This is a genomic window from Microlunatus sp. M237 (assembly GCF_056896895.1).
Map to the genome: position 1 here is coordinate 226,488 of NZ_JBXHBL010000003.1, position 55,348 is coordinate 281,835.

A 55,348-nucleotide genomic window follows, 5' to 3' on the forward strand; every position below is an offset into this window, starting at 1 on the left:
GCGGTTCGAGCGTCGGGTCGGCGTCCAGCAGGCCGACGAGCACCTCGCGCAGCACCTCGACCTGGCGGTCCGGGCCGTGGGAGGCATGCAGCTGCACACTCCGGTCCGCCGGGTCGAGCAGCGGCAGGTCCGCCGCGGCGACCAGCGGGCGGTCCTCGGCGATGTCGCGCTGCAGCCGCCGCAGCAGGGTGGTCGGCGCCTCGGTGCCGTCGGCTGCCCCGTGGTGGACGTCGGTGGCCACCGGATGGCGGCTGAGGGCGAGCTGGAGCTCGCGTGCGTCTCGGCCGAGATAGCCCAACAGCCGGTGCCGGGCGCAGTCCCCGGTCAGGTCATCGGCCCGCGGACCGATCCGGCGCTGCTCCGGCTCGAGCGAGGCGACCCTCGTCCACAGCCGCGGCGAGGGGTGGGTCAGCCACAGGTGCACGTCGCGGTGCTGGCTGAGGGCGGCGAGCACGGCGTGGTGTTCCGGGGCCAGTCGGGTGGGCCCGAAGACGGAGAGTCGGCCCGGCAGGTCGGCCAGGGTCGGATCGGCCGTCAGCCGCTCGCATGCGGTGGGCAGGCGTTCTGCCAGCGACGGTACGGCCAGTTCCGCCCGCAACCGCCGCCACAGCTCCGCCTGCCAGGCGCGATCGGGCGGCAGCGGGTGGCCGGCCTGGTCCACATTCCGGCCCTCGGCCCAGCTGCGGACCATCTCCGGTCGGCTGCTGGCGTAGCCCGCGAACAGCTCAGCCAGGTGCTGCGCGGTGGACCAGCGACGGGCCCGCCGTACCGGATCGGGCAGCGGGTCGAGGCCCGAGCTCACCGGTGCGACCCGGTCACCGAGGTAGGACCACAGCAGCGCGGCCCACTCCTGCCCGCGGGCCCGGTCGATGATCGTCAGCAGCGGCCAGACCGCACGGTCCGGCGCCCACGGGTCGGCGGCGGGGTCGACCCCGGTCACCCGAGCCAGCGCCTGAGCGGTCAGACGTCGAGGGGACGGGAACTGCACGCCGGCGCAGACGCCGTCCCGGCCGCCGGCGGAGACGCCGAGGTGATGTGACAGCGTCTGGGAGAGCCACCGCTCCGCGCCGCGGGTCGGCACACTGACGATCTCCGTGGCGAACGGGTCGGGCAGCGGCTCGGTCAGCAGCTCCCCGAGCGCTCGGGCCAGGTGGTCGGCTCGCTCGGCGCGGTGGATGTGCAGGCTCATGGTCTGCACCACCTTAGAGCGATCCGCCGACAATCCGGTGCCTCGTCCTCAGCCGTAGCCGCGCCGCGCACCCCGCCGCTCGGCCGGCGTCACCCGAGCAGCAGCGTCGCCAGCTCGTCGGCGTTCTCGACGAGAGCGTCGGCGCCGGCGGCCACCAGCTCGTCGCGGCTGCCGTAGCCCCAGGTGACGCCGACCGCGAGCACCCCGCACCGATGTGCGCCGCTGAGGTCGGAGTGACGATCGCCGACCATCACCACCCGGCTCGGCTCCGGACCGCCGAGCAGCCGCAACGTCTCGGCGATGGTCTCGGCCTTGGTCAGCACGGTCTCGGTGGTGCCGTTGACCACGTCGAAGGCTCCGACCAGGTCATGCTCGGCGAGGATCGCGTGCGCGATGTCGGTGCGCTTGGCCGTGGCCGTCCCCAGCGGGACGCCTTCGGTGCGCAGCCGCTCGAGCAGCGCCAGCACGCCGGGATACGGGGCCGACTGCTGCACCCCATGCTCGCGATAGAACCCCCGGTACGCCGCGACGGCGCGGCCGATCTCCGCCTCGGGCACTCCGAAGCCGCTCATCACCAGCCCGACCGGCGGCCCGAGGTCGCTGCGCAGGACCGGGTCCGGTGGGGGCGTACGTCCGACGCTGCGCAGCGCGTGGGCGAATCCGGCCACGATCCCGTCGGCGGAGTCCAGCAGGGTGCCGTCGATGTCGAAAAGGACAGCCGCCGGCGGGCCGGTCAGCAGTCGTGGTCCCATCTGGTCAGGACAGCTTGGCGAGCTTGGCGCTGACCTGGTCCACCGACGGGTTGGTCATCGAGGTGGAGTCGGCGAAGACCACCGTCGGGACCGTACGATTGCCATGGTTGATGGCGGTGACCACGTCCGCCGCCTCCGGGTGCTTCTCGATGTCGATCTCGCGGAACGCGATGCCCTCACGCTTGAGGTCCGACTTCAGCCGGCGGCAGAAGCCGCACCACTGGGTCGTGTAGACGGTGAACTCGCTCATGGGTCCTCACTCCTTCGGCCAGCGCCCAGCGTAAGCCACGTCCACTCAGCACCCGCGGGACCGTCCGCCGTCCGGAGGCGCCGCTTCCGGCTGGCTCGTGGGTCGAGGTGTCAGCCGGCGAAGTTACAGTGAGTGGGTGTCAGCTGGCCCCGATCCCGACGAGCTCCTTGCCGCCCTCGACCCCGAACAACGGGCGGTGGCGACCGCGTTGACCGGCCCGGTCGTCGTCATCGCCGGGGCGGGTACCGGCAAGACCCGGGCCATCACCCACCGGATCGCGTACGGGGTCGCGACCGGTGCCTACAACCCCACCTCCGTGTTGGCGGTCACCTTCACCCAACGGGCCGCCGGCGAGCTCCGCGGCCGGCTGCAGCAGCTGGGTGCGGCCGGCGTGCAGGCGCGGACGTTCCACTCCGCCGCCCTGCGCCAGGCGCAGTACTTCTGGCCGCGCATCTACGGCGGCGACCTGCCGCCGGTCGCTGACAACCGGATGAAGCTGGTGTCGGAGGCCGCCGGCCGGCTGAAGGTGGGCGTGGACACGCCTCGGCTGCGCGACCTGGTGGGGGAGATCGCCTGGGCCAAGGTCAGCAACGTCAGTCCCGAGGACTACCCCCGACTCGCCGCCCGGCACCGCCGTGAGGTCGCCGCCTTCGATCCGGAGACCATCGCTCGGGTCTTCGACGGCTACGAGCTGGTGAAGCGGGAACGGGGCCGGATCGACTTCGAGGACATCCTGCTGTGCGCGGCCGCGCTGATCGCGGAGCACCCCCAGGTCGCCGATGCCGTACGCCGGACCTACCGGCACCTGGTCGTCGACGAATACCAAGACGTCAGCCCGCTGCAGGAGGCGCTGCTGAACCTGTGGCGCGGCGACCGTAGCGATGTCTGCGTGGTCGGTGACCCCGCGCAGACCATCCACTCGTTCGCCGGCGCGCAGGCGGACTTCCTGACCGGGTTCGCGCGCCGGCACCCCGGTGCGACGGTGGTCCGGCTGGTCCGTGACTACCGGTCGACGCCGCAGGTCGTGGGCGTCGCGAACGCGATCATGAACCGTGCACAGCCCGGTTCGGCGGCACCGGATGCCGCGCCGGCCGGGACCGCTGCTCGCGGCGGTCCCGGGTTCACCGCGGTGACACTTCAGGCGCAGCGCCCGCCGGGTCCGGCGGTGGAGTTCAGCGAAGCCGCCGACGAGGCGGCGGAGGCGGCCGCGGTCGCCGACTGGCTGGCGGCCCAGCGGAGCGCCGGCGTCGAATACCGCGAGATGGCCGTGCTGTTCCGGATCAACGCCCAGTCGCCCCTGCTGGAGCAGGCCCTGGCCGATCGCAAGATCCCTTATCTGGTTCGCGGCGGCGAGCGGTTCTACGAGCGGCCGGAGGTGCGCCAGACGTTGCTCGCGCTGCGCGCGGAGGCCCGGGCACAGGTCCCGGTGGACAGGTCGGTGCGCGAACAGGTGCACGGGGTCTTCGGTGCGCTCGGCTGGACCGAGGACCCACCCGACGGTGCCGGTGCCGTCAGGGAGCGGTGGGAGTCCTTGGCCGCGTTGTTCTCGGTGGCCGACGACCTGCTCACCTCCGGCGCCGCGGGCGACCTCGCGGCGGTGTCGGCCGAGCTCGACCGGCGGGCGGAGGCGCAGCACGTGCCCACCGCCCAGGGCGTCACGGTGGCGACGCTGCATTCGGCCAAAGGGCTGGAGTGGGACGCTGTCGCGTTGTTCGGCATTCACGAGGGCACGCTGCCGTTCGTGCTCGCCTCGACCCCGGAGCAGGTGGCGGAGGAGCGGCGGCTGCTCTACGTCGGGGTGACCCGGGCACGGGAGCATCTGCGGATCTCCTGGTCGCGGACCCGCAACGGCGGCGGCACGGTGCGCAGCCGGTCCCGCTTCCTGGCCGGGGTCGCCGCAGACCGCGGCCAGCCGGGAGCCGGAGTACGCGCCACCCGGTCGCGGCGCCCCACCACCTCGATGCTGTCGGCGCACTGCCGCAGCTGCGGCAAACCGCTGCACGACGCGGTCGAACGCAAGCTGGAGCGGCACACCAGCTGCCCGGCCACCTATGACGAGCAGACCCTGGACCGGCTGCGCACCTGGCGGGCGGCGCGGGCGGCGCAGGCGAGCCTGCCGGCCTACTGCATCTTCACCGACGCGACGCTGGTGGCGATCGCCGAGGCGCGCCCGCGCAGCACCGCGGAGTTGATCAAGGTCCACGGCCTCGGGTCAGCCAAGGTGACCAGCTACGGGGACGACGTGGTGGCGATTCTGACGGCGTCCGACGCTGACCGGGGAACAGAATCAGCGGTCATTTCAAGAACCTCGCGAAAATAGATTGCACCGGTCGGTGATACTCCCTAGTCTGATCGAGAACCCCGCACACGACGTGGGTTTCTGCATGAACAAACCAGCACATCCGGACGGTCCGAGCAGGCGGGACCGTCGGGCGCCGAGAGGAGGCAACGACATGGACACCAAGATCAACTTCGACGACGTGGCTCGCACGGCCGTGCTGCCCATGCCGTCGTCGACCTCGGCCACCGCCTGCGGACACCGCTATGGCGGCGTCATGCGCGGGTGGGCCCCGGCCATGGGTGGCAACGCCATCCCCGCTCCGCGCCTCTGGTCGGACTCCTGCGTCCACCCGACCGTCGTCGCCGCTGCCGTCGTGGCCGTGGACGACATCCAGATCACCGTTGACCGTGGCACCGACGCCACCGATAGCAAGTTTTCGACCCGTTTGGGGCTTCAATCCTGTAGTCCGCCGGTGTAGCTAGACCTCACCAGCGCCTCCAGGCCGTGATTCCCAGACAACCGGGATTCACGGCCTTCGTGTTTTCCGGCCAGCACCGAAGCCCCGCGGGGCTCATCACAGAGAAGTTGGCTGACATGAATGACGCAGGAGGTGACCTCGTGACCTTCCAGACGTTGGAGTCACAGGGTGAAACCGCACTACTCGACGGGTTGCCGTGCCGGCTCGTCGACCCGGAGGTGTTCTTCGCCGAGTCCCCGGCGGAGGTGGAGAGCGCGAAGGCGCTCTGCCGCGACTGCCCGGTCCAGGCGGCCTGCCTCGCCGGCGCCGTCGAGCGCCGAGAGCCGTGGGGTGTGTGGGGTGGCGAGCTGTTCGTCGCCGGTGTGGTTGTGGCCCGCAAACGGCCGCGTGGACGTCCCCGCAAGCACCCCGTGGCGTCGTCCACCGTGGTGTCGGTCGAGGACGCACGCGCGGAGGCTGCAGCATGACTGGCTCCCGGAGCGGCCCGGAGCTGAAGCGCCTGAGCTCGACCGGCCTGCGCGAGGTGTGCGGGGACGACGTGAGGATCGGACTGGGTGACCGCGTGTTCCACGCGATCCGGCTGTGGCTTGGTCGGACGCTGTGACCGCACGATCCCTGGTCCGGTCCTGGCGCCCGACTGCTTGCGCCGGTTCGACTCGCGCGACGATGACCTGCACCGCCACTACGCCACATCGCACGTCGGTTTCCGCTGGTCGGATGCCCGACGGTCGGTGTGGCGCAGTGGCGGTGCAGGTCAACCGTGCGTACGCCCTCGAGGTCACGCAGACGGTTCCGGGGTCACCACCAGCGCTGGTCGAGCTTGGCCTCGATGCTGCGCGCGTGCTCGCGGACACAGTCCGGGCAGAGCGGCATCGAGCGCCCCGACGCTGGCTGCGCTCCCGACCCAGCCGCCGGATCGATCCGCGGCTCGTCCGATCCGTGGCTCCACGTCCACGGCCAGCCGGTGTCCTGCTCGCCGGCCTCGGAGTCGCCGATCTCACCCGTCTCGTCCGGGCGCGGAGTACGGCCGCAAGCCGCGCAGGTCACCGGGCTCATCGCGGTTCCCCGGCGTAGCCGGGCAGGAATTCGTCCAGGACCGAACCGAACGCCGCCTTCGCGTTGAGCTGTGACAGCACCGCGATGCCGCCCAGCCAGACCCGGTGGATCAGCAGATAGCTCGGGGGCAGATTCAGCTTCGTCGCCACCCCGCCGGAGGCCCGCGGGTCGCGGACCCGGCTGAACTGGTCGCGCATCCACTCCCGGGTGAACTGGAACTCGGGCACCGCGGCCGGCTCCACGAACGGCCCCAGATAGTCCATCAGATCCTCGGCGTCGACCTCGGAGGCCACGAAGCCCTCGCGCCGTAGCCCTTCGACGACGGCCTCCGCGTCGCCCGCCCGTGCCACCCGGAGGATCCGGCCCATCGCCGCCGGCAGACCGTCGGGCATCCGTGCCACCAGGCCGAAGTCGATCACCCCGAGCCGACCGTCGGGCATCAGCTTGAAGTTGCCGGGGTGGGGGTCAGCGTGCAGCAGCCCGACCGTGGACGGACCGGCGAACAGGAACCGGACGTAGCGCAGGCCGATAGCGTTGCGCTCGTCCTCGGGGAGCTGCTGTGCCGTGGACAGCGGTACGCCGTCGACCCACTCGCTCACCATCACCTTCGCGGTGTGGGCCAGCACCTGCGGCACCCAGAACTCCGGATGACCGGCGAATCCCAGGGCGGCCTGCTGCTGGGAGGCTGCCTCGATGGTGTAGTCCAGCTCCTCGCTGATCCGCTCGGTGAGCTCGTCGACCAGCGGTTTGACGTCCATTCCGCCCGCCAGCGGTGCGAACATCTTGGACATCCGGCCGATCTGGCGCAGGTCCGACCGCAGCGCGTCGTCGGCACCCGGATACTGCACCTTGACCGCGACCCGGCGCCCGTCCACCCAGGTGGCGCGATGCACCTGCCCGATGGACGCTGCGGCGGCCGGCTTCGGGTCGAAGTCGACGAAGCTGTCGCGCCAGTCGGGGCCGAGCTCACGCGCCAGGACGGCATGCACCCGCGACGTGGGCATCGGCGGTGCCGAGTCCTGCAACCGGGCCAGCTGGTCGCGGTACGGCGCCGCGACATCCTCGGGCAGCACGGACTCGAAGATGCTCAGGGCCTGGCCGAACTTCATCGCCCCGCCCTTCAGCTCGCCGAGCACGGTGAACAGCTGCTCGGCGGCCCGCTGCTGCATCTGCGCCGATACCGCCTCGGTCGACGAGCCGCCGATGCGCTTGCCGAGGCCGACCGTCGCGCGGCCGGCGAAGCCGAGGGGGAGCGACGCCAGCTTGGCACCGCGCCGCAGCGCCCCCCGGGCCAGGGAGCCGTCAGCGGAACCGCGGCTGCGCGGTCGACCCGGGGCGTCCGGTGAGGGCTGATCGGAGGACGAGGAGGAGGCATCCGGCGCGACGTCGTCAGGCTGGTCGCTGCTCATGGCGCCCATTCTGCCGCTAGCGTCCAACCACAGCCACAGGCGGGATGGGCCGGCCATCGTCGGCGCTGCATCAGATACGTCTCGGCGCGCAGCTCGAGGGTCGCACCCGCTGTCTCCGCTCGCTGTCCTGCCAGGTACGCGAGCACCTGAGCCGTGGCCACCGCCGCAGCCCACCCGACCAGAGCCGCCGCGCTCGGCTGTCGGAGCCGCTGCAGCTGGCGCAACAGCTGCGGCCAGGCCGGATCGGCGTCAGTGCGGACCAGGTCGGTGCAGCGGACACACGGTGTTCGGCCGGGCAGCACCAACGGGCCCACCACGGCAGCCGTGCCGGGTGTCCGGACCAGAAGATGGGGCTGGTCGGCCCGGAGCAGCTGGTCGGTCACCACCCGGTCAGTCTCGGCCTCGTCGCCGGCCAGCACCGTCAGGTGCGGCACCAGGTCGTCCGGCTTGGACCAGTGGTTGGCCACCCGGACCCGATCCGCGTCCGGAGTGTCGAGCCAGCGGGCCAGGGCCTCCGCCTGGGTCGTCGCGGTGCCGGCCCGGGGATACAGCGTCGGATCGACCGGGCTGGGGTCCACCAGCACCAGCTGCCCGACCCCGGCGTCCAGCACCAGCGAGGCGAGCTGGCGCGCGACGCCTCCGGCCCCGACCAGACGGACCCGGTGGTCGCGGAGCGGAAGGGCGGCCTGGCGTCGTCCGCCCTCGACGAGCAGGCCGGCGTCGGTGAGCGTACGCAGCGTCCAGTCGACCAGCTCGGCCGGCAGGCCCAGCTCGGTGGCACGGCGGCGCAGCCCGGCCCGCGAGTGGCAGCCGTCCAGAAGCCGGCACCACTGCTCCAGGACGCCGCTGGGATCGGACAGGACCAGGCTGGCGTCATGGTCGGCACCGAGCTGGATCTCCACTGACGAGCGGCGCAGCACCCAGACACCCGGGCGCAGCCGGGGATAGCCCCACGCCAAAGACGTAGGCCCGGACGGCGTCGGTGGTCGGACCTCCTGCACCGGTCCAGTGTGCCGGGCACCGTGGCCGGCGGCGGCCCTCATCCACAGGCAGTGGCTCGGTGTGGCCCCGCCGGACGGCAGGTGTCCGGGAAAGGAACCCCCAGGCGCGACTCAGGGGCGGTCATCGGACCGCCCCTGAGTTGGCGGAGTAACTCCGCCGGTGTCATGGCGCCGGCCCGGGGGCCGCGCGCTCAGTTGTTCGTGATCAGGCCTTGCCGAGGATCCGGTTCAGGTTGGTGCCGCACTCGGGGCACTTGGCCTTGGCCATCCGGGTGCCCTTGTCGTTCACGTGCACCTCGCCCGACGCCTCCCGCTTGGCCTTGCACTTCACGCAGTAAAACTCACCACTGTAGGTCTCTGCAGCCATGCTCTCTCCTTGCTCGTGGTTCGCCTGCGGACTGGTCGATCCGCGGGCCGGCGTTGCCCGCCTGCATAGCTCGGACCCGCGCCACTTTACGCGAGAAGCGCCGTCGGCGTGCCTCCCACGCCGATGCGCGCGCGGGCGGCGTCGGCGTGATCTCGTCGCCGATCGGCGACGAGCAAAGACGAAACCTCCAGGAACACCGGCGCCGCTTGCCTTCCCCTGCGAGCGTGCCGGCCATCTGGAGGTTTCGTGCTCGGAACGCTAGGCCCTTTCCCGATCCGCGTCAACCGGTCGCGGGGACCGACCGTCCACCGCCTGTGGACAGTGCTGTGGACAGATTGTGCGCCGCGCCGTGTGGGCTGTGGACGTCGCCCGGTCGGCTGCCGTTTCTGCGCCGTTGAGGCTGTGGAAATCCTCTGTTCACCTGGTTGTCCGGCGTTGATCGTCCTTGTCCGGCCGTTGGTCGCCGCCGGCGCGTCCGACATGGGCGGTACCTTGGGCGCCATCACCGGGAACGGCCAGCCGACCCCGGGTTGACGGTGAGCGACGAGGACAGCCGCGGGTGAGCGACGAGGACAGGGGTCGGATGGTCGAGCAGCAGCCGAAGGTGGAGGTACGCCGCAGTGCCCGCCGCCGGCGCACCGTCACGGCCTACCGTGACCGGGACACCATCGTGGTGCTCATCCCGCAACGCATGTCGAAGAAGGACGAGGCCGCCTTCGTCGCCGACATGGTGGCCAAGGTCCTGGCCCGGGAGGCCCGGATCCGAACCCCACGGGGCTCGGCGGACCTGGCCGAGCGTGGTCGTCGGTTGAGCGAGCAGGTGTTGGCGCCGGCATTGGGGTCTGCCCCCGTGGCGCACGACATCATCTGGGTGACCAACCAGCAACGGCGGTGGGGGTCCTGCACCCCCAGCACGGGGGTCATCCGGCTTTCCTCGCGGCTGCAGACCATGCCGGCCTGGGTGGTCGACTACGTCTTGGTGCATGAGTTGGCGCACCTGGTCGAACCGGCGCACTCGCCGGCTTTCTGGCGCCTCGTCGACGCGTACCCGCAGGCCGAACGGGCGAAGGGCTACCTCGAGGGATACCAGGCGGGCACCACCGGCCCGGCGGCCCCGGGCGGCGACGGTCTCGGTGGGGACGGACCCGGCCAGCCAGACCCCAGCCAGGACGAACCCAGCCAGGACGAACCCAGCGAGACGGCCGACGATGTCTGGTAGCGCCGGCGACGGACCTGGACCGAGCTTCGGTGTCGGCGGGTCGGCGGATCCCGGCTCGCTGTACGCCGACCACGACGCGACGCCGACGCGTCGGCTCGCGATCGTCCTGGCCCGCCATGTCGCGGTGCCACCACCCGGCGTGGACGCACGGGCGTACGCCGAGGCCTGCCTGGCCGACACCTACGAGGTGGTGGCCGACCTGGAACAGGTGCAGGCCGGAGTCGCAGCCGACGGCGCCGACGAGCTGCTGTGGCCCGACGACCGGTCGTTCCCGGCTACAGCGACCGTCGCCGAGCTCGCCGCCGGGCTGGCGGGGGAGGTGGACGAGCTGGTGCTGCTGCCCGCCGACGTACCCGACCTGCCCGGGCTGGTGCTGGCCAAGGTGTTCAAGGCACTGCAACGGGCCGACGTCTGCTTCGCCCCGCAGCGGGGCGCCGGGCCGGGGGCGGTGGCCATCGGAGTCCGGCTGCCGCTGGCCGACTGGCTGCCAGGGTTGGACCTGGACACCACGACCTATCAGGAGCTCGAACGGCTGGCGCCGCGCCGTCGCCTGGTGGCCCGCGGTCCGGACTGGCACCGGATGCGCAGCCCCGAGGCGGTGGCGCGACTCGACCCGGGGCTGGAGGGCTGGGAGTCGACCCGCGCCCTGCTGTCCGGGAGAGCCTTCGATGTGTGATCAGGACCAGACACTTCGACGGTGATCGAGAGGAGAGGGCGATGACCGACTTCGACGCGGGCGAGACCCTGGCGGACCGGTTCAGGGCCCACGCCCGCGACCACACCCATCTCTACGGCCATGCCATGCGGGGGATGGCTGACGACTGGGAAGCGGGCGGACCGGTCCGCGCCGTCTGTGCCGGACACGAGGACGCACCACCCGGGGCGGCGATCCAGCTGCGGTTGCTCGCCGGCGTGTTCCGGCTGGTGCTCCAGGGCCACGCGGACGAGCTACGCCCGTTCTATCCCTGCCTGGGCGGGGATCGACCGGCCGAGGAGGTGTGGCCGGTGATGCGGGCGGTCATCGCCGCCCACCCCGTCGCGCTCGCCCAGTCGCTGGAGGTGGCGCCGCAGACGAATGAGGTGGGCCGGGCCGCTGCCCTCCTCGTCGGTCTGTTCGACCTGGTGGTCGCCTCCGGCCGGAACCGCATCCGGCTGTTGGAGGTGGGCGCCAGCGCCGGGCTCAACCTGCTCGTCGACCGAATGTGCCTGCGGGGCCCGGGCTGGCAGCACGGCCCGGCAGCGTCGCCGGTCCAGCTCGACAACGCCGTGGAGGGTGCGGTCCAGGTGGCGCCGTTCACGGTGGTCGAAGCTCGTGGTTGCGACCTCTTCCCCGTCGATGCGACCACCGAGCAGGGCCGTGAGCTGCTGACCTCGTTCGTGTGGCCCTTCGACCTGCACCGGCACGCCCGACTCCGCCAGGCTCTCGAGCTCGCCCGGGAGCATCCCCCGATGGTCGACCGGGCGGCCGCGAGTGACTGGCTGGGTCGTCGGCTGCTGGCGACGGCGCCGCCCGACACGCTGACCGTGGTCTGGCACTCGATCACCCAGATGTACTGGCCGCCTGAGGAGGTACGCGCCGTCGACGACGTCCTCGCCCGTGCCGGTGCGACGGCGCCGCTGGCGCGGGTCGCGATGGAATACTCGGCCGGGCGAGCCGACAAGCCACAGCTGAGCACGACGCTGTGGACCCCGGGGGAGACGACGCCGCGGACCCGGGTGCTGGGCACGGTCCATGACCACGGCCTCCCGGTACGGCTGATGCCGACCGGCTAGCTCCGGTGCAGCGGGGCCGCTGCTGCGGTCACCAACCGAGATGTCCGCCGGCGGCTTCGACCAGGGCGGTGACGGAGGCGTCGACCTCGGGCAGCGCGTCGAGGGTGAACCAGGCCAGCTCCGCAGACTCGGCGCTGATCCGGGGCTCGGCGGCCGGGGCGGCCAGCACCAGGTATTGCACGTCGAGGTGGAAGGTTGGCCGCACCGGTCCGCACGGCACCTCGTGCCGCGACAGCAGCAGCGGCACCGGGTCAAGCCGGAGGTCCGCCACGCCGCTCTCCTCAGTCGCCTCCCGCAGCGCCGCGGACTCGAGATCGGGATCGGTGTCCTCGAGGTGGCCGCCGGTCTGCAGCCATCGCCCCAGCCGGCGATGCAGGGTGAGCAGCACCCGTCGCCCCTGCGGGTCGCACACCAGCGAGCTCGCGGTGAGATGGGCGCCAGGGCTGGTCCGCGACCAGCCGCTCGGTCGGTCGCGCAGATGCGCGAGATAGTCGTTGCGCAGCTGGTCCTGCTCCGCACTGGGTGGGCGCCAGCTCTCCAAGGTCCGTCGGCAGGACAGCGTCAGCCGAGCGTCCGCCGCCGGGGCGGGCGCGGCAGCGGGGGACGCAGCAGCGGTCGACGACCCCAACGGGGAGGTCTCGGTCAAGCCGGGCGTCCGGGCTCGGTGCCCTCGGAGCCGTCGTCGGTGTCCTTCTCCCCGGTGTCGTTGGGGGCGGTGTCGTTCTGGGCCGGCTGGTCCGGGGAGCCGTCCTGTTCGGCTGATTCGAGCAGCTCGGCCAGGGCCGCGTCGAAGTCGGACTCGTCGCTGGTCCGGCTCTCCCCGGCCACGAAGCCGAGCGGGTCGTCCAGGTCGGCTGACGACGGCGCCAGGTCCGGGTGCTTCCAGACCGCGTCACGGCCCTCGACGCCGCGGGACTCGCGCAGCGCCGCCCAGAGGTTCGCCGCGTCCCGCATCCGTCGGGGTCGCAGCTCCAGACCGACGAGGGTGGCAAACGTCGCCTCGGCCGGTCCGCCGCTCGCGCGGTTGCGGCGTACGGTTTCGGCGAGTGCACCGGCCGACGGCATCCACTGAGCGGTCGCCTGGGTCACCACGTCGTCGACCCACCCCTCGACCAGCGCCAGCATGGTCTCCAGCCGTTCCAGCGTGGCCAGCTGCTCCGGACTCTTGTGCGGCTCGAACAGGCCACCCTGCAGCGTGGAGCTGAGCTCTTCGAGGTTGTTGGGGTCGATCTGGCCGACCGCCTGCTCCAGCGCCGAGGTGTCGATCGTGATCCCGCGGGCGTATTCCTCGACCAGCGCCAGCACCTGTGACCGCAGCCAACCGGCGGAGGCGTACAGCCGCTGCCGGGCGCACTCACGCAGCGCGAGATAGAGCGTGACATCGGTGCTGCTCTGTTCCAGGCCTTCGCCGAACGCCTCGACATTGGTCGGCAGCAGGGCGACGTGGCCCGGCTCGCTCAACGGCAGACCGATGTCGGTGGCACCGACGACCTCAGCCGCCAGCTGGCCCAGGCCCTGACCCAGCTGCAGTCCGAACATGCTGGCGCCCGAGCTGCGCAGTATCGGTCGCAGCATCTGCTCCATCCCGGCCATGCCCGGAATGGCCTCCTCGGCGTCGCCGCCGAGGCTCAGCGCCCCTTCCATCGCGTCGGCGATGTGTGCAGCCACCGGCTCGACCAGGCGCTGCCAGACCGGCATCGTCTGCTCGACCCAGTCGGCCCGGCTCCAGGCGGCGATCGAGCTGCTCACCCGCGGAAAGTCGGTCGCAGAGTCCAGCCACACCTCCGCGATGGACGCGGCCTCGTTGAGCGCGCGGCGCTGAGCGTCGCTCGGGGTGGGATCGGGACCGAGCGAGGCGACGGTCTTGCGAGCGATGTCCTTGGTGACGTCCCAGTTCACGCCAGACCCCGGGGCAGTCGCCCCCGCGCCGAAGATGGCATTCGGGCCACCGAGCATGGCGAAGGCGTTCTGCAGCTGCTGCATCATCGCGTTCATGTCGCCCGGCTGGCCGGCGCCGAATCCGGGCCCAGTGGCGCCGAAGCCGGCACCTCCGAGGCCCGCGCCCCCGCCGAACTGGCTGAACAGGGCCTCGAACGGGTTGGCCGGCTGGCCGCTGCCGGGTTGGCCGCCCAGTGGGGGTTGCCCGCCGCTGGGTTGCCCGCCCAGTGGGGGCTGCTGGCCGCTCGGCTGGTCGGATCGGGGCTGGTCAGACGTGGCCTCGTCGGCGTCGCTTGCGTCCCCGGCGGGGAACTCGGAGTGCCGCGGCTGCCCGCCGAGGGGTGGCTGGTCCGACCCGGGCGTGGGCTCGTCCTCGGGCTGGTCGTGCGACCCGGGGTGGCTGTCCTCGGCCATTCCAACTCCTGACGTCCTCGTGCACGGCACGAGGCACTCGCGACGGTTGCTGCTCGTACGCCCAACGGTACGACGCCAACCTGGCCGATGCCGCAGAGTTGCCTGGGTGATCGCTGAGAGCGCAATAGAAGTCTGCCGAGAGCTGCGCGGGGGCCGCATCGGCGGTGCGCCGCGTGGGCGAACCTGAGTTAGGGTCGTCGCATGTCGTCGCCCGTGCGTGAGGTACGCATCCTCGACACGCCACTGAGCGTGGACCGGCTGCTCGCAGCCGTCCGCGACGACACTGTCGGCGGCATCGGGTTGTTCGTCGGCGCCGTCCGCGACCACGACTCCGGCGCCGGCGTCTCCTCCCTGGACTACACCGCGCATCCGAGCGCCGAGCAGGTGCTGCGTGACGTCGCGGAACGGGTCAGTGCCCAGCACGACGTGGTCGCCGTTGCGGTCGAGCACCGGGTCGGCCATCTGGAGGTCGGGGACCTGGCCGTCGTGGTGGCCGTCGGCGCTGCGCACCGGGCTGCCGCACTGGAAGCCTGCCGACAGCTGATCGACGAGCTCAAGGCCGAGGTCCCGATCTGGAAGGAACAGCTGTTCGCCAGCGGCGAGTCCGAATGGGTCGGTCTGCCGTGACCCGGCAGACCTGGACGGCCCTGGTCTCCGCGATCTTCTTCGTCGGCCTCGCCGCCGCGCTGGTGTTGGTACCGGTGCCGTTCGTCACCTGGAGTCCCGGCGGCACCCAGGACACGTTGGGAGCGGTCAACGGCCAGCCGATCATCGCGGTCGAGGGCATCGAGACCCACCCGACCAGCGGCCGGCTCGACCTCACCACGGTGTCGGTCACCCGTTCCGACTCCCGTCTCACTCTGCCCGAGGCCGTCCTCGGCTACTGGCTGCCGCACCGCGACACCCTGCCGCGCGACAGCGTCTACGCCCCCCACAAGAGCGCCGACCAGGTCGAGCGGGAGGAGGCGGTCATGATGGAGACCGCCCAGGACGACGCGATCGTCGCCGCGCTCCGGGCCGCGGGGGAGCCGGTCACCGAACGCCCCGTGGTGGCGTCAGTCATGCTCGACGGCCCGGCCCACACCAAGCTGCAGCCGGGCGACCTCATCCTGGCCGTGGCCGGACAGGCGGTGACCCGGGTGGACCAGGTCGGCGCCCTCGTGCAGCGCACGAAGGTGGGCGCCCCGGCGACCTTCGAGGTGTTGCGCTCCGGTGCCCGTCGCTCAGTCCAGGTGACCACCGAGGCATCCGAAACCGACCCCGGTTCGGCCGTCGTCGGCATCACCGTCGGTACCGGCTACGACTACCAGCCGAAGATCTCCTTCGACTTCGGTCAGGAGATCGGCGGTCCGAGTGCCGGGCTGGTGTTCGGTCTGGCCATCTACGACAAGATCACCGAGGGCGCCCTGCTGGACGGTCGGCATATCGCCGGCACGGGCACCATCGACCCCACCGGAACCGTCGGACCGATCGGCGGCATCCAGGAGAAGATCGCCGCCGCTGAGGACGACGGCGCCACCGCGTTCCTGGTGCCGGCCGCCAACTGCACGGCCCTGGCCGGCGTCCGGACCGACATGACGCTGATCAAGGTGGGCACCCTGCAGGAGGGGATCGACGCCCTCCGTACCCTCGCCTCGCCCGCCGGCGCGGACGCCGTACCTCGCTGCTGACCAGCAGCGAGCTGACCAACGACTCGAACTGCCGCAAGTCCCGAACCGCCGCACGACCGAACTGGCCCGAGACCTGAAGATGACGCCGAGACCCCGAGATGACCGATGACTGACACACCGCACGACCCGCCCGCCGAGCAGCCCGAGCGACCCTCCGACGAGCATCCGGTGGTCGATGAGCGCCAGGATGCGCTGATCGCCGCGCTGATCGAGCTGGAGCGCCACGTCGCGTCGGCAGGGTGGGACCAGAGCCCCCGGCTGTTCGCGCTGGTGCCGACCGACGACGTGATCGCGGCCCAACCGTCGGTAGCCGGCGAGCTGGGCCTGCGGGGGTCCGCCGACGGTGCGCCGGCCGGCGCGCTCACCGCCATCGAGCAGGACCACTTCGTGACCGACGGCGCTCTGCTGGAGGACCTGGCCATGATCGTCTGGCCGGACGCCGTGTACGGCTGCGCCATCAGCCTGGAGCGGACGTTCCTGCCGGCGGACTCCGAGCCAGAGCTGCCCGATGACCCGGAGGCCGCCGCGGCCTACGTCGCCGCCCACCCGGCACGCCAGGACGTACGCGTCGTGGTCGGGGTGGACCGCGACGGACATCGGCACGGCGTGGCCCGGGTGGTGTCTGAGCCTGATGACCTGCTCGGGGCGCCGGACCTCGTGCCGGGCCTCGCTGAGGCGCTAGCGCATACGCTGTCCGCATCATGAGCACATCACGCGTCCGGAGCCTGACCACGGTCTCGCCCGGACACCGCAGGTCGAACGTACTGAGAATCGCAACTGAGGAGAACAACGGTGAGTAGCCTGACGGGGGTCGGACGGCGCAGTGCCATCCTGCCCACCCTGGTCATCGCGGCGGTGATCGTGGTCGCCTTCGCGATCTTCACCAACGTGTGGACCGACCGACTGTGGTACGTGTCCTTCGACTACGGCGAGGTCTTCAGCACCATGCTGGTGACCCGGATCGGTCTGTTCATCTCCTTCGGGTTGATCATGGCCGCCGCCGTCATCGCCAACGCCGCCATCGCCTACCGGCTCCGGCCACGGGTCCGGGCCACCGCGCCGAGCAGCCCGCTGCTGGAGCGCTACCGCGAGGTGCTGGAGTCGCGCTTCGTCGTGGTGGTGGCCGCCGCCGGTGTGCTGATGGGCCTGTTCGCCGGCGGGGCTGCCGCCGGCCAGGTGCAGACCTATCTCGCCTGGCGCAACAGCACGCCGTTCGGCCAGCAGGACCCCAAGTTCGGGCTGGACATCGGCTTCTTCGTGTTCGACTACCCGTGGTGGCGCTTCGCGCTGTCCTTCGCCTTCACTGCGCTGCTGTTCTGCGCCGGGGCAGCAGCTGTCGTCCACTACGTGATGGGCAACCTGCGCTTCTCCGGTCCCCGGCGCGGCGGTTCGCCGGCGGCCCAGGCGCACCTGTCGATCCTGGTCGGACTCGCCGTCCTGGTGAAGGGCGTCAGCTACTGGTTCGACCAGTACGGGCTGGAGATCGCCTCCACCCGCATCATCACCGGCATCAACTACACCGCCGACAACGCCACCGTGAACGCCAAGATGATCTTGGCCATCATCGCGGGGATCTGCGCCCTGATGTTCTTCGCCAATGCGGTGCTGCGGCGCTGGGTGGTGCCGACCATCGGCCTCACCTTGATGCTGCTGTCGGCGATCGTTCTCGGCATGGTCTATCCCGGCGCGGTGCAGTACTTCAGCGTCAAGCCGGACGAGCCCAACAAGGAACGTCCCTACATCCAGCGCAACATCGAGGCCACCCGCACGGCCTACGGGGTGGCCGACACCGAGGTGACCGACTACTCGGCCAAGACCACCGCCACCGCCGGCCAGCTGCGTACCGACGCCGAGGCACTGCCCGGCATCCGGCTGATCGACCCGGCTGTGGTCAGCCCGGCCTACGAGCAGCTGCAGCAGGTGCGCGGTTACTACAGCTTCCCGACGGTGCTCGACGTGGACCGCTACACCATCGACGGTGCCTCCACCGACGCCGTGGTCGCGGTACGCGAGATGGACCAGAGTGGTCTGGGCGCCGAGAGCCGCAACTGGAACAACCTCAAGACCGTCTACACGCACGGCTACGGCCTGGTCGCCGCGTACGGCAACCGCAGCCAGAGCGGTGGTGAGCCGCAGTGGATCGCCAAGGACATCCCGCCGACCGGGAGCATCGCCGAGCACGAGCCGCGGATCTACTTCGGTGAGCGGCAGACCGACTACTCGGTGGTGGGCGCCCCGCCCGGGACCGAGCCGGTCGAGCTCGACACTCCGGGCGGCGGCGAGGGGGGCAACCCGACGACCTTCACCTACACCGGCCGTGGCGGGGTGGCCATCGGGTCGCTGTGGCGCCGGCTGCTCTATGCGGTGAAGTTCGGCGACGTCAACATCTTGCTGGCCGACCGGGTCAACGAGGCATCCAAGATCATCTACGACCGCACGCCGCGGGAGCGGGTGATGAAGGCGGCTCCGTGGCTCAAGGTGGACGGTGACGCCTACCCGGCGGTGGTGGACGGTCGGATCGTGTGGATCGTCGACGGCTACACCACCTCGAACTCCTACCCCTACAGCCAGCGGGTGTCACTCGAGCAGGCGACCTCCGACACCCAGACCCGCCAGGGTGTCGTGGCGACCCAGCCGGACACGATGGTGAACTACATGCGCAACTCGGTGAAGGCCGTGGTCGACGCCTACGACGGCACCGTGAAGCTCTACACCTGGGACGAGGCGGACCCGGTCCTGCAGACCTGGAAGAAGGCCTTCCCCGGCATGGTGGAGGAGCGGGCGGCGATCTCCGACGATCTGCTGCAGCACCTGCGCTACCCCGAGGACCTGTTCAAGGTGCAGCGCGAGATCCTGGCCCGCTACCACGTGACCGACCCCGGCAGCTGGTATCAGAACTCGGACCTGTGGCAGATCCCGAACGACCCGCTGCCGACGGCACCCGCCGGATCGAAGGAGTCGCCCAACTATCTGTCGATCAAGTGGCCAGGGGATGAGAGCGCCAGCTTCTCCCTGACCACGGTCTACACGCCGAACCAGCGGCAGAACCTGGCTGCCTACATGGCGGTCAACGCCGACGCGTCGAGTCCGGACTACGGCAAGCTCCGGGTGCTGCGCATGTCCGACAGCACCCAGATCGACGGACCGGCGCAGACCTCGAATGCGATGGTGACCAACGAGACGGTGGCCGAGCGGCTCCGCCCGTACCAGCAGGGCACGGCGGCCGCGCAGTACGGCAACCTGCTGACCCTCCCGGTGGGGGGCGGTCTGCTGTATGTGCAGCCGGTGTACACGCAGCGGCAGGGCAGCAGCGGCTCCTACCCGATCCTGCGGTTCGTCATGGTCCGCTTCGGCCAGTCGGTGGGGATCGGTGACACGTTGACCCAGGCGTTGGACCAGGTGTTCCAGGGCGACTCCGGCGCACCGACCGAGGAGGAGCCGGGCACCCCCGACCAGAAGCCCACCGGTCAGGTCGACAACCCCGCGGCGCAGACGGCGGTGCAAGAGGCTGAGCGCGCCTTCGCCGAGGCCGAGAAGGCACTCGCCGCCGGCGACCTGGGTACGTACCAGGCGAAGATCAAGGAAGCTGAGGAGGCGGTGGCCCGGGCGAAGGCGGCGCTGGGTCGCTGACCGCGCAGCCAAGCAGACGAAGGGCCGGCCCCGGGAGACACTCCCCGGGGCCGGCCCTTCGTCGTTGATCACTCGGTCGGCCGGGTGACCTCCACGTCGGCGAACCCGGCCGCCCGGACCGGATCGAGCAGCTGGTCGGCGTCCCCGACCACGACCAGGCTGAGTGCGGCGGGATCGACCAGATCCCGGTACGCGGCCGTCGCCGACTCCGGCGTGACCCGTCGCAGCGCCGCCAGGTTCTGGTCGACGTAGTCGTCGGGCAGGCCGGTCAGCAGCTGGGTCCCGGCCTGGTCCGCCACCCCGTCCGCGGTGGCGTAGCGCAGCGGTGAGACCCCGGCGAAGTAGGTCACGGCGTTCTGCACCTCCTCGGCGGTGAACGGCCGCGCCGAGACATCGAGCAGCTCCTGGGCCACCGTCAGGGCGTCGCCGACGACCTCGGTCCGAAACGAGCCCTGCACGGCGAAGGTGCCGCCGATGCGCATCGGACCGAACTGCAGCCCGACGCCGTAGGTGTAGCCCTTGTCCTCGCGCAGCACCGCGTTGAGGCGGGAGAGGAAGGCGCCGCCCATCGCGTAGCTGGCGACGCTGATGTCGGCCCAGCGCGGGTCGCGGCGATCGATCCCGAAGCCGCCGAGCCGCAGGTCGGCCTGGACAGCACCGGGTCGGTGGATCAGCACTGAGCGGCGGGGAACGGCACCGGGACGCTCCGGCTCCGGGCTCGCCTGCTGGTCGTTGGTCCAGCCGGCCAGCACCCGCTCGACCAGCGGCAGCGGATCGGTGGCGAAGTCGCCCGCCAGCACCAAGGTGGAGTTGCGGGGGCCGAAGAAACGCCCGTGGAAGTCGCGGACGGCCTCGGGGGTGACTCCGGCCACCGTCTCGGGCTCCCCGCCGCTCATCCGGCTGGCCCGGGTGCCCGGGTCGAGCACGGTGCGGCGGAAGGCGATGTTGGCCGCCTGGGCGGAGTTGGCCTGGGCCTGCTCGATCTCGGCGAGGCGCAGCTGGACATGCCGGTGAACGTCGTCGTCGGCGAAGGCGGGCTGGGTCACTGCCTCGGCGAACAGGGCGAGCGCCGTCTCCAGCCGGGTCGAGGGAACATCGAGCACCGCCTGCAGGCCAGCCAGCGAGACGTCGATGCCGAAGCCGGCGCCCTCGGTCTCGAGCAGCTCGGCGAACTCGTCGCCACCGTGGAGCAGGGTGCCCTCGTCCAGTGTCCGAGCGGCGATGGTGGCCACACCCTCACGGTCGCGGTCCTCCGCCGTGAGCGGGACGTCGAGCACCAGGTGGGCGGCGATGACATGTTGACCGGGCAGGTCGAACACCATCACCTCCAGCCCGTTGTCCAGCCGACTGCGCCGGGGCCGGGGAAAGGTCCAGCTCGACGGGGTACCGACGGCCGGCTGCGGGGGGAAGGTGGTGGTCATCAGTGCTCCTGGCGGTAGAGGACGGTGGCCCGCTCGTCGATGCTGAACCAGTCGGTGACGGCGTCGGCGACCGCCGCCGCGTCGATGGCGGCGATCTGGGCGGTGCGGACATTGATCAGCTCGGGATCGCCATGCAGGGTGGCGTACTCGCCAAGGGCGTCGGCGCGGGAGTCCACCCTGGCCAGCTCATGCAGCCAGTGCCGTTCGTACTGCGCCTTGGCCCTGCGCAGCTCGGTGTCGGTCGGACCCTCGGTCCGGAGCCGGTCGATCTCGCGGACCAGGGCGTCCTCGAGCACCTCGAGGCTGACCCCGTTCCGGGCCCGGGCGAAGACGAAGCCGAACGAGTTGCCGCCGATCAGGCCCATGGCGCTGGCGCTGGTGCCTTCGGCGAGCTGCCGGCGCCGGACGAGCTCTTTGTGCAGCCGGGAAGTCTGTCCTTCGCCCAGCACCGAGAAGGCGAGGTCCAGCGCGTCGAAGGTCGCGGTGTCGCGGGCGGGCAGGCGCCAGGTCAGGTAGACGGCGTCCGCCGGGACGTCGGCGGTCCGCTCCAGCCGGGGCTCGTGGCTCAGGGGCAGCAGCGGCGCGGTCTGTAACGGGGCCGGCTTGGGCTGCGCCGGCAGGTGCCCGAAGTACGTCTCGGCCTTGGCCAGCGCGGCGTCCACCCCCACGTCACCGACGATCGACAAGACGGCATTGCTGGGTCGGTAGTAGGTGCGGAAGAACTCCGACACGTCCTCGACCGTGGCCGCGTCCAGGTCGTCCATGGAGCCGATCGTCGTGTGGCCGTAGGGATGCTCGGGTGGGAAGGTGAGTGCCACCAATAGCTGCATCACGTCGCCGTAGGGCACGTTGTCGTAGCGCTGCCGCTTCTCCTCTTTCACCACCTCCCGCTGGTTGTCCAGGTTGTCCTGGGTGAGGGCGTCGAGCAGTGTCCCCATCCGGTCCGCCTCCAGCCACAGGGCCAGGTCGAGGCCACCGGTGGGCAGCGTCTCGAAGTAGTTCGTGCGGTCGAACCAGGTGGTCGCGTTCACCGCGGCGCCCGCGGCTTGCATCAACCCGATGTGCTGGCCGGACGGCACGTGGGCCGAGCCCTGGAACATCACATGCTCGAAAAGGTGGGCGAACCCGGTCTTGCCGGGTTGCTCGTGCCGGGAACCGACGTCGTACCAGAGGTTGACCGCCACCGACGGTGCGCCGTGGTCCGGGCTGACGACGACGCGGAGTCCGTTGTCCAGCGTGTGTTGGCTGATCGGATAGGACAAGGTGAGAGGGGCGGCGGGTGCAGCGGGTCCTGAACTCATAGGCCTCATCACAGCACACCGCGCCGTCGGCGGGCCGAAGGGCCTGCGACAGCCGGCCTGCTCGGTCTGGGCCTGTCGGTCTAGGGGCCTGTCGGTCTAGGGGCCTGCTCGGTCCAGGCGATAGCGTCGGGCCATGCTGATCGCCGAGGAGTTCCTGCTGCTGTGCTTCGACGACGAGACCGGCCGGCGCCGGATCGGCTCGGAGAAGATCGACCCGGCGCTCGGGGGAGCGCTGGTGGTGGAGCTCGCGCTGCGGGAGCGGATCGGGGTCACGGCGCCGACGGAGGCCTGGAACCGGCGCGGTCGGATCACGATCACCAGCACCGACCCGACCGATGATCCCGAGCTCGACCGGGCGCTCGCACTGCTGACGCAGATCGAGGGCAAGCGGGTCAAGGATGCCGTCAGCTCGATGTCGGGGCGACGTATCACCAAGGGGGTTCGTGACCGTCTGTTGGAGCGGCTCGCGGCGGCCGGCGTGCTGGGCGAGGAGCAGGGCAAGGTGCTGGGCGTCTTCCCGACCCGGTCCTGGCCGACGGCCGATCCAGCTCCCGAGGCGGAGATCCGTGCCCGGCTGAAGCAGGCGCTGGTCGACGGGCTGACGCCGACCGAGCGGACAGTGGCCCTGATCGGGCTGCTCGACGCCACCAGGCACCTGCCCAAGGTGGTGCCCACCCACGACAAGCCGGCGCTGCGGGCCCGGGTGAAGGCGATGGGGGAGGGTGACTGGGTGGCGAAGGCGGTGAAGCAGGCGATCAGCGACGGCGACGCCGCCGCCGTGGGCTGAGGGCGGGTTCTTCGCTCAGGCCTTTCCCGCTTGCGGCAGCACTCCGGCAGCCACCGCCGGCTCGGCGTACGCGGCGGCCAGGGTGGCGATCGTCTCGTGGGCGTTCAGTCCGCTGGGGTTGGGCACCACCCACAGCTGCGCGCCCGCCAGCAGCTCGGGTTGGCGACCAGCGGTGGCTTTTCGCTGCCCGAACGCGGTGCGGTACGCGGTGATGCCGGCGACGGCCACCACGGCGGGTCGCCAGCGCCGAACCGTCTGCTCCAGCCTGACCGCACCGGCGCGCAGCTCGTCGGCCGTCAGCTCGTCAGCCCGCGCCGTGGCCCGGTTGACCAGATTGGTGTTGCCGAGACCACGGCTCAGCAGATACGCCCGGTCCTCGTCGGTCATGCCCTCGGCCCGGTTGACGTCCCGGTCGATGATGCCGGCCAGCCGCAGCGCCGGATAGAACCGGTTGCCCGGGTGGGCGAAATGCGTCTGCGTGGCCGCGGTCCACAGGCCGGGGTTGATGCCGACGAAGAGGAGCTTCATCTGAGGTCCGACGAGGTCGGGGACAGCGACGTCGCGGAAGGTGAGCAGCTCGGCCTGGGTGAATCCCATCCGGGAACTCTAGCGGCACCATCGCAGTGCCCGGTGGTCACGGAAAGACGATTAGCGGCGGCGCGGGCGGGTAGCACAGAGCGGAACAGATTTTCCACCGTACGAGAGGACACCACCTTGTCGACTCAGCCCAACGACGCAGACCCCCAGGACCTCCACCACCAGCCGGACACCAGCGGTGAGCAGCTGGAGCATCCCGGTCGGACCCAGGACATGGGCGAGCAGCCGGACCACGGCGAGGACACCTATCGGGGCACCGGAAAGCTCACCGGCAAGCGCGCGGTGATCACCGGCGGCGACTCCGGCATCGGCCGGGCCGTGGCGCTCGCCTTCGCCCGCGAGGGCGCCGACGTCGTCATCTCCTACCTGCCGGCCGAGGAGGACGACGCGCAGGAGACCGTACGGCTGGTCACCGAGGCCGGCCGCAAGGCCGTCACCGTCCCGGGTGACCTCACCTCGGAGGAGCAGTGCCTGGCCGTTGTGGCGAAGGCCGTGGACGAGCTGGGCGGCATTGACATCCTGGTCAACAACGCGGCCTACCAGATGGCACAGCCGAACAGCATCTTCGACATCACCAGCGAGCAGTTCGACCGGGTGATGAAGACCAACCTTTACGCCATGTTCTGGTTGACCAAGGCCGCTCTCGAGCACATGGAGTCGGGCGCGACGATCATCAACACGGCCTCCATCCAGGGCACCACCCCGTCGCCGGCGTTGCTCGACTACGCCACCACCAAGGCCGGCATCATCAACTGGACCCGCGGCCTGGGGCAGGCGCTGGCGGAGAAGGGTATCCGGGTGAACGCCGTGGCACCGGGGCCGATCTGGACCCCGCTGATCCCGGCCACCATGCCGGAGGAGCAGGTGGAGAGCTTCGGCGAGCAGTCCCCGCTGGGGCGCGCCGGCCAGCCGGCTGAGCTTGCACCGACGTACGTCTTCCTCGCCAGCGCGGACTCGACCTACATCTCGTCGGAGACCATCGCGGTCACCGGTGGTAGCCCGCTCTGAGCCTTCGGCCACCTGAACGACGAAGCCTGGATTCCTGGGGGATCCAGGCTTTGTCCTGTGGTGGGCCTTGTCACCGCTCAGCGCCGAGACCGTGCTGTCTGCGGGACCCTGCGGGAGCACTGCACTCGACGTGGTCCAGGTGATCACCGACGGTTCGCGGCGGTGTGGCGTGGCTCGCCGCCCCGATCCCGGAGTTCCGCATCGGTGGTCAGCTCAGGCCGATCTGGAGATGGAGGTGGTAACGGTCCGGATGGCAGACGGCGGTGCTCATGTCCATCACCAGACCGAGCTGGTCCCGGGTGATGCGCTCGATCAGCATGACGGCACTAGCGGGTTCGATCTCGAGCAGTCCGGCGTCTCGGTCCGAGGCGTTGGCGACGCGAATTCTCTGTTCGGCAGAGAAGGCGTGAGCGCCGTAGGCGTCGGCCAAGGTCCGATACAGCGACCGGTCCACAAGTTGATCACGGGTCAGGCCGTGGAATCGGTCAGCCGGCAGCGTGATGCGTTCGACCGCCATGGGCTGGTCCTGGGACAACCTGACGCGACGGAGGCAGATCACCTGCGAGTCGCGGGCCAGGCCCAGGGTCTCCCGTTCAGCTGCGCTGGGCCGGACCCGACGCAGCGAGATGATCTTGGCGGTGGCCTGCTGCCAGACGCGCATGTCGGTGAAGGCCGTCAACGTGTCGACCATGCCGCTCGGACGCCGGACGAACGTGCCGCGCCCGGGGATGCGTTCCAGCAGCCCGTTCTCCTCCAGGGCAAGCAGCTCGCGGCGTAATGTCATCCGAGCCACCTGGTAGCGCTCAGCCAGCACCCGTTCGCTGGGGTAGAGGTCCCCGGGGGTCATGGCCAGGATCAGGGCGAGCAGATTCTGCCGCAGCCACGGACCCTTGCCGGGCTCGCCGACCTGGTCCGGGGTGATCTGATCCGGTGTCGGGCCGACCAGATGTCTGGGGCGGGTCACCGGTGCAGTCTCCTTCGGCGGTCGGGTGCGATGAGCGTCAGGCGATGGTGAACAGGATCGGGCGATGGTCGGAGGCGGAGTCGATCTCCGGATCGTCTGCCCGCGAGTCCAGGACCGTGTAGCCGGTGAGATCGACTCCCGGGGTGGCCCAGGCCTGGTCCAGCCGGAGCGGGGTCTGGGGAATCTGCGGGCCCAAGTCATAGTGACCGTGGGTGGGGCGGCGGTCGTCGAAGGCCGCTCCGACGTCGACGAGGCCGATGGCTGACAAGCCGGCGAGCGGGGCCCGATCGGCCCGGTCCTCGTCCGGCAGCGTACGGCTGAGACAGAGGGCCGGTTCGTCGTCCCCGGGGGGAACGGTGTTGGCGTCCATGACCAGCACGCCGCGTGGGGTGTGGAGCATCCGGTTGCGCAGCCACGAGCCCTCGATCCGACGCAGCGTCGGGTCGAACGGGTTGAGGTGGCTGACCATCACGACGAACGGCTCGCTCTGGCCGGGCAGGTTCAGGCTGACGCGGAGGTAGCCATGCCACCACGCCTCCCGCTGTGGCTGCCGATCGATCGCAACCGCCTCGGTGCCGTCACGCCACATCACGGCCATGTCACACGTCGTCTTGGCCTCATACAGCGCGCCGTGGTCGAAGCCGAAGTCGTCCAGCGCCCGTCGGAACAACCGCTCGTCGTCGAGGTGCCAGTCCCATCCCTCGGTCACGGCCAGCACGTCGGGACGATGGCGCCGCACCACCGCGACCTGGTCTCGCCACTGCCGGTCATCGCCGGCCCGCAGGCCCTGCGCGGCCTCGTGCAGGTTCCAAAACATAAAGCTCGTCACGAAGTCTCCTGGGTCTTGACGCGGCTGACGTCCGAGGAAGATATACCGGTCTAGGCCAGTAAACAATTTGATCCGACAGAACAGCAGTCAGCGTCGTGCTGGTTGCTGCCGTTCGACGCGGCGACAGGTCAGGGGGTCGAGCGCATCTTCACCGACTGAGCGCCCGCTCCTGTCACCTGATCATCGCCTGCAGCGCTCACGTGCTGAAGAGTGCGTCACACCCCCGCGGATGACCAAGACCCTCAGCTTGCGTGCTGCTGAACGACGTTGAGCACGTTGCCATCGGGAGCACGGACGAAGAAGCGAGTCACGCCCCATGCCTCGGTTGTCAGGGGATGCACGATCTCGTACCCGCGCTCCTGTGCTTGGCGGTAGGCGGCTTCGACGTCGTCGACCATGACCGAGACGACGGGGTCCACGGGCGCGGTGGCATCGCTGGTCATCACCTGGAGCGTCACCCTGGATACCGGCGACGTGTGGCGCGCCACCCAGCCCAGGTTGAACTCCTCTTCGGCTAACCCGAGGTAGTCGCTGTAGAAGCTCCTGGAGGCGGGGAGGTCGGGTACGTGGAGGTCGGCGATGATCTGCGTGACGTGGATGCGCGACTGGTCGGCACTCCCAGCTGGGTCGATTTCGCCTGAGGTGTGCTCCGGCGCGGCTCCCAGGAGATGGATCCAACGCGGATGCTGCTGGCCGGACGAGCGCTCGAGTTCGCACACCAGCGGTTGCGGGCGGCTCGCCATTCGGCGCAGGCACTCCTCGACCTGGCCCCGGTCAGCGAACCCGTGCAATCGCTCGGTGCGGGTGCGCAGCTCACCCGGCGCCTGCGGGCCGCGGAGCAGCAGGACCGTAAGCAGCGCTCGCTCGTCGGGCTCGAGGGCGAGATGCTCGTCGAGGATCTGGTGGTACTTGAGTGTTCGGCGCCCGGTGTCGGACCACACGATCCGCAGCAGCCCGCGCTCCTTAAGCGACTTCGCGGTCCGCTGGACGATCTGCTGGTCCAGGTCGGTGACGGGGTCGCGGCTGCTCGTCTGGTTGCACGCCGACACCAGCGCCTTTGCCGAGAGCGGATAGGTGGCGGGCACGGTCGTCTGCTTCTCCAGCAGGCTGCCGAGGATGCGCTGGTCAGTCGCTTCGAGGACCGGGAGTTCTCTCACGTCACGACCCTAGATCTGCCTTGGCGAGATTGCGGATCGAAGAGCGTCTTTCGCCGCGAAACGCCCAGCACGCTGTCTCCGGTTCTGTCGAACACCGCGTCGGGGTTCTAGCCTGAACGCATGCTCGACCTCAGCGGGATCGACGTAGAGGAGGTTGCAACGGCGCTCGCGGGTCAGACTGACTACGCGTACCGATGGCCAGGTCCAGGTCGTGTCGGCGGATCGCGAGAACTTCGCCGATCCGTGCCGAGCATGACCCTCGACGATCTGCCCGAGCTGACCGTCCGGGTTCGGCCCCGACGTCCCCGCGGACACCTCCCACGCCTTGATCACTGCCCGGATCGCATTGACCTCGGTCGCGGTCAGCGCCGTCGAGGTCCGCTTCGGCTGTGGAGCCGGGAGACATGGTCGATCGGATTGCGCACCAACACTTCGTGCCTGACCGCCAGCGCGAACGACTGCAGAAGGTGGGCGAGCACTGCCGAGCAGACCCGAAAGCGACCGGAACCACGCACGTTGGTTTCGAGCTCGCTGCGCTCGCACCTCAACCAGCGGCGCAATGTGATGGGTAAACGATGGGATCGCATGGTTCCCCAAAGAAAAAAGTCCAGGTCAACCTGTGGCTGACCTGGACTTCCTTTGTAGCGGGGACAGGATTTGAACCTGTGACCTCTGGGTTATGAGCCCAGCGAGCTACCGAGCTGCTCCACCCCGCGTCGCCTGGATAGACCTTACGCGACCCGGTACCGCGATGCCAAATCCGTGCCGGCCCGCTGTGCCGACCGGCAGAACGGAGCCCTGCGATCGATGGTGCGAGCCCGCAGAGCCGGGCGCGGCCCCGTCACGCGGGGTGAATCCGACGGCCGGAGATGTTCGTCAGAGCCAGCCGAAGATAGAGCGGCCGCAGTCCCGAGGCCCAAGGCTCGGGAGTCTCCCCGACATCCATAGCGCGCAGCAGGCGAGGGGGGAGTTCCTCCGCGACGCCCGTCACCAGCACGCTCCACCCGGCCTGTTCGGAGGAGTCGAACGAGTCCACCTCGAAGGCGACGCCGCGGCCGGGGACATGGCGGGCGACCTCGTTGTCCTGGGACGTCCGAAACACGACGTGGTCGTTGTTCAGCACATAGTTGACCGGGACGATGCGCTGCTCATCCTCGGTGCTGAAGCCGATCCGTCCCACGGTGCCGGGCACGAGAAGGCGCCGGCACTCTGCGACCGGCAGGATCTCGACGGGACCGCCGCGAAAGGCGGGAGGCGACCACGCCGACGGGTCGTACTGACTGCTCATGGTGCGCTCCGTTCCGGACAGTGACTCCCGCCTCAACGCCATTATGGCTCAACCGCCGACTGTGAATCCTGCTGGAGCAGGCGCGAACGCGACCTCACGGTGGCCGGAAATGGCTCGCCCCCTACCGGAAGCGACCTGAGCGGAGCACAGTGGCGGGAGGAGGACCAAACTGAGCGCCGCCGGGCGAACGACGACGTGTCGTCGGGAACAGGCGTACGCATCGGTTCCACGAGAGGGAGATCTGCATGGCTGGATGGAAGCGAATCGTGGTCGGGGTGGACGGCTCTGACTGCAGTATCAGGGCCCTTCGATGGGCGGCCGACGTCGCGAAGGTGCACGGCGCTGAGCTCGTCGTCGTCATGGCCTGGAGAGACCCGCCCCAGGCGGCGCCGGCGTACGGGTCGATCCCCTGGGGGCTGAACGTGCACACGCAGGAGGTCGCCCGGGCTCGACTCGACGCCATCATGATGGGCGAGTTCGGTGAGCAGCCGAACCTTCCGGTCACCTCGAAGCTGATTGAGGGCAATCCGGCCAGGGTGCTGATCGATGCTTCCGACAGCGCAGATCTGCTGGTTGTCGGTACTCGCGGCATCGGCGGCTTCACCGGCCTGCTGCTGGGATCGGTGAGTCAGCAGGTCGCAGGTCACGCCGACTGCGCCGTCGCCGTCATCCGCTGAGCCGGATGCCGGCAGCGGTTGGTCAGCCCTCTTCGGGCAGCGGGCCCACGAGTCCTGCGGTGCTCAGGGCCGGCCGGTCGTCATCCGGGCGACGAGCCAGCCGAGCGCGCCGGCACCCAGGGCGACGAGCCAGGCCTGCGCTGGGATCGGCGCTGTGCCCAGCAACAACTGCAATGGCGGCACGAGGACGGCAGCCGCGAGCAGCAGCGCGGCTGCCGCGACCGTCCACGGCAGTGCCGGGTTGCCGTCCTGACGATGGGCGCGCCGGACTCCGGCGCCCAGAGCGACGCCGAGCTGGCCGGCCCCCACCGTGACGAGGATGGCCGACCGGGTTGCGGCGTCGTTGTCTGTGGCCAAGCCCCCGGCGACGAGGCTGACGCCGGCCAGCCCGATCGCGATCGCGATGATGCGCCAGCCCAGCCCACCACCCAAGACGCCTTCGGTGGCTTTGCGCGGGGAGCGGTCCATGGTGCCCGCCTCGGCCGGTTCGGCGGCGAGGGCAGTGCCGGCGAGTGAGTGCGTCAGCAGGTTGACCCAGAGAATCTGGGCCGGCAGCAGCGGTACGACGAGGCCGACGAAAGGCCCGCCCCACATGACGAGAACCTCCGCTGCACCGCCGGACAGCCCGTAGAGCAGGAAGCGACGGATATTCGCATAGACCCTGCGCCCTTCCTCGATCGCCGCGACGACGGTGTCCAGGTTGTCGTCGGCCAGCACGAGGTCTGCGGCCTGCCGAGCCACCTGCGTGCCGCGGTAGCCCATGGCCACGCCGATGTCCGCACGCCGGAGGGCGGGGCCGTCGTTGACGCCGTCGCCGGTCATGGCCACCACCTCACCTTGTTCCTGCCACAAGGAGATGGCCTCGAGCTTCTGCTCCGGCGTGGCGCGAGCCAGCACCTGCTGCGAAACGGCCTCGGCCATCGTGATGTCGGTCAGGGCCGACAGGTCGACCGCCTGGCCGTTCCCGATGCCGACATAGCTCGCGATCGACGATGCGGTGGCGGCATGGTCGCCGGTGATGAGGACCGGGCGGATCCCCGCCGTCTGGCAGTGGGCGATCGTGCGTTGCGCGCCCGCCCGGGGCGGGTCCAGCAGTGCCAGCAGACCCAGCAGCCGCGGTGCGGCGTGATCGGTGCTCTCGACGACGGCCAGTACGCGCTTGCCGGCCGCGGCCAGGGCCTGCGCCTGGTCCAGCGCCGCCAGCGCGTCCGGGCCGTCGATCAGCAGGCCGTGCCCCAACAGGGCCTCGGGTGCGCCTTTGGTGATCCGCAGCGTGCCACCGCCGGGTAGTCGGTGCTCAGTCGACATGGACTTCGAGATGCTGTCGAACGGGGTCTCGCCCACCCGCGGCAGGGCAGCCTCCACCGCGGAGCGCTCCACGCCGTGCTCGCGAGCTGCCAGCAGCAGGGCGACTTCGGTCGGATCGCCCATGTGGGCGTCGCCGCCGTCGACCGCGAGATGGGCGTCGTTGCACAGTGCGGCCGCCCGCAACAGCTCGACCGGCTCGATCCCGTCAGCACACACCAGGCTGTCGACAGTCATTCGCCCCTCGGTCAGGGTCCCCGTCTTGTCCGTCGCGAGCAAGGTGACCGAGCCGAGGGTCTCGACCGCTGCGAGGTTGCGGACGATCGCATGGCGCTGCGCCATCCGGCGGGCGGCGAGCGCCAAGCTGATGGTCACGACCACGGGCAACGACTCTGGTACGGCAGCCACTGCGAGGCTGATGGCGGTCAGCAGCATCAGCTCGAAGGGTTGACCCCGGAGCAGCCCCATGACGAGTACGCCCAGACAGAGGACGACGACAATGGTCGCGAGCGCCCGGGAGAGCTGCCCCATCCTGCGTTGCAGTGGTGTCGCGACGCGAGGCACCTCCAGCAGGCGGGAGATGCGGCCCAGGGTGCCTTCGTCGCCCGTCTGGGTCACGACGACCCGTCCCCGTCCGCGCACCACTGTCGTGCCGGCGAAGACCAGGCTCTGGCGTGACGAGTCCTCGGTGTCGACCGGGACTCGGTGATAGGCCGAGACGGACTTGTCGACCGGCACGGATTCACCGGTCAGCGCCGCCTCATTCACCCGCAGCCCTGCGGCCTCGACCACGAAACCGTCGGCCGGCACGACGTCGCCCTCGGCCAAGATCACCAGGTCGCGGGGGACCAGGCTCTCCGCGGAGACCAACTGCTCCTGCCCGTCGCGGACGACGCGGGCCATTGGCGTGGCCAGGTCCGACAGTGCGCTCACCGCCTTGTCTGCGCGCGCCTCCTGCCACACGGCGAGAGAGGTGTTGACCACCACGATCAGGCAGATCACCGCCGTGTTCGCCAGTTCGCCCGTGACGACCGTCAGCACAGCCGACACCAACAACACCAGGACCAGCGGCTCAGCCAGCGCCGCGACGATCCGCCGCGCCATGCTCCGTTGGCGACGGGACGTGACCGCGTTGGGTCCGTGCAGGGTCAGCAGCTCCCGCGCTTCGGCCGAGGTCAGCCCCGCGGTCGACGCTTCGGCGGACAGCATGCCGCGAGGCGGGCCGGGTTCCTCCCGGGCGGCCGCATTCGTGGCCCCGGAGCCGTCGCGGTCAGGAGACGGTTGGTCAGTCATCGTTCTCCCTGCGTGGTGGCTGCGATGCGCCGGCGCGACGTGAGCCGAGAATGACGCTCGGACGGTCGGTCGTGGGTGTTCGCCCCCGCAGGGGCGCAGCGGGCTCGCCGGAGATGACCGACATCCTCAACGCTCCCATCCACTACTGCTGGTCCTGACATCCTCCGCCGAATCCCGCGAATTAACCAGAGCGACACCAATTACGGATACGCAACAGAGTGGTCCGACCGGGTCGCACCTCGACCCGGTTGCCTGCTGTAGGCTCCGAATTGGAGTGACTAGAGATTTCGGTCACTCCCTCCGGGGGCCGTACCTGCTGGACTCGATCGCCGCACCCACCGCCCGAAAGGTCGTCCTATGCACGCAGCAGTCGTCACCTCGTTCTCCCAACCACTGGAGCTGATGGAACGCGATATTCCAGTGCCGGCGCCCGACCAGGTCCTGATTCGGATGGAGACCTGCGGCCTGTGCCACACAGACATTCACGCCGCCCACGGCGACTGGCCGGTGAAGCCGAGTCTGCCCTTCGTGCCGGGGCACGAGGGGGTCGGCATCATCGAGCAGGTCGGTTCGGATGTCCGCCAGCGCACGGTGGGAGAGCGGGTCGCCATTCCCTGGTTGGGATACGCCTGTGGGGAGTGCCGATATTGCGTCGACGGCCGCGAGACGCTGTGCGAGCAACAGCGAAACAGTGGCTACTCCGTCGACGGCGCCTTCACCGAATATGCCGTGGCACACGGGAAGTACGTTGTTGCGGTTCCCGACGGCATCTCGTCGGTCGATGCCTCGCCGCTGAGCTGTGCCGGGCTGACTGCGTACAAGGCGGTGAAAGTCGCCCATATCGTCCCGGCGGAGAAGGTGGGTGTCTTCGGGATCGGAGGGCTGGGTCACCTGACTGTGCAGTACGCCCGGTTGATGGGCGGAACCGTCGTCGCGGTCGACATCGAGCAGGCGAAGCTGGAGCTCGCCACCGAGCTCGGCGCCGAGCATCTGGTGAACGCGGCGTCGACGGACCCGGTGGCGGCGATCCGGGACCTGGGTGGGATCGACGTGGCTGTCGTGTTGGCAGCATCGCCGCGGGTCTTCGAGCAGGCGTTCTCCTCGCTGCGACCAGGTGGTCGGTTGATCTGCGTCGGTCTGCCGGCAGAGGCGACGATGACCGTTTCGATCTTCGAGACCGTTCTCAAGGGCATCTCGATCATCGGCTCGATCGTCGGTACGCGGCAGGACCTTCGGGAGGTCTTTGAGCTGCATGCTGCGGGAAAGACCCGGGTCATCGCCGAGACCCGACGCCTCGACGACGTGAACGACGCCATTGCTGAGGTGCTCTCCGGCCGGGTCCCAGCTCGCCTCGTGTTCGACTTCCAATCCGCCCGGGCCGGCTGACCGGTGCGCCCGCGAGTGCCGGCAGCCGATCCAGCACAGCCTGACCTTCGTGTGCCGGACTGCCCATGACCACGCCGCCGCCCGCCACCGACTCCGGCCAATCCCCGTCGGAACCGCATGCGCGAGGTATTGCCCAGCGACTCAACTGGCTTCGGGCCGGAGTCCTGGGTGCCAATGATGGCATCGTCTCGGTCGCCGCGGTGGTGGTCGGGGTCGCGGGGGTCACCACCGCCACCTCTCCGATCCTGACTGCCGGGGCCGCTGCTCTCGTCGGAGGTGCGATCTCCATGGCCCTCGGCGAGTATGTCTCGGTCAGCAGTCAAAGTGACAGCGAGCGCGCCCTGATCGAGAAGGAGCGGCGAGAGCTCACTGACGACCCGGAAGCCGAGCTCGCCGAGCTCGCCGGGATCTATCAGGCGAAGGGGTTGAGTCCGGCGACCGCCCGGCAGGTTGCCCTCGAGCTCACCGCTCACGACCCGCTGTCGGCCCACCTGTCCGCCGAGCTCAACCTCGACCTGGACGATGTGGTCAGCCCTTGGGCGGCAGCCCGCGCCTCAGCCCTCAGCTTCGTAACCGGGGCCGCCCTCCCACTGTTGGTGATCTTGTTGACTCCGACCTCGGCACGCGTCGCGGCCACCTTCGCCGCGGTCCTGGTGGCACTGGCCCTCACCGGCGCCCTCGGGGCCTACCTCGGTGGCAGCAGCAAACGCAAGGCCTCGCTGCGCGTTGTCATCGGTGGTGCCCTGGCGCTGGCGGCCACCTATGCGATCGGCAATCTGCTCGATGCCTCCGGCGTCGTCTGATTCCACCCGGCTCCAGGCGCCGGGTGGACCTCGTGCGAGCGGGTAGCAGTACACGCGGTCGTTGTGGTGCGTGGTGTCGGGTCAGGAGGCCCGGGAGCGCCAGGCCGACGCGATGATCACGGCCGCTACGACGGCGTGCAGCGAGATCAGGGCCAGGCTGGCAGTACGGCTGGTGGCGGCCCCCGTGCCGAGCATCGATCCGAGCGCGACGAGAGTGGCGATCACCGACCAGATCCGGATCGCGCGGCTGGTGAGGCGTTCCAGCACTCTCAAGGTCGCGAAACCGGCCAGCGCGACGATCAGGGCCACCACGACGACGTCGACCGGCCCGACGTGGCGCAGCCGTCCGCCCGTGTCGACCGTCAGCTCGACGCCGAGCGCATGCACGGAGAAGACCCACGTGATCAGCGCGCACAGGGCTGTGGCCAGGGTGGCAGCCAGGTCAGTCGTCCACCGGACGGCGGATCGACGGGTTGTGGAGGCAGCTGGTGCAGTGGTCATGGCATTCCTTCTGAGATCATCTGCTGAGGCGTTGGTCTGGTTCTGATGACGCTACGGAGAGCGCCGGACCGCGGGCAGAGGAACTTGTCCCGACAAGATCGGTACATTCCTCCTACGCCGCCGGCAGTCGAGGCGAGTACGTTGGCGCCATGCATGCCGGTGGCGTCGTCGCGCAGCGCAATGCGGCCGTCCTCATCTGGGTGCCGGTTCTGCTCGCCCAACCGGTTCTCGAGCGTCCCGGTGGTGCGGCGGGTGTGGTGGCACTGGTGGTGGCAGCCCTTGCGGCGGCCGGATGCGTGACCGCAGTCGTTGACAGCTGGCCGTTGCCGACCTCCCGGAGCACGCTCGCCTTCCTCGTACTCGCCGGCGCCGTCTTGTTGGCGTCGACCCGATGGCAGGGGTGGCCCACCGCCTGGCTACTCGTCGCTATGACTGCGGGCGTGGCGCTTCCGGCGCGCGTCGCTTTCGTGGCCGTGCCAGCCGCCGCGATCGCCGCGGGGTTTGGCGTGGACGTCGCCGCCACGTACGGATCGCGGCCGGGCCAGGCGTTCGTGGTGGCGTTGGCGGGAACCACGGCGGGGGTCCTCCATCGACTGCTGGTGACGACTGACACCCTGCGGCGTACGCGCCGTCAGCTCGCGATCGCCGCCGTGGCCCAGGAGCGGGAACGTGTCGCCCGTGACCTGCACGATGTCCTTGGCCACACGCTGTCGGTGATGGTGGTCAAGGCTGCGGCGGTGCGCCGGCTGGCCCACACGGATCCCGACGCTGCCGTGGATCACGCGACCGACATCGAACAGGTCGGCCGCTCCGCATTGAGTGAGGTCAGGAGAACCATCCAGGACGCCAACCGGCCCACCCTGGAGCAGGAGATCGTCAACGCCGGGGACGTGCTCGAGGCAGCAGGGATCGGGGCCGACCTTCCCACCCTGCCCAGTGGCTCGAGCGCCGCCGACGAGCCACTGGCCTGGGCACTGCGGGAGGGAGTCACCAATGTCCTTCGCCATTCCGGAGCTCAGCGCTGCTCGGTGGAGCTCACCGACGTCGGCGATACGTGTCGACTCACGATCACCGACGACGGGATCGGTGACCGGGCCGCCAGCGGTGGCCGCGGCGGGCTGGAGGGCCTCCAGAACCGGCTCGAACTGGCCGGGGGAGGTCTCGAGGCGGGCCCGACGGGCAGCGGATTCCGCCTCACCGCTTGGCTTCCGCAGGCGAGGGCACGTCCGTGATCCGGATCCTGCTGGCGGAGGACCAGACGATGATGCGAGGTGCCCTGGTGGTCCTGCTCGACCTCGAACCGGACTTTGAGGTCGTCGCCGAGGTCTCGAACGGCCTGGACATCCTGCCCGCGGCACTGCGCACCCGTCCCGACATCGCTCTGCTGGACATCCAGCTGCCGGGTCGCGGGGGACTGGAAGCCGCCGCTGAGCTCGTCGCCCGGCTGCCCGACTGCCGAGTCATCGTCGTCACCACGTTCGCCCGTCCCGGCTACGTCCAACGCGCGATGGCCGCGGGCGCCACGGGGTTCATCGCCAAGGACGGCCCGGTCGAGGAGCTCGCCGGAGCCATCCGAAGGGTCAACGCCGGCGCCGTGGTCATCGACCCGGAGCTGGCTCGCAGCGCTTTGCGTCACGCCCCCAACCCGCTGGCGCACCGCGAGCGAGAGGTCCTCGCCGCCGCGGAGGACGGCTCCACGATCGCCGATATCGCGGCGCGGCTCCACCTGTCCACAAGCACCGTGCGCAACTACCTGTCCAGCGCCATCGGCAAGACCGAGACCCGCAACCGGATCGAGGCCGCCCTGCACGCTCGGTCCCACGGGTGGCTCTGAGCCTCCATCAACACCGCCGTACGACAGTCCGGCTGCGCGTCCCGTCGCTGCCTGGGTTGTCTGTCTGCAACTGGTCCGGCGACCTGCTGCCCGGCCGGGCGGCCTCAACCTTGGGGCATCGGGTCGGTCAGGTAGTGGGCGATGACCGGGCGCAGAGGAAGCACTGCCGGCTAGAAAGCACTGCAGCCCAGAAAGCACTGCAGCCCAGAAAGCACGATGGCCCCCACAAGCTGTGGGGGCCAGGCTGCGAGAACTCGCATGATTGGTAGCGGGGACAGGATTTGAACCTGTGACCTCTGGGTTATGAGCCCAGCGAGCTACCGAGCTGCTCCACCCCGCGTCGACCTGGTCTAGGTTACGTCATCGCCCGCGCGGACGCGAACCGGACCGGCCCGCGGTCAGTCCATGTCGGGAATCAGGGCTCGAGCCTCCGCGTAGTCCAGTCCGGTGAGCTCGATCAGGTCGGTGATCATGCTGCGCAGCTGGGCCAGGATCACCACGGCCGAGATCGAGTCGCTCAGTTTCAGGTGCGAGCTCCGGGCCGCGATGTCGACCAGCCGGGATCGGGCTGCGGCGGGGAGCCGGCCGTCGAACAGCTCGCCGCTCATGAACCGGATCACCTCGGCCAGCTCACCCATCAGCACCAGGTAGGCCAGCGGCACCTCCTCGGCCCGGAACAGCGCCACCGCGCAACGCCTGGCGAGTACCCGCAGGTTCCGGCTGGCCCGGTCCAACGGGTCGGCGAGCTCGGCGTACGCCTGGACAGCGGGCAGCGATCGGCGGCGGAAGGGGGAGTGGCGGACCACGGCCAGTCCTTCGGCGACCGCAGCGTTCAGCTCTTCCAACCCCTTTTCGCCGGCCCGTGCCCGCGCCAGCACCTCGTCGGCGGCCGAGGCGTCTCGGGTACGGATCGCCCGTTCCGCCTCGCTCAGCGTGGCTGCGGTCTCGGCCAGCACCTGGGCCGCCAGCACGCGCGGCTTGCGCAACGGGGCACTGGGCGCCACCGTGGCCACCACCAGGGCGCAGCTGCAGCCGATCACGGCGTCGACCCAGCGGCTCAGCGCCGCGTCCGCCTGCGGCGCCAGGGCGACGATGATGGCGGACTGCACTCCGGACTGGATGATCATCAGCCGGCCGGCGTCGAGCAGCGTGGCCGCCGACATCGCAATGGCGACGACGCAGATCATCTGCCAGACGCCGCTGCCGAAGAAGGTGACGAAGAGGTCGCCGACCAGCACGCCGAGGGCGACCCCGATCGCGACCTCGACGCCGCGCCGCAGCCGGGAGCCGAAGGTGATGCCGAGACAGACGATGGCGGCGACCGGGGCGAAGAAGGGCTGGGAGTGGCCAAGCAGCTGCCGCGCGATCCACCAGGCCAGTGCGGCGGTCACCGCGCACTGGGCGATCAGGAAGGCCCGAGATCGCCACCGGGCGAAGCGGCGCTCGGCGGAGTCGCGCCCCCGTCGCGCGGTCCGTTCACTGAGGTCGAATGCTCGAAGCGTCATCTGCTGCAGCGGGTTCGCCGACCGGTCCATCGACCCATCATCGCGCCCCGGTTTCACTTCGCCGGCGGCATTGGGCAAACTGGGTAACCGTGAACTCACCGATCCGCGTCACCGTATGGGGCGAAAACCACCACGAGAACAGCGAGCGGGACCGCGAGGCTATGGCCGAGCGATACCCCGAGGGCATGCATGGCGCTATCGCGCGCGGCCTGCAAGAGGTCCTCGGCGATGCCGTCGAAGTACGGACCGCTACCCACCAAGAGCCCGAGCACGGGCTCACCGAGGAGGTGCTGGCCAACACCGACGTGCTCACCTGGTGGGGCCACATGGCCCACGACACCGTTGACGACGCCGTCGTCGACCGGGTGCACCAACGAGTGCTGGGCGGCATGGGCCTGCTGGCGCTGCACTCCGCGCACTTCTCCAAGATCTTCACCCGGCTGATGGCCACGTCCTGCTCGCTGGCCTGGCGCAACTCCGCCGACACCGAGCTGGTCTGGACCGTCTCGCCGTCGCACCCGATCGCGCAGGGCGTACCGCAGCCGATCGTCATCGACGAGCAGGAGATGTACGGGGAGTACTTCGACATCCCGCAGCCCGATGAGCTGGTCTTCTTGTCCACCTTCTCCGGTGGAGAGGTGTTCCGCTCCGGTTGCTGCTACCGCCGGGGCAAGGGCAAGGTGTTCTACTTCTCCCCGGGCGACCAGGACTATCCCGTCTATCACCACCCCGACATCAAGCGGGTGCTGGCGAACGCCGTGCAGTGGGCTGCCCCGGCCGCCAACGTCGACTTCGTCGCGCCGGCCGTGGTCAACCAGCCGGCCCCGTTCTTCACCGGCGGTGCGCTCGATCAGAACCGGTCCACCGGTACGTCGGCGGGAGACCCCCGTGTCTGAGCGCAAGCTGCGGGCCGGCGTCATCGGCGTCGGCTGGGCCGGTGAGCAGCACCTCAAGGGCTACCAGGCCAGCGAGGACGTCGAGATCGTCGCGATCGCCGGGATGGAGGCGGACCGGCTGGAGTCGCTGGGCGACGAGTACGGTGCCGACCTGCGCTACGCCGACTGGGAGCAGATGCTCCGTGAGGCCGAGCTGGACGTGGTCAGCGTGTGCACGCCCACCGCACTGCACGGCCCGATGGCCATCGCCGCCCTGAACGCCGGCATCCACGTGCTGTCGGAGAAGCCGATGGCTGAGAACGCGACGGTCGCGCAGGCCATGGTCGATGCGGCCAAGGCCAACGACCGGGTCCTCGACGTGCTGTTCAACCATCGCCGCGGCGGCCAGGTCAAGGCGCTCAAGGGCATCGTCGACTCCGGCGTCTTGGGCAAGATCTACTACGCCAAGGCGGGCTGGCTGCGCCGGGCCGGTATCCCCGGACTCGGCAGCTGGTTCACCAAGATGAAGACGGCCGGCGGCGGCCCGATGATGGACATCGGTGTGCACATGCTCGACATGGCCATGCACCTGCTGGACGAGCCGAAGGTCAAGACGGTCAGCGCCACCACGTACGCCGAGTTCGGCCCGCGCGGCATCGGCGGCGCCACCGGAGCAGCCGGGGCGAAGTCCGGCAGTGGTGGGGCCGTGGAGTTCGAGGTGGAGGACCTGTCGACGGCCTTCATGCGCCTGGACAGCGGCAGCACGCTGCTGCTGGAAACCAGCTGGGCGTCGTGGATCCCGCACGACCTGATCTACGTGAACCTCTACGGCTCCGACGGTGGCGCCACGCTCGAGCTCGGCGGCTCGCCCGCGACGTACACCAAGCTGGAGGTGTGGACCGAGGTGCAGGGCATCCCGGCCGAGCTGCAGCCGGTCATCCCGCCGAGTGGCGGGCACACCGAGGCCGTGCTGGACTTCGTCGCGATGGTGACCTCGGGCGACTTCGCCGCGCATCGCGGTGAGCAGGGCCTGTCTCGCTCGCTCGTCGTCGACGGTTGCTATGCGTCCGCCGCGAAGGGTGCCGAGATCACCCTCTGACGGGCGTCGGTCCGCCGGAAGGACCGTTCGGTCCATCCGGCGGACCACAACCGACACACCAGTCCCAAGAATTTCTTCCCCAGGACTGGCGTGTTGTGCTTGACGTGGTGCAGAGTGTGCCTCTCACCACGACTGAATGGACTGTCATGTCTTCCCCGAAGATTGCATCCATCCAGGCACGACACCGTTCGGGGCGGTTGTTCAGCGGCTTGGGTGTCTTGTTCTCCCTGCTCACCAGCTCAGTGCTCCTGGCACCACCGGCGGCGGCCGATTCCGTCGTGTCGCCGGCGAGTGGCTCCTTCGTCCTCAACGGCGCCGGCTACGGCCATGGCTGGGGCATGTCGCAGTACGGTGCCTACGGCGCAGCCAAGAAGGGCCTGACCTGGAAGCAGATCGTCGCCTTCTACTATCCGGGCACCAAGCTCAGCTCCCAGAAGGCCGGCACCATGATCAAGGTCTGGATCACCGCCGACAATGACAACGAGCTGCGGGTGCTGCCGGCCGCCGGGCTCAAGGTCACCGACTCCGCCGGGACAGCGCTGACCCTGCCCACCGGCACCAAATACACCAGCTGGCGGCTGAACCGCTCCGGCGAGAGCTTCCGACTTCAGCACCAAAGCGGCACCGGCAGCTGGAAGACGTACGCGACACCACTGAAGACGGGGACCTGGACCGTGTCCAGCACGGCCAAGACCGTGCGGATCGGGCTGCCCAGCGGATCGACTCGGACCTACCGCGGCACGGTGGCCCTGGTCAAGAGCGGCACCGGGGCCAAGACCGTCAACCGGCTCAGCATGGAGGACTATCTCCGTGGGGTGGTCCCCTCGGAGATGCCCACCTCCTGGCTGCCGGATGCCGTCCGCAGCCAGGCGGTCGCCGCCCGCACCTACGCCGCGCGGATCGCCGCGGCTGCGGGGTCGACCTACGACATCTGCGACACCACCGCGTGCCAGGTCTACAGCGGTACGTCCGTCGAGACCGCCAACGGTGACGCCGCGATCAAGGCCACCGCCGGGAAGATCCTCACCTCCGGCTCGACCATCGCCCTGACCCAGTTCTCCTCCTCCAACGGCGGTCACAGCGCCCGGGGCGACTTCTCCTACCTGACGGCCCGCACCGACCCGTACGACGCGGTCATGGCCTCCAACGCCTGGACCCGGACGCTGACGGCCAAGGCGGTGGCGGCGGCGTACCCCTCGGCCGGTACCGTCCGCCAGCTGCAGGTCAGCGCCCGCGACGGCGCCGGGCGCTGGGGCGGCCGGGTGACCACGATCAAGATCATCGGTAGTACGCGCACCGTGAGTGTCTCGGGGTCAGCGTTCCGGTCCGCCTTCGGGCTGCGCTCCAGCCTGTTCACTGTGACCGGTGCCCCCGCCGCCGCCCCCGCTGCCAAGCCGTTCGTCACCTTCCCGCACAGCTACGCCACGGGCTCGCGGGCCGATCTGCTCCTCATCTCGGCCGGCAAGCTGGTGCGCTACCCGGTCGCCTCCGCCGCCAAGCTGGGTGCCCCGCAGACCCTGGCCACCGGCTTCGGCGGCTACACCCACGTCGTCAATGCGGGCGACTGGAACGGCGACGGCCATCAAGACGTGATCGCCCGCACCTCAGGTGAGCGGCTGCTGCTGTTCCGCGGCTCGGCCAAGGGCCCGCTGTCCGCGGGCGTCGACATGGGGCTGCTCTCCAATCACACCGATGTGACGGCGGTGGGCGACTTCAACCGTGACAAGCATCCCGACCTGGTGGTGATCAACACCAGCGGCAACGCGTACTTGGTGTTCGGCAACGGCAAGACCGGCTTCACCCACTACACCCGCTTCGCGACCGGCTGGAAGCGCTACGACTGGCTGCGCGGGCCGGGGGACCTGACCGGTGATGGTCGCCCCGATCTCATCTCAAAGGTCGGTGACGCGCTCTATCTGGCCAAGGGAACCGCCACCGGTTTCGCCACCCCCGTGGTTCTCAGCACGTCGGGCTGGTCCTCGGTCGGCGGCATGACCACGGTCGGCGACTTCGACGGCGATGGCCGCGCGGACCTGGTCGCGCGCACGAAGCAGGGCGCGTTGCGGCTCTATCGCGGCAACGGCAAGGGCGGCTTGGCCGCCGCCACCTCGATCGCCGGTACCTACACCGGCATCAAGTTCAGCGTCTAGTGCTCCCTGCGCCCTAGGCTGACCGCGTGATCGACGGATTCCAGATCGGGCACCACACCGCCGACGAACCGGGCTGGCTCACGGGGACCACCGTGATCCTGGCTCCACCGCGCACCGTCGGCGGCGTGGCCGTGCGGGGCGGCGGCCCGGGCACCCGGGAGACCGACCTGCTGGACCCGACAGCGCTCATCGATGCCGTCGACGCCGTGGTGCTCACCGGCGGCAGCGCATACGGGCTGGCGGCGGCGGACGGGGTGATGACCGCGTTGGCGGAGCGGCAGCGCGGGTTCCGGGTCGGGCCGCAGCCGCATCAGGTGGTGCCGATCGTGCCGGCTGCGGTGATCTTCGATCTGGGCCGCGGTGGCGAGTTCGCCCACCGACCCACCGCCGAGTTCGGCCGGCTGGCCGTTGCCGCCGCGAGCAGCGACCGTCCCGCCCGTGGCTGCGTCGGCGCCGGTACCGGGGCGGTCTGCGGCGGCCTCAAGGCCGGCTTCGGCTGGGCCGAGGGCGCCACCCCCGACGGCACTCAGGTCGCGGTCGCCGTGGTGGTGAACGCCACCGGCTCGGCCGTGCACGCGGCCACCGGCTCGCTGCACGGAGCGCGGGACGCCCCGGCGCCGGCGGCGGCGCAACGCGAGGCTCTGCTGCGCGCGCGGGAAGCGGCGACCGCGTCCCTGGCCACCACCATCGGGGTAGTGATGACCGACGCCACCTTGACCAAGGCCCAAGCCACCAAGGTCAGCTCGGTGGCTCACGACGGCATGGCTCGGGCCCTGCAACCGCTGCACTCGATGCTGGACGGCGACTCGGTCTTCTGCCTCGCCTCCGGCACGCGGCCGGTGCCGGACGATCCGTGGGCCGCGGTGGCGACGTTCGATGCCCTGCTCTCCACCGCAGCCGACGCGTTCCGCGACGCGTGCGTGGATGCCATGCTCACCGCCAGCACGCGGGGACCGTGGCCCGGCTACGTCGATCTGGTCCCGCAGGCTCGCCGCCGGGACTGACACAGGGCCTCGCGGGAGTGAGACCGCAGCCACAAGGTGCGCCAGCCTTCCTACAATGGTGTCTGACTCCTGTCTGGTCGGGCGGGGGACTCTTCCGGACGAGGAACGATGAAGGCACTTCTGCTCGAGAACATCCATCCCGAGGCCGTACGGCTGCTGCGTGAGCGCGATATCGACGTCGAGACCGCCAAAGGCGCTCTGGACGAGGCTGAGCTGTCCGAGGCGCTGCGCGGTGTCGACCTGCTCGGGATCCGGTCCAAGACCAACGTCACCGCCGCGGCGCTGGCGGCGAACCCGCAGCTGCTGGCTGTCGGGGCCTTCTGCATCGGCACCAACCAGATCGACGTGTCCGCGGCCACCGCCAGCGGCACCGCGGTGTTCAACGCGCCGTTCTCCAACACGCGCAGCGTGGTGGAGCTGGTCGTGGCCGAGATCATCTCCCTGGCCCGGCACCTGACCGACAAGAACGCCCGGATGCACGCCGGCATCTGGGACAAGTCCGCCGCCGGCGCCCACGAGGTCCGCGGCCGTACCCTCGGCATCGTCGGCTACGGCAACATCGGCAGCCAGCTCTCGGTGGTCGCGGAGTCGCTCGGCATGCGGGTGATCTTCTACGACGTCGCCGACAAGCTCGCGCTCGGCAATGCCCGACGCTGCGACAGCCTGGATGAGCTGCTGGCCGAGGCGGAGACGGTGTCCCTGCACGTGGATGGCCGCGCCGGCAACGCCGGGCTCTTCGGCGCCGAGCAGTTCGCCAAGATGCGCCCGCGCAGCCTGTTCCTCAACCTGTGCCGAGGCATCGTGGTCGACCACGAGGCGCTGCGGGAGCACCTGGTCAGCGGCCATATCGCCGGTGCCGCGCTCGACGTGTTCGCCGAGGAGCCCAAGAAGACCGGCGACCCGTTCGTATCGAGCCTGCAGGGCCTGCCCAACGTCATCCTCACCCCGCACGTGGGCGGGTCGACCGAAGAGGCGCAGGAGGACATCGGCCGCTTCGTCGCCGGGAAGCTGCGCGATTTCGCCGGCGGTGGCACCACCACCATGTCGGTGAACATGCCGCAGGTCGCGATCGAGAGCGGGTCCAGCCGGAGCCGGGTGCTGCACATCCACCACAACGTGCCCGGGGTGCTGGCCACCGTGAACGGTGTGCTGGCCGACTACGGGGTCAACATCGAGGGCCAGGTGCTGTCCACCCGCGGGGACCTCGGCTATGTGGTCACCGATATCGCCGGCTCGATGTCGCCGGAGCTGCTGGACAAGCTGCGGGGGCTGTCGGAGACGGTACGGCTGCGCGTCCTCGGCTGACGGCGAGCCTTGCCGCCCCGGCGGCGCGGTGCTGACCGATCACCCGGTGGCGGGGTCGCTCCTGATCACCCGGGGCGACTCCGTCGCCTCCTGATCACCCGGGGCGACTAAAACGTCGCCTTCGGACTCACGGTGGCGGCCGCCCTGCGGACGGTGGCCAGCGTCCACGGTGGGCAGGCGGGTTCGCGCTCCAGCTCGGCCGCGGTCCACCAGCCGATCGCGGCCAGCTCGTCGGGAACGCGCAGCTCCGGCTCGGCGCCGGCCGGCAGCTCGGCGACGAAGGTGACGTTGACCACCCGAGCTCCGGCATCGGAGACGAAGTGCACGCTCTCCAGATAGTGCAGCGCAGCCCCGGTCAGGTCCACCCCGACCTCCTCCCACGCCTCCCGCCGTACCGCCGACTCCAGCACGTCGTCGGCCGGGTCGGTCGGCTCGACGTGACCACCGATCAGCCCGACCGTGCCCGGGGCATGGGCGACGTTCGGCCCGCGGACGGTGAGCAGCCAGGCCGGCCCGCGGTGCAGCGCGACGCAGACGTTGACGAGGAAGGGGACCCGCACCGCGGCGACGGGCCCAGGATCAGGGTTCACCGCGTGGGCCGGGGCTCCGGCTCGGGTGGGGTGGCGCGGCGACCGAGAGCCAGACCGATGGCGGTGGCCAGCCCCACGGCCACGAGGACGCCGGGGGCGTAGCGACGAAGCATCACCACCACGGTGGAACCCGTCAGGTCGAGATGACCGTTGGCCCCGGCGCTCGGTGGGGTGTAGCGCAGCCCGGGTGCCGACGGGATCGACTCGCCCTCCCCGAGCCCAGCGGCGAACCGCGGGCTGACGCAGCTGACGAACTGGTCCATCAGCCGGTCGCTGACCTCCTGGACGACCTCCTGGCCGAACTGGGCAGGTTTGCCGCTCATCGACACGTCACTCTCCAGCGTGACGTCGGTGTCCACCCCGTTGTCGTGCAGTCGTACGACCACCGTGGTGCTGGCGGTGCCGTTGCCACGGCGGTCCTTGGCCTGGGCCTCCAGCACGATCCGGCGACGGCCGACCTGTCGCTCCAGGAACCGGCCACTGCCCTCGTAGGCCATGGTGACGGGGCCGAACTTCACCTTGACGGTGCCGGTAAAGGTGTCGCCGTCGATCGACTCCACGACCGCACCGGGGAAGCACGGCGCGAGCAGATCGAGGCGGTTGAAGACGGTCCAGACCGCGTCGATCGGAGCCGGGACACTGAAGCGATGGGTCAGATCCATGCCTCATTGTGGCGCAGTGTCGCCCGACGTCGAGCGGCGCCCACCCCTGCCGCCGTCCCGAGAACAGCCGGGGCCGGCACTCTCGGGGGCAGCGCTGCGCAGGTCCGACTAGATGCTCAGTCCCGCGGAGCGGCGTCTGCAGCCGTGATCGGGACCTGGTCGGCCTCGTCGTCCGCAGCGGCGAACCGGTCGAGCAGGGCGGCGTGCAGTCGGCCGTTGCTCGCGAACGCTCCCTCGCCCCGCGGGCCGGGAACGCCGGCGACGTCGGTGAACTGGCCCCCGGCCTCGGTGACGACGATGGAGCAGGCCGCCATGTCGTGCAGGGCGAGCTCCGGTTCGCAGGCGAGGTCGACCGCGCCCTCGGCCAGCAGCATGTAGGACCAGAAGTCGCCGTACGCCCGGGTCCGCCAGCATTCGCGCAGCAGGTCGACGAACTCCTGGCCGTAGCCGGACTCGACCCAGCTGCTCACCGAGGAATAGCTGAGCGAGGCGTCGTCGATCCGGGAGACGTCGGAGACGTGGCACGGTGAGGCCGACATCAACGACTTGCCGCTGTAGGCGCCACCGCCGAGGCTGGCCCACCACCGGCGACCCAGGGCGGGGGCGCTGACCACCCCGACCACCACCTCGTCGTTGATCATCAGCGCGATCAGGGTGGCCCAGACCGGGACGCCGCGGACGAAGTTCTTGGTGCCGTCGATCGGGTCGATCACCCAGCGTCGCGGACCCCACCCGGTGTCGGCCATCTCCTCGCCGTGGACCGCGTCGCGGGGACGGGCCCGTCCGAGCGTACGCCGCAGTGCCTCCTCGACCGCCGTGTCGGCGTCGGTCACCGGCGTCAGGTCCGGCTTGGCCGTGACGTGCAGGTCGAGCGCCTTGAACCGGCTCATGGTGATGGAGTCGGCGTCGTCGGCAAGCAGATGGGCCAGGCGGAGGTCGTCGGTGAGTCCGCGGTAGGCCGCGGACTGGGGAGCATCAGGCATGCCGCTTACGCTACTGGTGCGAGCTGATCATGCGCCGAAACGACTCCAGCCGGACGGCAGAAAGTTCGCCCCGGGCCACCGCCTCGTCCAGCGCGCACTGCACGGCCCCGGTCTGGTGGGTGCAGCCCCGTGGACAGTCGTTGCTGAAGGCCGCCAGGTCACCGAAGGCGGCGATGATCCGATCCGGGGTGACATGGCTGAGCCCGAAGGAACGTACGCCGGGAGTGTCGATCACCCAGCCGGCATCGTCGGGCAGCCGGAGCGCGATGGCGGAGGTGGAGGTGTGCCGACCGCGACCGGTGACCTCGTTGACCACCCCGATCGCCCGGTCGACGCCGGGGATCAAGGCATTGACCAGGGTCGACTTGCCCACCCCGGAGTGGCCGACGAAGACGCTGCGGTGGCCCTGCAGGAAGGACCGCAGGTCGCTGAGGTCGCTGCCGGGCTGGACGGTGGTGACCCGGACCCCCAGCGGTTCGTACGCTGCGACCAGCTCATCGGGGGAGGCGAGATCGGCCTTGGTCAGACAGAGCAGTGGGGTCAGGCCGGCCTCGAACCCGGCCACCAGGATCCGGTCGATCATGCCGGTCCGCGGCGGCGGGTCGGCGAGTGCGGTGACGATCACCAGCTGGTCGGCGTTGGCCACGATCGGCCGCTCGAACGGGTCGTCGTCATCGGCGGTGCGGCGGAGCACGGTATCCCGCTCGGTCACCTCGACGATCCGGGCCAGGGTGCCCTCCTCGCCGGAGGTGTCGCCGACGATCCGTACCCGGTCGCCGACGATGACCCCCTTGCGGCCGAGCTGGCGAGCCTTGGTGGCACTGACGTCGCGGCCGTCGACCAGACAGCGATAGCGACCGCGGTCGACGGTGATGACCATGCCGATCTCGGCCTGAGAGTAGTCCGGGCGGTCCTTGGTGCGGGGCTTGGTCCGACGACGCGGTCGGTCATAGCCCTCGTGCTCGTCGGTGCGCAGGTCGCGGGAGGTCACGAAGGCGTCTCCGTGGACTGCTCGAGCGCGATCTCGGCCTCGGAGGCGGCCGCGGAGTCGTTCAGCATCTGTGACCACAGCACCGCGAACTCGGGCATCGTCTTGCTGGTGCAGCCGATGTCGTCCAGCTCGACGTCTTCGACGACCAGGCCCAGCAGGGCGCCGGCCTGGGCCATCCGGTGATCGGCGTAGGTGCGCCAGAGGTTGCCGCCGAGCAGCCGGGGATGGATGGTGAGCCCGTCCTGGGTCTGGCTGACGTGCGCGCCGAGACCGTCGAGGTCGGCCTCGAGCGCGGCAAGCCGGTCAGTCTCGTGTCCGCGGATGTGAGCGACGCCGCGGAGGTGGCTGGTGCCGTCACCCAGCGCGGCCACGGCTGCGAGCACCGGGGTGAGCTCGCTGACCTCGCTCAGATCCAGGTCGACGGCGTGGATCTGGTCGGTGCCTCGAACGGTCAGCCCGCGCTGGTCGAGCTCCACCTCGGCACCGAACCGCTGCAGCAGCTCGCGCAGCTGGTCACCTGGCTGGTGGGTGTGGCTGGGCCAGCCGGCCACCGTCACGCGTCCACCGGTGATGGCGGCGGCGGCGAGGAACGGCGCTGCATTGGACAGGTCGGGTTCGATCACCACGTCGCGGGCCGCGATGGGACCGGGGGAGACCACCCAGCGGTCGGGCTCGGAGTCGTCCACCGTCACGCCACGGTCGCGGAGCATCGCCACGGTCATCGCGATGTGCGGCAGCGAGGGGATCTGCTTGCCGTCGTGGCGGATATCGACGCCGCCTGCGTATCGGGCGCCGGCCAGCAACAGGGCGGAGATGAACTGGCTCGAGGTGGAGGCGTCCACCGTCACCACGCCACCGGGCAGGTCGGGGCGGCCGGTGATGGTGAACGGCAGGGACAGCTGGGGAGCCTCGACCGAGGCACCGAGCGCGGCCAGGGCCTGGAGGATGACGCCCATCGGCCGGGCGTACGCCTGCTCGTCGGCGTCGAAACCCACTGGGCCGTCGGCCAGGGCCGCCAACGGTGGCACGAAGCGCATCACCGTACCGGCCAGGCCGCAGTCGATCGTGCCCCCGGCGGCGAACTGTGCGGGTGGCTCGACGTGCCACGAGTCACCGGACTCGGTGATCACCACCCCGAGGGTACGCAGCGCTGCTCGCATCAGCTCGGTGTCGCGGGCTTCGAGCCCGCCGGTGATGGTGGACGGGCCGTCCGCTAGCGCCGCCAGCACCAGGGCACGGTTGGTCTCCGACTTGGAGCCGGGGATGCGAACCGTCGCTTCGATCGGGAAGTCGGCGAGGGGTGCTCGCCAGGGCTGCAGAGGTGTCGACACGCGCAGGAGTCTAACTTGCCGCGCTGCGGACCGGACGCTCCGAGGAGCTCTCCGGCCCGCGCGCTGGACCCGGTTCTCACCGAGCTGGGTGTTCGAACCTAGTTCTCACCGAGCTGGATGTTCTTGGCGACCTTGCCCATCTTCTTGTTCAGCTTGCGCGCTTCCTTCTTCGCATCCTTGGCCGCCTGTGCGGCGCGGGCGCGGGTGTCCTTGGCCAGCGAAGCCGCCGCGGCCTGGGCGCGCTTGCGGTCCTTGGTGCTCTGCTTGAGCTGCTTGGCCGCCTTCTTCTTCGCCCGGCGGCTGCCGGCGACGACGGCGCCGACCAGCACCGCACCCTCGGCCAGGGCCTGGTCGGTGATGCCGCGGGTGTCCTTGGAGAGGCGGTTGACCGACTTACGGGTGTCCTTGGCGATCGCGGTGCCACCGCGGTGCGCGCGCCAGGCCAGGCTCGGCCGGCCTTCGGTGTCCATCGAAGCCAGCAACGCGCCACCGAGCAGGCTGGCGTCCCGAATGAACTGCGCCCGGTCGGTCGCCCGCTCTTCGGAGGTCTGCCGGGTCCAGAACGGGTGGTTGGCCAGGGTGCTCGGCACCTGCGACGCAGCGAGCAGGGCGGCGCCGAGCCGGCGACCCTTCCCGCTCGCCAGGGCGAGCCCACCGGCGAGCTGCATCGCGCCGTTGATCCGGACCAGGGTGGCGGTGTCCTCGGGGATCGCGGCGGCGATCTGCTCCGGTGCATACCGCTTGGCCAGCGGGACCAGCTTGTCGGTCAGCGGCTCGGCCGCCGGCACCAGGGGGTACGGGTTCTTGACGGATTTGACCCCACTCACGATGAAGTGGGAGGCGAGCAGGGTCCGGGCAGCGGCGCGCAGCAAGGTCATGGGGATAAACCTAGCCGCCCCGACCAGTCTTGTTGAAGAGAGGGCCGGACTTGTCGCACGCCAGGTGCGAACTTGTCCGCCAGCGAGCCCGTGCTGATCACCGGTCGACGGCCGGGCGACGAAAGCTCGGATCGAGGTTCTCCACTGTCGGTGGTCTGGGCTACCGTGAGCCGCATGTGCGGTCGCTACGCCTCATCAGCCAGCCCGGAGGACCTCGCAGAGGAATTCGAGGTGGACGAGATCGTCGACGGCCTCGGCGTTCCGGACTACAACATCGCCCCCACCGTGGGCGTCCCGGCGGTGTTCGAGCGGCGCGTTCGAGACTCCGACCAGGTGGTGCGCCGCCTCGGTCCGCTGGTCTGGGGCCTGGTGCCCTCCTGGTCCAAGGCGGCCACCGGCGGCGCCAAGATGATCAACGCCCGGCTGGAGACGGTCGCGGTGAAACCGTCGTTCCGCAAGGCGTTCACGGCCCGGCGCTGTCTGCTGCCGGCCGACGGATATTACGAGTGGTACACCCCGGAGGCCGCGACCACGGCCCTGGGTCGACCGGTGAAAGGCCGCAAGCAGCCCTTCTTCATCCACCGCAGCGACGGTCGGCCACTGGTGATGGCCGGCATCTACGAGATCTGGCGCGACCCGACGAAGGACCGCACCGATGACTCGGCCTGGCTGCGCACCTGTGCGGTCATCACCACCCAGGCGACGGACGCCCTCGGGCACATCCACGACCGGATGCCGATGGTGATCGGCTCCGACCGCTACGACGCGTGGCTGGACCCGAAGCTCACCGACGCCGACGCTGCGCTGGAGCTGCTGCAGGTCACCGAGGCCGACTCGCTGGAGGCCTATGCGGTGTCCACAGCGGTGAACCGGGTGCAGAACAACGATCCGTCGCTGATCGAACCGCTGACCGAGGACCTGAGCGACGAGAACGTGCGCGATGATCATCGGCCGGCAGCGGCCGGCGAGCAGGAGCAGGACCGCCTGCTGTGAGCACGACCGGAGCTTCCTCGGCCGTGCTGGAGGTGGACACCCCCGTCGGGCCCGGCCGGCTCTTCGTCGACGCCGCGACTCAGCCGCGACTGACGCTGGTGCTCGGGCACGGCGCCGGCGGCGGGGTCGACGCCGCCGACCTGGCCCTGCTCGCCCGCGCCCTGCCGCCGCGCGGAATCTCTGTCGTCCGGTTCGAGCAGCCGTGGCGGACGGCTGGACGCAAGGTCGCCGTCGCGCCACCGCGGCTGGACGAAGCCTGGAACGCCGCCGTCGGCGTGGTGGCGGCGTCGGCCGGCGCCGGCCCGCTGGTGCTGGGCGGGCGCAGTGCCGGTGCCAGGGTCGCCTGCCGCACGGCCGACGCCCTGGGAGCGGTCGGGGTGGTGTGCCTGGCCTTCCCCCTGCACCCGCCCGGTCGACCGGAGCGCTCGCGGGTCAGCGAGCTGGCGGCGCCCTCGGCTCCGCGGCTGGTGCTCCAGGGCAGCCGTGACACGTTCGGGGGTCCGGACGACGTCCGGGCGGCGCTGGCCGACGTCGCGGAACCCGGCGAGGTCGAGCTGGTCGAGCTGCCGGGGGCGGACCACGGCTTCCGGGTCCCGAGCCGCGCGACGTTCAGCCCGGCGGACCTGCGCGAGCGCGTCGTCGCTGCGGTGGCCGCCTTCCTCGACCGGCTGCCCGTCGATCCCGGCCGAGCGCGGGAATAAGGTCTGCTCGCCGACGTTGTAGTCGTCGTGAGCGCAGCAGAAAGACTTCTCTCCCGGCCGGACCCGGCGCACGGGGGACCTGCGGCGAGTTCGCCGGTACTCTCGTATGTGATGACCATTCCCACTTCTTCGACGGCCCACCAGTCCGCGGAGCTACCCGAGATCACCGACGACGTCGCGAGCATCGAGTCTGAGACGCCGGACCAGCGGCACGCGCGGTTCGAGGCGGACGCGATGCAGTTCCTCGACCAGCTGTACGCCGCGGCGCTGCGGATGACGCGTAACCCGGCCGACGCGGAGGACGTGGTGCAAGAGACGTACGCCAAGGCGTACTCCTCGTTCCACCAGTTCACGCCGGGCACGAACCTCAAGGCCTGGCTCTACCGGATCCTGACCAACACCTACATCAACTCCTACCGCAAGAAGCAGCGCCAGCCGCAGCTCTCCGACGGAGCGGAGGTGCAGGACTGGCAGCTGGCCCGCGCGGAGTCGCACACGTCGAGTGGCCTGAAGTCCGCCGAGATGGTGGCGCTGGAGAACCTGCCAGACTCCGACGTCAAGGAGGCGCTGCAGCAGCTGGCTCCGGACTTCCGGCTGGCGGTCTATCTGGCTGACGTGGAGGGCTTCTCCTACAAGGAGATTGCCGAGATCATGGGAACACCGATCGGGACCGTGATGTCCCGGTTGAACCGTGGTCGGACCCAGCTGCGCAGGCTGCTGGCCGACTACGCCACCGAGCGGGGACTGCTGCGGAGCGAGGGGAGCACGCGATGAACGCGAACACCGGGCCCGACGATGTCGACGACTGCGCCCATGTCCTCGAGCGGGTCTATGAGTTCATCGACCACGAGCTCGACGACGCCAGCGGCGACGCGATCCGCGAGCACCTGGCAGCCTGCGAGCCCTGCCTTCACAAGTACGACGTCGAGCAGGCGGTGAAGTCACTGGTGGGCAAGTGCTGCGGCGGCGACACGGCTCCCTCGCAGCTGCGGGACAAGGTGCTGGCGCGGCTGACCGTGGCCCGGCAGCAGGCGATCAGCGAGGCCTGACCCACCCGCACCGACTACGACCCGCACGACAAGAAGCCCCCATGATGGAGACCATCATGGGGGTTTCGTCGTCTGCAACGACCGTCAGGCGTTGGGGCGCTTGCCGTGGTTCGCGCCCTTCTTCCTGCGGGCGCGGCGCTTGCGGCCAGTCTTGCCCATCTGAGCCTCCTCAGTCGTAGTAGTCCACCGTGGCGCATCGAGGCGTGAACCTCGGTCGCGTCACAAGGACGGCGTGTCCGTGCCGGTGGGCACGGTCGTCCATTCTGCCACGAACGCGCACGAGATGAGAACCTGATCCCGCCGCCTCTCGCCCGCGGCGTGCCCGGGGCGCCCGACTAGGGTGTCAGGCATGCCTTCGATGTCTGAGATCATCGCCGAGCACTCCCCGCTCGACGAAGCCGACCAGGAACGTCTCAAGCTCGTGGTCTCCGAGTGGCAGCTGCTGGCTGACCTGTCGTTCTCCGACCTCGTGCTGTGGGTGCCGGACCACGACGAGAACGTGTTCTGGGCTGCGGCTCAGATTCGGCCGACCACAGCACCGACCGCCTTGGTCGATGACGTGGTGGGGGACCTGATCGCGTACTCGCCCGAGCACCTGGTGTCCGAGGCGTTCATGTCGGGCCAGACCACCCATACCAGCGACGGCAAGCTCCAGGCCGGTATCCCGGTCGCGGTGCACGCCGTGCCGGTGACGATGGGGGACCGGGTGATCGCGGTGATGGAGCAGCACACCAGCCAGCTGGGCGTGCGGGCGCCGAGCTCGTTGGAGCAGTCCTACCTGCGCACGGCGACCGAGCTGGCGCAGATGTTCGCCGCCGGTACGTTCCCCACCGCTGCCGACCACACCGACCAGGCCATCTCGCCGAGGGTCGGCGATGGCTTCATCCGGCTCGACCGCGACGGGGTGGTCGAGTACGCCAGCCCGAACGCGCTCAGCGCCTACCGCCGGCTCGGGCTGATCGGCGACCTGATCGACGAGCACCTGGCCACCTTGACAGTCACCATGCTGCCGAAGCCGTCGGGACCGGTCGACGACTCGCTGGAGTCGGTGCTGTCCGGGCGCAGCCCACGCCGCACCGAGGCGGTCCTGGGCGACGCCCACCTGCTGATCCGGGTGCTGCCGCTGGTCCGCGACGGCGAACGGCTCGGGGCCATCGTGCTGTGTCGCGACGTGAGCGACCTGCGCAGCCGCGAGCGCGAGCTGGTCACCAAGGACGCCACCATCCGCGAGATCCACCACCGGGTGAAGAACAACCTGCAGACGGTGGCCGCGCTGCTGCGGATGCAGGCGCGCCGGATGTCCTCCTCGGAGGCCAAGGTCGCTCTGAACGACGCCATGTCCCGGGTCGCCTCGATCGCCATCGTGCACGAGACGCTGTCCCAGGCGTTCGACGAGCAGGTGGAGTTCGACAAGGTGGCCGACGGGCTGCTGCGGATGGTCGGCGACGTGGCGGCGGCCTCGGGCGCCGTCTCCGCCAAGCGGATCGGCACCTTCGGGGTGGTGTCGGCGGATCTGGCCACCGGGCTCTCGATGGTCATCACCGAGCTGTGTCAGAACGCTGTCGAGCACGGGCTGGCCGACACCTCGGGTGAGCTGCGGGTGCTGCCGAGCACGGCGGACGGCCGGCTGCGGGTCGAGATCCTGGACGACGGGCGAGGCCTGCCGCCCGACTTCGACTGGCGCAAGTCCCGCAGCCTGGGCCTGTCCATCGTGTCGACGCTGGTCGAGGATCTCGAGGGCACCGTCGAGCTCGGTCCCAACCCAGCGGGGCGCGGGACCCGAGCAGTCATCGACATCCCGCTGCTGCGGCGCTGAGCCGGGCCAGGAGTCGGCAGCGGCCGGTGCGCGACCGGCGGGGTCAACGAAAAAAGGCGCCGGGCCACTGGCCCGACGCCTTCGCGCTTGCTGGATTATTGATTCAGATGATTATGCGGTTCGAATTCGTGCTCGAGCTGCACGCCGCTTGAGTGCGCGTCGCTCGTCCTCGCTCAGTCCGCCCCAAACACCATGATCCTGTCCTGCTTCCAGCGCCCACTGCAGGCAAGCGTCCTTCACATCGCATCGCCGGCATACTTGCTTGGCCTCTTCGATCTGGAGAAGGGCGGGGCCGGTGTTCCCAATCGGGAAGAACAGCTCCGGATCCTCATCCAGACAGGCGGCCTTATGGCGCCAATCCATGGCGTACTCACTCCTATCTAGGCTCTCGGGCGAGTGCCGCCCTCAAGATCTCATGCGTTGTCGGTGCCCTCGACGGCGAACGCACCGACTCGGTGTCAACACTTTCAACTATTCGCTACCAAAACAAGAGCAATCTGCGTTGACTGGCTCACATTCCAACCGTGTTACGACTTCGCGCCCCGGTTGCCGGTCGCCTCGCTTGTCGATGTCAAGTGCAGCGCGCCGTAGAGTGTCGGCCGTGACATCCACCTCCTCAACGATACGAACCCGGATCTTGTTCCTCGCCGCGGCCGTGCTCAGCGTCGAAGCGGTGGTGTGCGTGGTGTTCGGCGTGATCGAGGTCACCGAGATCCGGATGGCCAGGTTCGTGGTCGGCGCCGGCACCGCTGTGCTGATGTTCGCGTACGGCGCGTTCTTGGCAGCGATCGCCCGTGGCGTCGCGCTCGGGCGTCGGTGGAGCCGTGGACCCGGGGTG

At 70.1% G+C, this 55,348-nt stretch carries 56 protein-coding genes and 2 tRNA genes (2 of these 58 only partly in view); 29 read left to right on the plus strand and 29 right to left on the minus strand.

Translation table 11 applies throughout. The features are described 5' to 3' along the window. The 3 genes from recC to AC1XX3_RS12105 form a co-directional block, all read right to left on the minus strand. Window positions 1-1,189, minus strand: the beginning of a protein-coding gene (recC, locus tag AC1XX3_RS12095) for an exodeoxyribonuclease V subunit gamma (RefSeq protein ID WP_483321396.1). Its footprint begins 2,249 nt before the window's first position; only the first 1,189 of its 3,438 coding nucleotides appear in the window; its start codon is at window positions 1,187-1,189; its stop codon lies beyond the left edge, outside the window. 89 nt (window positions 1,190-1,278) lie between these two features. Continuing rightward, the gene (locus AC1XX3_RS12100) at window positions 1,279-1,941 is read right to left on the minus strand and encodes an HAD hydrolase-like protein (RefSeq protein ID WP_483321397.1); all 663 of its coding nucleotides are present in this window, start codon (window positions 1,939-1,941) and stop codon (window positions 1,279-1,281) included. A gap of 4 nt (window positions 1,942-1,945) precedes the next feature. Beyond that, window positions 1,946-2,191, minus strand: coding sequence for a mycoredoxin (locus AC1XX3_RS12105; RefSeq protein WP_483321398.1), 246 nt, complete (start codon window positions 2,189-2,191; stop codon window positions 1,946-1,948). A gap of 136 nt (window positions 2,192-2,327) precedes the next feature. On the opposite strand from AC1XX3_RS12105, the gene AC1XX3_RS12110 reads away from it, so the two are divergent. From AC1XX3_RS12110 to AC1XX3_RS12125, 4 genes are all read left to right on the plus strand, one after another. Continuing rightward, window positions 2,328-4,511, plus strand: coding sequence for an ATP-dependent DNA helicase UvrD2 (locus AC1XX3_RS12110; protein WP_483321399.1), 2,184 nt, complete (start codon window positions 2,328-2,330; stop codon window positions 4,509-4,511). A 133-nt stretch (window positions 4,512-4,644) separates the two neighbouring features. After that, window positions 4,645-4,950, plus strand: coding sequence for a hypothetical protein (locus AC1XX3_RS12115; protein ID WP_483321400.1), 306 nt, complete (start codon window positions 4,645-4,647; stop codon window positions 4,948-4,950). 116 nt (window positions 4,951-5,066) lie between these two features. Beyond that, window positions 5,067-5,417 carry a WhiB family transcriptional regulator gene (locus tag AC1XX3_RS12120; RefSeq protein WP_483321401.1) on the plus strand — a complete coding sequence of 117 codons (351 nt, stop codon included), beginning with the start codon at window positions 5,067-5,069 and terminating at the stop codon, window positions 5,415-5,417. Next, a complete protein-coding gene (locus tag AC1XX3_RS12125; RefSeq protein ID WP_483321402.1) occupies window positions 5,414-5,554 on the plus strand; it encodes a hypothetical protein in 141 nt (46 codons plus the stop codon). Before AC1XX3_RS12120 ends, AC1XX3_RS12125 begins: the two co-directional genes overlap by 4 nt. A gap of 194 nt (window positions 5,555-5,748) precedes the next feature. On the opposite strand, the gene AC1XX3_RS12130 is transcribed toward AC1XX3_RS12125, so the two are convergent. The 4 genes from AC1XX3_RS12130 to AC1XX3_RS12145 form a co-directional block, all read right to left on the minus strand. Further along, complete coding sequence (locus tag AC1XX3_RS12130; protein WP_483321403.1) at window positions 5,749-6,006, minus strand: hypothetical protein; 258 nt, start codon at window positions 6,004-6,006, stop codon at window positions 5,749-5,751. After that, window positions 6,003-7,415: an ABC1 kinase family protein gene (locus tag AC1XX3_RS12135; protein ID WP_483321404.1), complete on the minus strand. Its 1,413-nt coding sequence runs from the start codon at window positions 7,413-7,415 to the stop codon at window positions 6,003-6,005. Before AC1XX3_RS12135 ends, AC1XX3_RS12130 begins: the two co-directional genes overlap by 4 nt. Then, on the minus strand, window positions 7,412-8,416 hold the full coding sequence (locus tag AC1XX3_RS12140) for a ThiF family adenylyltransferase (RefSeq protein WP_483321405.1): 1,005 nt from the start codon (window positions 8,414-8,416) through the stop codon (window positions 7,412-7,414). The genes AC1XX3_RS12135 and AC1XX3_RS12140 overlap by 4 nt, the downstream gene beginning before the upstream one ends. Window positions 8,417-8,621: 205 nt before the next feature. Beyond that, a complete protein-coding gene (locus AC1XX3_RS12145) occupies window positions 8,622-8,783 on the minus strand; it encodes a DUF5679 domain-containing protein (protein ID WP_483321406.1) in 162 nt (53 codons plus the stop codon). A 559-nt stretch (window positions 8,784-9,342) separates the two neighbouring features. Between AC1XX3_RS12145 and AC1XX3_RS12150 the strand changes: the two genes are divergently transcribed. From AC1XX3_RS12150 to AC1XX3_RS12160, 3 genes are read left to right on the plus strand one after another with little or no spacing between them, the layout of a single operon-like run. Further along, window positions 9,343-10,002, plus strand: coding sequence for a M48 metallopeptidase family protein (locus tag AC1XX3_RS12150; protein WP_483321407.1), 660 nt, complete (start codon window positions 9,343-9,345; stop codon window positions 10,000-10,002). Continuing rightward, window positions 9,992-10,678 carry a glycosyltransferase family protein gene (locus tag AC1XX3_RS12155; protein ID WP_483321408.1) on the plus strand — a complete coding sequence of 229 codons (687 nt, stop codon included), beginning with the start codon at window positions 9,992-9,994 and terminating at the stop codon, window positions 10,676-10,678. Before AC1XX3_RS12150 ends, AC1XX3_RS12155 begins: the two co-directional genes overlap by 11 nt. A gap of 41 nt (window positions 10,679-10,719) precedes the next feature. Further along, entirely contained in the window at window positions 10,720-11,775 is a 1,056-nt protein-coding gene (locus tag AC1XX3_RS12160; protein WP_483321409.1) for a DUF2332 domain-containing protein, read from the plus strand. Window positions 11,776-11,803: 28 nt separating this feature from the next. On the opposite strand, the gene AC1XX3_RS12165 is transcribed toward AC1XX3_RS12160, so the two are convergent. Together AC1XX3_RS12165 and AC1XX3_RS12170 are read right to left on the minus strand one after the other, a co-directional pair. Next, a complete protein-coding gene (locus AC1XX3_RS12165; protein ID WP_483321410.1) occupies window positions 11,804-12,421 on the minus strand; it encodes an NUDIX hydrolase in 618 nt (205 codons plus the stop codon). Then, a complete protein-coding gene (locus AC1XX3_RS12170; RefSeq protein ID WP_483321411.1) occupies window positions 12,418-14,127 on the minus strand; it encodes a zinc-dependent metalloprotease in 1,710 nt (569 codons plus the stop codon). Before AC1XX3_RS12170 ends, AC1XX3_RS12165 begins: the two co-directional genes overlap by 4 nt. A gap of 201 nt (window positions 14,128-14,328) precedes the next feature. Here AC1XX3_RS12170 and AC1XX3_RS12175 point away from each other — a divergent pair, with 201 nt between their 5' ends. The 4 genes from AC1XX3_RS12175 (at window position 14,329) to AC1XX3_RS12190 (ending at window position 19,427) form a co-directional block, all read left to right on the plus strand. Next, window positions 14,329-14,754 (plus strand): molybdenum cofactor biosynthesis protein MoaE, encoded by a 426-nt coding sequence (locus AC1XX3_RS12175; RefSeq protein ID WP_483321412.1) that lies wholly within the window; start codon window positions 14,329-14,331, stop codon window positions 14,752-14,754. After that, window positions 14,751-15,797, plus strand: coding sequence for a YlbL family protein (locus AC1XX3_RS12180; RefSeq protein ID WP_483321413.1), 1,047 nt, complete (start codon window positions 14,751-14,753; stop codon window positions 15,795-15,797). Before AC1XX3_RS12175 ends, AC1XX3_RS12180 begins: the two co-directional genes overlap by 4 nt. Window positions 15,798-15,902: 105 nt before the next feature. After that, the gene (locus tag AC1XX3_RS12185; RefSeq protein WP_483321414.1) at window positions 15,903-16,502 is read left to right on the plus strand and encodes a PPA1309 family protein; all 600 of its coding nucleotides are present in this window, start codon (window positions 15,903-15,905) and stop codon (window positions 16,500-16,502) included. An 87-nt stretch (window positions 16,503-16,589) separates the two neighbouring features. Further along, window positions 16,590-19,427, plus strand: a complete 2,838-nt coding sequence (locus AC1XX3_RS12190) for a UPF0182 family membrane protein (RefSeq protein ID WP_483321415.1) — start codon at window positions 16,590-16,592, stop codon at window positions 19,425-19,427. Between the two features lie 68 nt (window positions 19,428-19,495). Here AC1XX3_RS12190 and AC1XX3_RS12195 read toward each other — a convergent pair whose 3' ends face one another. Beyond that, entirely contained in the window at window positions 19,496-20,848 is a 1,353-nt protein-coding gene (locus tag AC1XX3_RS12195) for a M16 family metallopeptidase (protein WP_483321416.1), read from the minus strand. Next, window positions 20,848-22,149 carry a M16 family metallopeptidase gene (locus AC1XX3_RS12200; protein ID WP_483321417.1) on the minus strand — a complete coding sequence of 434 codons (1,302 nt, stop codon included), beginning with the start codon at window positions 22,147-22,149 and terminating at the stop codon, window positions 20,848-20,850. Before AC1XX3_RS12200 ends, AC1XX3_RS12195 begins: the two co-directional genes overlap by 1 nt. Before the next feature lie 133 nt (window positions 22,150-22,282). On the opposite strand from AC1XX3_RS12200, the gene AC1XX3_RS12205 reads away from it, so the two are divergent. Continuing rightward, window positions 22,283-22,936, plus strand: coding sequence for a GOLPH3/VPS74 family protein (locus AC1XX3_RS12205; protein ID WP_483321418.1), 654 nt, complete (start codon window positions 22,283-22,285; stop codon window positions 22,934-22,936). Between the two features lie 15 nt (window positions 22,937-22,951). On the opposite strand, the gene AC1XX3_RS12210 is transcribed toward AC1XX3_RS12205, so the two are convergent. Then, window positions 22,952-23,533, minus strand: a complete 582-nt coding sequence (locus AC1XX3_RS12210; protein WP_483321419.1) for a mismatch-specific DNA-glycosylase — start codon at window positions 23,531-23,533, stop codon at window positions 22,952-22,954. Window positions 23,534-23,650: 117 nt separating this feature from the next. Between AC1XX3_RS12210 and AC1XX3_RS12215 the strand changes: the two genes are divergently transcribed. Continuing rightward, window positions 23,651-24,541: an SDR family oxidoreductase gene (locus tag AC1XX3_RS12215; RefSeq protein ID WP_483321420.1), complete on the plus strand. Its 891-nt coding sequence runs from the start codon at window positions 23,651-23,653 to the stop codon at window positions 24,539-24,541. 208 nt (window positions 24,542-24,749) lie between these two features. Here the strand turns inward: AC1XX3_RS12215 and AC1XX3_RS12220 are convergent, their stop codons facing one another. The 5 genes from AC1XX3_RS12220 to AC1XX3_RS12240 all read right to left on the minus strand — a co-directional run bounded on the left by AC1XX3_RS12220 (window position 24,750) and on the right by AC1XX3_RS12240 (window position 28,779). After that, window positions 24,750-25,505, minus strand: coding sequence for a GntR family transcriptional regulator (locus AC1XX3_RS12220; RefSeq protein ID WP_483321421.1), 756 nt, complete (start codon window positions 25,503-25,505; stop codon window positions 24,750-24,752). A gap of 37 nt (window positions 25,506-25,542) precedes the next feature. Then, on the minus strand, window positions 25,543-26,334 hold the full coding sequence (locus AC1XX3_RS12225) for an endonuclease/exonuclease/phosphatase family protein (RefSeq protein ID WP_483321422.1): 792 nt from the start codon (window positions 26,332-26,334) through the stop codon (window positions 25,543-25,545). 242 nt (window positions 26,335-26,576) lie between these two features. After that, window positions 26,577-27,491, minus strand: coding sequence for a DUF480 domain-containing protein (locus AC1XX3_RS12230; protein WP_483321423.1), 915 nt, complete (start codon window positions 27,489-27,491; stop codon window positions 26,577-26,579). Window positions 27,492-28,133: 642 nt separating this feature from the next. Next, window positions 28,134-28,207, minus strand: a tRNA-Met gene (locus tag AC1XX3_RS12235). A gap of 125 nt (window positions 28,208-28,332) precedes the next feature. Beyond that, window positions 28,333-28,779, minus strand: a complete 447-nt coding sequence (locus AC1XX3_RS12240) for a pyridoxamine 5'-phosphate oxidase family protein (RefSeq protein WP_483321424.1) — start codon at window positions 28,777-28,779, stop codon at window positions 28,333-28,335. Between the two features lie 245 nt (window positions 28,780-29,024). Here AC1XX3_RS12240 and AC1XX3_RS12245 point away from each other — a divergent pair, with 245 nt between their 5' ends. Then, a complete protein-coding gene (locus tag AC1XX3_RS12245; protein WP_483321425.1) occupies window positions 29,025-29,456 on the plus strand; it encodes a universal stress protein in 432 nt (143 codons plus the stop codon). 63 nt (window positions 29,457-29,519) lie between these two features. On the opposite strand, the gene AC1XX3_RS12250 is transcribed toward AC1XX3_RS12245, so the two are convergent. Next, entirely contained in the window at window positions 29,520-32,054 is a 2,535-nt protein-coding gene (locus AC1XX3_RS12250) for a cation-translocating P-type ATPase (RefSeq protein WP_483321426.1), read from the minus strand. A 357-nt stretch (window positions 32,055-32,411) separates the two neighbouring features. On the opposite strand from AC1XX3_RS12250, the gene adhP reads away from it, so the two are divergent. Next, window positions 32,412-33,440 carry an alcohol dehydrogenase AdhP gene (gene adhP, locus AC1XX3_RS12255; RefSeq protein WP_483321427.1) on the plus strand — a complete coding sequence of 343 codons (1,029 nt, stop codon included), beginning with the start codon at window positions 32,412-32,414 and terminating at the stop codon, window positions 33,438-33,440. Window positions 33,441-33,505: 65 nt separating this feature from the next. After that, complete coding sequence (locus AC1XX3_RS12260) at window positions 33,506-34,243, plus strand: VIT1/CCC1 transporter family protein (RefSeq protein WP_483321428.1); 738 nt, start codon at window positions 33,506-33,508, stop codon at window positions 34,241-34,243. Window positions 34,244-34,324: 81 nt separating this feature from the next. Here AC1XX3_RS12260 and AC1XX3_RS12265 read toward each other — a convergent pair whose 3' ends face one another. Continuing rightward, window positions 34,325-34,744: a DUF6069 family protein gene (locus tag AC1XX3_RS12265; protein ID WP_483321429.1), complete on the minus strand. Its 420-nt coding sequence runs from the start codon at window positions 34,742-34,744 to the stop codon at window positions 34,325-34,327. A gap of 149 nt (window positions 34,745-34,893) precedes the next feature. Here AC1XX3_RS12265 and AC1XX3_RS12270 point away from each other — a divergent pair, with 149 nt between their 5' ends. Next, window positions 34,894-35,976, plus strand: a complete 1,083-nt coding sequence (locus AC1XX3_RS12270) for a sensor histidine kinase (RefSeq protein WP_483321430.1) — start codon at window positions 34,894-34,896, stop codon at window positions 35,974-35,976. Beyond that, a complete protein-coding gene (locus AC1XX3_RS12275) occupies window positions 35,973-36,578 on the plus strand; it encodes a response regulator transcription factor (protein WP_483321431.1) in 606 nt (201 codons plus the stop codon). Before AC1XX3_RS12270 ends, AC1XX3_RS12275 begins: the two co-directional genes overlap by 4 nt. 263 nt (window positions 36,579-36,841) lie before the next feature. Here the strand turns inward: AC1XX3_RS12275 and AC1XX3_RS12280 are convergent. Further along, window positions 36,842-36,918, minus strand: a tRNA-Met gene (locus AC1XX3_RS12280). A gap of 58 nt (window positions 36,919-36,976) precedes the next feature. Then, entirely contained in the window at window positions 36,977-38,113 is a 1,137-nt protein-coding gene (locus AC1XX3_RS12285; protein WP_483321432.1) for an FUSC family protein, read from the minus strand. 59 nt (window positions 38,114-38,172) lie between these two features. Between AC1XX3_RS12285 and AC1XX3_RS12290 the strand changes: the two genes are divergently transcribed. The 5 genes from AC1XX3_RS12290 (at window position 38,173) to serA (ending at window position 44,516) form a co-directional block, all read left to right on the plus strand. Continuing rightward, window positions 38,173-38,979 carry a ThuA domain-containing protein gene (locus AC1XX3_RS12290; RefSeq protein WP_483321433.1) on the plus strand — a complete coding sequence of 269 codons (807 nt, stop codon included), beginning with the start codon at window positions 38,173-38,175 and terminating at the stop codon, window positions 38,977-38,979. Beyond that, entirely contained in the window at window positions 38,972-40,057 is a 1,086-nt protein-coding gene (locus tag AC1XX3_RS12295; protein WP_483321434.1) for a Gfo/Idh/MocA family protein, read from the plus strand. The genes AC1XX3_RS12290 and AC1XX3_RS12295 overlap by 8 nt, the downstream gene beginning before the upstream one ends. Window positions 40,058-40,203: 146 nt before the next feature. Beyond that, a complete protein-coding gene (locus AC1XX3_RS12300; RefSeq protein ID WP_483321435.1) occupies window positions 40,204-42,207 on the plus strand; it encodes a SpoIID/LytB domain-containing protein in 2,004 nt (667 codons plus the stop codon). A gap of 26 nt (window positions 42,208-42,233) precedes the next feature. Beyond that, window positions 42,234-43,211, plus strand: coding sequence for a P1 family peptidase (locus tag AC1XX3_RS12305; protein ID WP_483321436.1), 978 nt, complete (start codon window positions 42,234-42,236; stop codon window positions 43,209-43,211). Window positions 43,212-43,319: 108 nt separating this feature from the next. Continuing rightward, the gene (gene serA, locus AC1XX3_RS12310; RefSeq protein ID WP_483321437.1) at window positions 43,320-44,516 is read left to right on the plus strand and encodes a phosphoglycerate dehydrogenase; all 1,197 of its coding nucleotides are present in this window, start codon (window positions 43,320-43,322) and stop codon (window positions 44,514-44,516) included. Between the two features lie 107 nt (window positions 44,517-44,623). Here serA and AC1XX3_RS12315 read toward each other — a convergent pair whose 3' ends face one another. From AC1XX3_RS12315 to AC1XX3_RS12340, 6 genes are all read right to left on the minus strand, one after another. Then, window positions 44,624-45,106, minus strand: a complete 483-nt coding sequence (locus AC1XX3_RS12315) for an NUDIX hydrolase (RefSeq protein ID WP_483321438.1) — start codon at window positions 45,104-45,106, stop codon at window positions 44,624-44,626. Continuing rightward, window positions 45,103-45,768, minus strand: a complete 666-nt coding sequence (locus AC1XX3_RS12320) for an SRPBCC family protein (protein WP_483321439.1) — start codon at window positions 45,766-45,768, stop codon at window positions 45,103-45,105. Before AC1XX3_RS12320 ends, AC1XX3_RS12315 begins: the two co-directional genes overlap by 4 nt. 116 nt (window positions 45,769-45,884) lie before the next feature. Then, window positions 45,885-46,751, minus strand: a complete 867-nt coding sequence (locus AC1XX3_RS12325; RefSeq protein WP_483321440.1) for an inositol monophosphatase family protein — start codon at window positions 46,749-46,751, stop codon at window positions 45,885-45,887. A gap of 10 nt (window positions 46,752-46,761) precedes the next feature. Beyond that, entirely contained in the window at window positions 46,762-47,742 is a 981-nt protein-coding gene (rsgA, locus tag AC1XX3_RS12330; RefSeq protein WP_483321441.1) for a ribosome small subunit-dependent GTPase A, read from the minus strand. After that, complete coding sequence (aroA, locus tag AC1XX3_RS12335) at window positions 47,739-49,073, minus strand: 3-phosphoshikimate 1-carboxyvinyltransferase (RefSeq protein ID WP_483321442.1); 1,335 nt, start codon at window positions 49,071-49,073, stop codon at window positions 47,739-47,741. The genes rsgA and aroA overlap by 4 nt, the downstream gene beginning before the upstream one ends. 98 nt (window positions 49,074-49,171) lie before the next feature. Beyond that, window positions 49,172-49,951 carry a DoxX family protein gene (locus AC1XX3_RS12340; protein WP_483321443.1) on the minus strand — a complete coding sequence of 260 codons (780 nt, stop codon included), beginning with the start codon at window positions 49,949-49,951 and terminating at the stop codon, window positions 49,172-49,174. 174 nt (window positions 49,952-50,125) lie between these two features. On the opposite strand from AC1XX3_RS12340, the gene AC1XX3_RS12345 reads away from it, so the two are divergent. From AC1XX3_RS12345 to rsrA, 4 genes are all read left to right on the plus strand, one after another. Next, window positions 50,126-50,944, plus strand: a complete 819-nt coding sequence (locus AC1XX3_RS12345) for an SOS response-associated peptidase (protein ID WP_483321444.1) — start codon at window positions 50,126-50,128, stop codon at window positions 50,942-50,944. After that, complete coding sequence (locus AC1XX3_RS12350) at window positions 50,941-51,645, plus strand: alpha/beta hydrolase family protein (RefSeq protein ID WP_483321445.1); 705 nt, start codon at window positions 50,941-50,943, stop codon at window positions 51,643-51,645. The genes AC1XX3_RS12345 and AC1XX3_RS12350 overlap by 4 nt, the downstream gene beginning before the upstream one ends. Window positions 51,646-51,756: 111 nt before the next feature. Further along, the gene (locus AC1XX3_RS12355) at window positions 51,757-52,419 is read left to right on the plus strand and encodes a sigma-70 family RNA polymerase sigma factor (RefSeq protein WP_483321446.1); all 663 of its coding nucleotides are present in this window, start codon (window positions 51,757-51,759) and stop codon (window positions 52,417-52,419) included. Next, window positions 52,416-52,694 (plus strand): mycothiol system anti-sigma-R factor, encoded by a 279-nt coding sequence (rsrA, locus tag AC1XX3_RS12360; RefSeq protein ID WP_483321447.1) that lies wholly within the window; start codon window positions 52,416-52,418, stop codon window positions 52,692-52,694. Before AC1XX3_RS12355 ends, rsrA begins: the two co-directional genes overlap by 4 nt. Window positions 52,695-52,778: 84 nt before the next feature. On the opposite strand, the gene AC1XX3_RS12365 is transcribed toward rsrA, so the two are convergent. Continuing rightward, the gene (locus AC1XX3_RS12365; protein ID WP_369797015.1) at window positions 52,779-52,853 is read right to left on the minus strand and encodes a 50S ribosomal protein bL37; all 75 of its coding nucleotides are present in this window, start codon (window positions 52,851-52,853) and stop codon (window positions 52,779-52,781) included. 190 nt (window positions 52,854-53,043) lie between these two features. On the opposite strand from AC1XX3_RS12365, the gene AC1XX3_RS12370 reads away from it, so the two are divergent. Then, window positions 53,044-54,510, plus strand: a complete 1,467-nt coding sequence (locus AC1XX3_RS12370) for a sensor histidine kinase (RefSeq protein WP_483321448.1) — start codon at window positions 53,044-53,046, stop codon at window positions 54,508-54,510. Between the two features lie 111 nt (window positions 54,511-54,621). On the opposite strand, the gene AC1XX3_RS12375 is transcribed toward AC1XX3_RS12370, so the two are convergent. Next, a complete protein-coding gene (locus tag AC1XX3_RS12375; protein ID WP_179757867.1) occupies window positions 54,622-54,873 on the minus strand; it encodes a WhiB family transcriptional regulator in 252 nt (83 codons plus the stop codon). A 238-nt stretch (window positions 54,874-55,111) separates the two neighbouring features. On the opposite strand from AC1XX3_RS12375, the gene AC1XX3_RS12380 reads away from it, so the two are divergent. After that, on the plus strand, window positions 55,112-55,348 hold the 5' portion of the coding sequence (locus AC1XX3_RS12380) for a hypothetical protein (RefSeq protein ID WP_483321449.1). 180 nt of this gene lie beyond the right edge of the window; 237 of the gene's 417 nt are visible here — the first part of the coding sequence; it begins with the start codon at window positions 55,112-55,114; the stop codon falls past the right edge of the window.

Excerpts from the sequence above, each read along its gene's own strand:
- AC1XX3_RS12115 (WP_483321400.1), top strand. The coding sequence starts at position 4,645 with ATGGACACCAAGATCAACTTCGACGACGTGGCTCGCACGGCCGTGCTG.
- AC1XX3_RS12320 (WP_483321439.1), bottom strand. The coding sequence starts at position 45,768 with ATGGATCTGACCCATCGCTTCAGTGTCCCGGCTCCGATCGACGCGGTC.
- AC1XX3_RS12185 (WP_483321414.1), top strand. The coding sequence starts at position 15,903 with ATGACTGACACACCGCACGACCCGCCCGCCGAGCAGCCCGAGCGACCC.
- AC1XX3_RS12270 (WP_483321430.1), top strand. The coding sequence starts at position 34,894 with ATGCATGCCGGTGGCGTCGTCGCGCAGCGCAATGCGGCCGTCCTCATC.
- AC1XX3_RS12300 (WP_483321435.1), top strand. The coding sequence starts at position 40,204 with ATGTCTTCCCCGAAGATTGCATCCATCCAGGCACGACACCGTTCGGGG.
- AC1XX3_RS12100 (WP_483321397.1), bottom strand. The coding sequence starts at position 1,941 with ATGGGACCACGACTGCTGACCGGCCCGCCGGCGGCTGTCCTTTTCGAC.
- AC1XX3_RS12265 (WP_483321429.1), bottom strand. The coding sequence starts at position 34,744 with ATGACCACTGCACCAGCTGCCTCCACAACCCGTCGATCCGCCGTCCGG.
- AC1XX3_RS12210 (WP_483321419.1), bottom strand. The coding sequence starts at position 23,533 with ATGGGATTCACCCAGGCCGAGCTGCTCACCTTCCGCGACGTCGCTGTC.
- AC1XX3_RS12135 (WP_483321404.1), bottom strand. The coding sequence starts at position 7,415 with ATGAGCAGCGACCAGCCTGACGACGTCGCGCCGGATGCCTCCTCCTCG.
- AC1XX3_RS12125 (WP_483321402.1), top strand. The coding sequence starts at position 5,414 with ATGACTGGCTCCCGGAGCGGCCCGGAGCTGAAGCGCCTGAGCTCGACC.
- AC1XX3_RS12175 (WP_483321412.1), top strand. The coding sequence starts at position 14,329 with ATGTCGTCGCCCGTGCGTGAGGTACGCATCCTCGACACGCCACTGAGC.
- AC1XX3_RS12325 (WP_483321440.1), bottom strand. The coding sequence starts at position 46,751 with ATGCCTGATGCTCCCCAGTCCGCGGCCTACCGCGGACTCACCGACGAC.
- serA (WP_483321437.1), top strand. The coding sequence starts at position 43,320 with ATGAAGGCACTTCTGCTCGAGAACATCCATCCCGAGGCCGTACGGCTG.
- AC1XX3_RS12105 (WP_483321398.1), bottom strand. The coding sequence starts at position 2,191 with ATGAGCGAGTTCACCGTCTACACGACCCAGTGGTGCGGCTTCTGCCGC.
- AC1XX3_RS12375 (WP_179757867.1), bottom strand. The coding sequence starts at position 54,873 with ATGGATTGGCGCCATAAGGCCGCCTGTCTGGATGAGGATCCGGAGCTG.
- AC1XX3_RS12145 (WP_483321406.1), bottom strand. The coding sequence starts at position 8,783 with ATGGCTGCAGAGACCTACAGTGGTGAGTTTTACTGCGTGAAGTGCAAG.
- AC1XX3_RS12240 (WP_483321424.1), bottom strand. The coding sequence starts at position 28,779 with ATGAGCAGTCAGTACGACCCGTCGGCGTGGTCGCCTCCCGCCTTTCGC.
- AC1XX3_RS12250 (WP_483321426.1), bottom strand. The coding sequence starts at position 32,054 with ATGACTGACCAACCGTCTCCTGACCGCGACGGCTCCGGGGCCACGAAT.
- AC1XX3_RS12130 (WP_483321403.1), bottom strand. The coding sequence starts at position 6,006 with ATGAGCCCGGTGACCTGCGCGGCTTGCGGCCGTACTCCGCGCCCGGAC.
- AC1XX3_RS12160 (WP_483321409.1), top strand. The coding sequence starts at position 10,720 with ATGACCGACTTCGACGCGGGCGAGACCCTGGCGGACCGGTTCAGGGCC.
- AC1XX3_RS12195 (WP_483321416.1), bottom strand. The coding sequence starts at position 20,848 with ATGACCACCACCTTCCCCCCGCAGCCGGCCGTCGGTACCCCGTCGAGC.
- AC1XX3_RS12355 (WP_483321446.1), top strand. The coding sequence starts at position 51,757 with ATGACCATTCCCACTTCTTCGACGGCCCACCAGTCCGCGGAGCTACCC.
- AC1XX3_RS12245 (WP_483321425.1), top strand. The coding sequence starts at position 29,025 with ATGGCTGGATGGAAGCGAATCGTGGTCGGGGTGGACGGCTCTGACTGC.
- rsrA (WP_483321447.1), top strand. The coding sequence starts at position 52,416 with ATGAACGCGAACACCGGGCCCGACGATGTCGACGACTGCGCCCATGTC.
- AC1XX3_RS12370 (WP_483321448.1), top strand. The coding sequence starts at position 53,044 with ATGCCTTCGATGTCTGAGATCATCGCCGAGCACTCCCCGCTCGACGAA.
- AC1XX3_RS12260 (WP_483321428.1), top strand. The coding sequence starts at position 33,506 with ATGACCACGCCGCCGCCCGCCACCGACTCCGGCCAATCCCCGTCGGAA.
- AC1XX3_RS12120 (WP_483321401.1), top strand. The coding sequence starts at position 5,067 with ATGAATGACGCAGGAGGTGACCTCGTGACCTTCCAGACGTTGGAGTCA.
- AC1XX3_RS12205 (WP_483321418.1), top strand. The coding sequence starts at position 22,283 with ATGCTGATCGCCGAGGAGTTCCTGCTGCTGTGCTTCGACGACGAGACC.
- adhP (WP_483321427.1), top strand. The coding sequence starts at position 32,412 with ATGCACGCAGCAGTCGTCACCTCGTTCTCCCAACCACTGGAGCTGATG.
- AC1XX3_RS12285 (WP_483321432.1), bottom strand. The coding sequence starts at position 38,113 with ATGGACCGGTCGGCGAACCCGCTGCAGCAGATGACGCTTCGAGCATTC.
- AC1XX3_RS12200 (WP_483321417.1), bottom strand. The coding sequence starts at position 22,149 with ATGAGTTCAGGACCCGCTGCACCCGCCGCCCCTCTCACCTTGTCCTAT.
- AC1XX3_RS12345 (WP_483321444.1), top strand. The coding sequence starts at position 50,126 with ATGTGCGGTCGCTACGCCTCATCAGCCAGCCCGGAGGACCTCGCAGAG.
- AC1XX3_RS12155 (WP_483321408.1), top strand. The coding sequence starts at position 9,992 with ATGTCTGGTAGCGCCGGCGACGGACCTGGACCGAGCTTCGGTGTCGGC.
- AC1XX3_RS12340 (WP_483321443.1), bottom strand. The coding sequence starts at position 49,951 with ATGACCTTGCTGCGCGCCGCTGCCCGGACCCTGCTCGCCTCCCACTTC.
- AC1XX3_RS12170 (WP_483321411.1), bottom strand. The coding sequence starts at position 14,127 with ATGGCCGAGGACAGCCACCCCGGGTCGCACGACCAGCCCGAGGACGAG.